Raw genomic sequence first — 56,526 nt, 5'->3', positions numbered from 1 at the left:
ATCCGCTGCACATATTTTCACACGGAATGCCGTCGCCATCGCCGTCCATCTTGGTATCGGAACAGTTCCTTACAAACCATTTGGCTTCTTCGCACGAAGTCATTTGTGAGCAATGTTGCCTGCCGTCGCAACGGTATGGGCTGCTGTCGGGCTGCTGCCGTTTTATTTCGGGCAATACTTGCGTTTTAACCGGCGTATTTTCCTGTTTCGGAGTCAGCTTCTCTGACGCATATTGATACGCCTTATAGCCGATTACCGAAACAAGCAGCAAACCGACCGACAAAGACAGCACAACCTGAACAATCGAAGTGGGAGATTCCTCGTCTTTTCGATGTTTCTTGCGGTATACGGGAGAAACTGCACGCTCCCGATTCAGATAGCGTATCTGTTTTGCAGAAAATCTTCCCTTGCCGTCTGAAACCACTTCAAAAGAAACCTGCTCGTCAAGCCCGGGACGCGGATTTCTTTGCAGGAAGTCGGAAATATGGCAGAAAATCTCTCCTTCCCCACTTTCTGTACGTATAAATCCGTATCTTTTGTCATCATGCCATCGGACGATTTTTCCCTTCATTGATTCGGTTTCCCTGTTTTCTTTATTCCCGATTTGATTTGTCCAATCGGTCTAAAACGGCGGACAGGAATGTCTACCCTACCGGTTTTCCTGTTTTCAGACGGCATTTCCCCAGTTTATTCCAACTCCGCCAGTTTCTTCTCAATCGCTTCTTCGGTCATAAAGCTGCACATGCTGTGGTTGTTGACCAACATAACGGGAGCGTCGCCGCATGCGCCCATGCATTCGCCTTCGACAAGGGTAAACTTGCCGTCAGGGGTGGTTTCGCCGTAGCCGATACCGAGTTTTTGTTTGAGGTATTCGCCGGTAGCCATACCGCCGCGCAGGGCGCAGGGAAGGTTGGTGCAGACGGTCAGTTTGTATTTGCCGACAGGCTCAAGGTCGTACATATTATAGAAGGTAGCGACTTCGTAGGCTTGTGCAGGCGAGATGCCGATATAGTCTGCGACAAAGGCGATGGTCTCAGGAGCGAGCCAGCCTTTTTCGGTTTGGGCGATACGCAACGCACCCATGATGGCGGAACGGCGTTGGTCGGCGGGATATTTTGCCAACTCAATATCAATTTGTTTTAAGGATTCTGCGGATAACATTATCGGTCAACCTCCCCGAATACGATGTCCTGCGTACCGATGATGGCAACAACGTCGGCGAGCATATGGCCTTTTGCCATTTCGTCCATACCTTGCAAGTGGGCGAAGCCGGGTGCGCGGATTTTCAGGCGGTAGGGTTTGTTTGCGCCGTCTGAAATGATGTAAACGCCGAACTCGCCTTTCGGGTGTTCGACAGCGGTGTAGGTCTCGCCCTCGGGAACGTGCATACCCTCGGTAAAGAGTTTGAAATGGTGAATCAGGTCTTCCATACCTGTTTTCATTTCGGTACGTTTGGGCGGAGCAAATTTGTGGTTTGTGGTAATGACCGGACCTGGATTGACACGCAACCACTCGGAACATTGTTTGATGATGCGCACGGATTGACGCATTTCTTCCATACGGCAGAGGTAACGGTCGTAGCAGTCGCCGTTGACACCGACGGGGATGTCGAAATCCATTTTGTCGTACACTTCGTAAGGCTGCGTCTTACGCACGTCCCATTCCACGCCCGAACCGCGCAACATCACGCCGGTAAAGCCTTTTTGCATGGCGCGCTCGGGGGAGACGACGCCGATGCCGACGGTACGCTGTTTCCAGATGCGGTTATCGGTCAGGAGGGTTTCGAGTGTGTCGATATTTTTGGGGAAGCGTTCGCAGAAGGCATCGATAAAGTCGAGCATAGTACCTTCGCGGGATTCATTGAGCTGCTTCAATACTTTGGCGTTGCGGAATTTGCTGCTCTCGTATTTGGGCATGAAGTCGGGCAGGTCGCGGTAAACGCCGCCGGGACGGAAGTAGGCGGCGTGCATACGCGCGCCGGAAACGGCTTCGTACAAGTCCATCAGCTCTTCGCGGTCGCGGAAGGCGTAAAGAATGGCGGTCATCGCGCCGATGTCGAAGGCGTGCGAACCGATGCCCATCAAATGATTGAGGATGCGCGTTACTTCGGCGAACATGACGCGGATGTATTGGGCGCGGATAGGCACATCGATACCGGCAAGTTTTTCTACTGCCAAACAATACGCCTGCTCATTGACCATCATGGAAACGTAGTCCAAGCGGTCCATATAGGGCAGGGCTTGCAGGTAGGTTTTGGTTTCCGCCAGTTTTTCGGTGCCGCGATGCAGGAGGCCGATATGCGGGTCGGCACGGACGATTTGTTCGCCGTCCAGCTCCAAGATCATACGCAATACGCCGTGCGCCGCAGGGTGTTGCGGGCCGAAGTTGATGGTGTAGTTTCTTAATTTATTGGCCACCGTAGTTCTCCTCACGGACGATACGCGGCGTGATCTCGCGCGGCTCAATGGTAACAGGTTGGTAAATCACGCGTTTTTGCTCTTCGTCGTAACGCATTTCCACATAGCCGGAAATCGGGAAGTCTTTGCGGAACGGATGTCCGACAAAGCCGTAATCGGTCAGGATGCGGCGCAAGTCCGGGTGGTTGTTGAACATGATGCCGTACATATCGAAGGCTTCGCGTTCGTACCAATCCGCGCTGTTGTAAATATCGACTACGGATTCGACTACGGGGAAGTCGTCGTCTGAAACCCAGACGCGTACGCGGATGCGTTGATTGTTTTTAACGGAAAGCAACTGACTGACGACGGCAAAGCGTTTGCCCTGCCATACTTCGTTTTTGTAAGTGCTGTAATCGACACCGCACAAGTCGACCAGAAGCTCGAAATGCAACTCTTCATGGTCGCGCAATGCGGTCATGACTGAAATATAGTGTTCGGGCAGACACTCGACGGTAATCTCGCCCAAAGCGGAAATGACTTTGCCTGCCTGATTGCCCAAAACGCGGCTGACGGTTTCGTATAAGTTTTGAATGCTTGCCATATCGTCCTCTCCTTACTCGTCACGCGCGATGGTGGAAGTGCGCTTGATTTTTTGTTGGAGCTGAATCAGGCCGTAAATCAGGGCTTCCGCAGTCGGAGGACAACCCGGCACATAAACGTCTACCGGCACGACGCGGTCGGCACCGCGCACAACGGAATAAGAATAGTGATAATAGCCGCCGCCGTTGGCACACGAGCCCATAGACAATACCCAGCGCGGCTCGGCGAGCTGGTCGTATACGCGGCGCAGGGCGGGCGCCATTTTGTTGGTCAGCGTACCTGCCACAATCATCAGGTCGGCCTGACGTGGGGACGGACGGAAAATGATGCCGAAGCGGTCAAGGTCATAACGCGCCATACCCGCATGCATCATTTCCACGGCGCAGCAGGCCAAGCCGAAAGTAACCGGCCACAATGAACCGGTACGCATATAGTTCAACACCGTATCCGCGCTGGTGGTGATGAAACCTTTTTTCAAAACGCCTTCTATTCCCATTCCAGCGCACCTTTTTTCCATTCGTAAACAAAGCCTACCGTCAGAACGACGATAAACACCAGCATAGACCAGAAGCCGTACGCGCCCAAATCTTTGAACACGACCGCCCACGGCAGCATAAACGCGACCTCCAAATCAAACAGGATAAAGAGGATGGCGACGAGGTAATAGCGCACGTCGAACTTCATCCTGGCGTTTTCAAAGGCCTCAAAACCGCATTCGTAAGGCGCGTCTTTTTCGGCATAGTGGCGTTTCGGGCCCAAAATTGTGCCGAGCAGGATAAACAGCACGCCGGCCGCGAGGCCGACGAGGATGAATACGAGGACGGGAAAGTAACTGGCCAACATAATTGATGCCTGACTGGTTGACGGACAAATCGTTAAAACAAGCTGCTATTTTAGCGAATTTCAAAACCCATTAAAAGGTAAACAGGCAAAAAACGCCAATAAATACAACCATTTTATGATAACGATTCTTATTTTGATTTTATAAATACCCTATCTGATTTCCCCTTTACCGCTTGCTTCCCGCATTCTTCCTTACCCGCATACAGAAATGCCGTCTGAAAGCTTCAGACGGCATCGGGACAACCGCCGTAACGCTACCGGACAGCCTGCAAGGCTTCGCGCACGCCGGCTTTGAGTTCCGCACCCAAACGCCTGCCCAACAGCGTGCCGAAATCGTCCTGCCGCGTGTAATCGACCAAATCCGGGGCTTTGACCACGTCTCGCGCCACGCTGTAAATATTGCCGAGTCCGTCCACCAGCCCGACTTTCTGCGCATCCGCGCCCGTGTACACCCGACCGCTGAACACGTCGGGATATTGTCGGAATTTGAGGCGGCCGCCCCGTCCGGTTTTGACGGCTTTGATGAACTCGCCGTGTATGCCGGTCAGCATTTCTTCCCAGATTTTCGACTGTTCGGGCGTTTCGGGCGAAAACGGATCACCCATGCCTTTGTTGCTGCCCGCAATTTTAACCCTGCGTTTCACGCCGATTTTTTCCATCAGGCCGGTCGCGTCGAAACTGCTGCCGATAACGCCGATGCTGCCGACGATGCTGGACGGGTCGGCATAGATTTTGTCCGCCGCCGCCGCGATGTAGTAGCAGCCGGACGCGCACATATCCTCCGCCACGAGATAAACGGGGATGTCGGAATGTTGCGCTTTCAGACGGCGTATTTCTTCAAAAGCGGTGTTGGAGACGACGGGCGAACCGCCGGGGCTGTTGGCGCGGATGACGATGGCTTTTGCCTGCGGGTTTTTGTAGGCGGCCTCCATACCGTCTTTGAGTTTTTTGACCTGGTCTTCTACACCGTTGCCGATTTCGCCGTACAGGTTGACGACTGCGGTATGCGGCGTATTGCCCGTCAACTGCAATGCGGCTTCGTCTTTTCGGAAAATGCCTGCAATCAGGGCAACCAGAATCAGGGTGCTGACGGCGCGCCAGATGTTTTTCCACATCCGCTCCCTGCGCCTGTCCCGATAGGCGGACAGCAGCACTTCGCGCATAATGTCGCGCTCCCATAAGGTTTCCCCCGCATTTTTTGCTTCGGGTGCTTCGTTTTCTCTTCTGATTCGGTATTGCATGGTTTTCCTTAAATATTGTCCGATTTGGGCAAACGGTTTTCAGTTTACCCGATTTTTCAGCTCTGCTCCCAATCCGTCCAAGCTGTGCAACACTTCCGCCCACGCCGCGTCCAAAAGGTTGACGGCTTCTCCTTCGGCTTTGATGCCGAACTCAATGTGCGGTTTGACCTGCGTGCCGTCTGAATGCGTCCAACCAACGCTGGGCAGGCTGTACGAACGCACGCCGGGATAAGTTTGCTCGATATGCTCCATAAGCGGCGTAATGCGCGATTCGGGCTGCTCAAACACATACACGCTGCGGCTGCCGCGTTCGGTTTGATTGAAGCGGTCGGCATAATAAGTATTCAAAACCCATTCCGCCATCGGGTGCGCCATCACGGGGAAGCCGGGGAAAAAATAATGCTCGCGGATAGAAAATCCGGCGATGTTGTTAAACGGATTGGGCACCAATTCCGCGCCTGCGGGAAAATCTGCCATTTTCAGGCGTTGGGCGTGTTCGGGCGAATCGAGTGGCTCGCCGCGTTTCAGGGTTACGCCTTCGATAAACCCGGCGGCTTGCGCGTGGCGGACGACGGGCAAATCCAAAGCAGCAGCCGCGGCTTGGCGCGTGTGGTCGTCGGGCGTGGCGCCGATGCCGCCGGTAACAAACGTCGGTATGCCGTCTGAAAAACTGCGGCGCAGTTGTTTGACCAGCAAATCGGGTTCGTCAGGCAGATATTGCACCTGATTGAGCTTCAGCCCTTTGGATTCGAGCAGGGATTTGAAAAAGGCGAAATGCTTGTCTTGACGGCTGCCGTGCAGGATTTCGTCGCCGATGATGATGAGGTTGAACAAATGCTGTCGGTCTTTCATAATCTTTCCTTCTGCCTAAAGGCTATTCATGATTTCCCATGATTACTGTTCCAATATTGCTTATTAGGTGCAACGGATAGGAGAGACTCATGTTTGTAATCGGCATTGTTGCGTTTTTCATGTTCATTATCAGCCTTTTTGTGTATGCGTTTGTGCTGATTGTTCAGTATTTGATTATTCGCCGTAAAATTCATCAAGACAAACGTGCAGTCAATTTTCGCGCCAAATATGCTACGCTTTCCACATTTTTTATACAATGGGTTGTTCTGAGCGCATTCAGCTTCTTACCTGCAAACCGTATGATTTTTTCACTGGCAGTCTTTACGGATATTTTACTTGGTTTTTTGTGGTTGTTTTTTGTTGCAACCAATGCAGATGAAATGTGGCGGTTGACCGGGCAAAAAGGCTACTTGTTGTGGCCTTTGGCAGCTGCTTCGGTTTGGGCAGCATGCTTCATTGTATTCAGCTTCGGATAGCGTCTCAATAATTGCGGACAAATGCCGCCTGAAAACCTGAATGCTTTTTCAGACGGCATCAAACTGGATTATCTCATCTATTTATAAGATAATAAGTTCAAATCATGTGCAGAGCGGTTTGCCTCGTTCTGCTTTTATTTTTAGTCCGAAGGATTCCACATGAGTCAAAACAATACTATCCTGCAACACCTCCCCGTTGGTCAGAAAGTCGGCATCGCCTTCTCCGGCGGACTTGATACCTCCGCCGCGCTGTTGTGGATGAAACTCAAAGGCGCGCTGCCTTATGCCTACACCGCCAACCTCGGCCAGCCCGACGAAGACGACTACAATGCCATTCCCAAAAAAGCAATGGAATACGGCGCGGAAAACGCCCGCCTGATCGACTGCCGCGCGCAGTTGGCACACGAAGGCATCGCCGCCATCCAATGCGGCGCGTTCCACGTTTCCACCGGCGGCATCGCCTACTTCAACACTACGCCTCTGGGCCGCGCCGTAACCGGCACGATGCTTGTTTCCGCAATGAAAGAAGACGATGTGAATATCTGGGGCGACGGCAGCACCTACAAAGGCAACGACATCGAGCGTTTCTACCGCTACGGTTTGCTTACCAATCCCGCGCTGAAAATCTACAAACCCTGGCTCGACCAGCAATTTATCGACGAACTCGGCGGCCGCCACGAAATGAGCGAATTTCTGATTGCCAACGGCTTCAACTACAAAATGTCGGTTGAAAAAGCCTACTCCACCGATTCCAATATGCTCGGCGCGACCCACGAAGCCAAAGACTTGGAATTTTTGAACTCGGGCATCAAAATCGTCAAACCCATTATGGGCGTTGCCTTCTGGGATGAAAACGTCGAAATCGAACCCGAAGAAGTCAGCGTGCGCTTTGAAGAAGGCGTGCCCGTCGCATTAAACGGCAAAGAATACACCGATCCTGTCGAACTCTTCCTTGAAGCCAACCGCATCGGCGGCCGCCACGGCTTGGGTATGAGCGACCAAATCGAAAACCGCATCATCGAAGCCAAATCACGCGGCATCTACGAAGCCCCGGGTATGGCGTTGTTCCACATCGCCTACGAACGCTTGGTCACCGGCATCCACAACGAAGACACCATCGAACAATACCGCATCAACGGCCTGCGCCTCGGCCGCCTGCTCTACCAAGGCCGCTGGTTCGACAGCCAAGCCTTGATGTTGCGCGAAACCGCCCAACGCTGGGTCGCCAAAGCCATCACCGGCGAAGTTACCCTCGAACTGCGGCGCGGCAACGACTACTCGATTCTGAACACCGAATCGCCCAACCTGACCTACCAACCCGAACGCCTGAGTATGGAAAAAGTCGAAGATGCAGCGTTTACCCCGCTCGACCGCATCGGACAGCTCACGATGCGCAACCTCGACATCACCGACACCCGCGCCAAACTGGGTATCTACTCGCAAAGCGGTTTGTTGGCATTGGGCGAAGGCTCGGTATTGCCACAGTTGGGCAATAAGCAATAAGTTTCGCCGCATTGCATCGCTGCAATTTAAGGGATGGTCTGAAAAGGCAATCCCTCAATTAAAGGAATCCTATGAAAGAATACAAAGTCGTCATTTATCAGGAAAGCCTGTTGTCCAGCCTGTTTTTCGGCGCGGCAAAGGTCAACCCCGTCAATTTCAGCGCGTTCCTCAACAAACAAACCCCCGAAGGCTGGCGGGTCGTAACGATGGAAAAAGATTTGCGCCGTATGCTGTTGTTTTTCAAACGCGAAGCCTACGTCGTCATTTTGGAGCGGGACCGTGTTTAAGCTCGGCGTTTATGCCTGTCTCGGACTGTTTGCCGGCTGGGTGCTGCTGCTGATTGTGCAACTTTGGTTTTCTTTTCTCGAAGCGGAATTGTTCTTCAAAATCACACTGACTATGGCGGGGCTGTTTGTCATCATCCTCGCCGCCCTGCTGGTATTCGGCCAGTATTTTTCCGAAAAGAAAATGAAAGACGACGGGTTTATCAACTGATGCGGATTTGAACCGGATTCGCAACCCAAACATCACAATGCCGTCTGAACGCCACTGCTTCAGACGGCATCAGCATCAATCCTGCTCTTTTTTGCCGGCAAACACGCCGAATCCGCCCTTTTCCGCATCTGTCGGGTGATAGCTGTATTTTCCCGCCACTTCCTCGCCGGCCGGGCCGTAAAACCTTCCGGAAACATCCCCGCCGCCATTTTCCGTCCAAGTTCCCTTAAAGCCGTTTCCATCGATGGCGGCTTTGAATTTTTGCGTACCCATATGCAAATCATCGCCGCTGTCGATAATGCCGTCCACAGATTTGCTGCCGAAATCGACTTTTGCGGCAAACCTGCCTCCGGACGGGTACGGACGGCCGTTTTCCATATGAAAATGCAGCACTTCGCCGTTGTACACGGCCGCGCCCGCAAGCATTTCGCCTTTTGCCGGTTCGCCTTGCACACGGAGGGCATACGATCCGCCGGACAATTTTTCCGCCCCGTAAGTCAGATACCGGTAATTCCCTTCGGGCGCGAAGATATTGCCGGAGTACCCCGTCAGGCTGACCGCTTCCCCATCGACAATCAGCGTATCCGCCTGATTGACGGGAATCAGCGGCATCTCGGCAGGAAGCGACCGCCTCGACCGTGCAGAACGAGTAGGGGGTTTGTCCGTATAAAAGATGATATATTTGTTAATTCCTTCCATTTTGACTGTTGTAGCAACCAAACCGACAAATTTATCTTTTCCATCTTTCTTATATTTCTCAATTCGTTCAGACTCATTTAATTTTTCAAATTCTGATTTTGACGGTGCTTCTTCATCCAATAAATTATCACCATTACAAGGATCGCCTTTACAGTGGGTCAACGTTATATTTTGCGACGGTCCGTCAATCACAACAGAATTGCCCACGTTCGTCCTTCCAAAATCGCCGCCGCCATTCGTGGCGTTAGGATTGGTTGAAGGGGCAGGATTTTGAGAGCCGCCGACTTGATTGTTTTCGGCTTGATTTGCACCTTGGGCAGCCGTATTGCCGGCATTTTCCCCGCCTGCCGACGGATCGTCCCCCTGCATTCCGTCCGCCGCATTTGCCATATCCAGTTTGTTTTCCGGTTGTACCGATTCCCCGTTATCCGGTACTTGGTTTTCCATATCTCCGGCAGGCATATTCGGTGCCGGGGTGTGATTCGGTGTCAAACTATCTGTATCGGCGGCATTTTGCGGCATATCATTTTGCGCCCCCTCGTCTTCATTTTTGGGTTTGTCCGTTGTTGCCGCACCGCCATTGCCTGTATTTTCTGCCGAAACTGCCGCCATATCTTGACTGCCTTCTCCGGCGGTTGCGTCCTGCGTATCGGCTTGCGGCGCACCGCCCACTGCCTCCTCATCTTTCTTTTCTTTCGGCAGCACCTCTTCCCCGGCATCTTCAGCAACAACAGGAACAGCCGGTTTTGACGGCGTGTCCGCCGACTTGACATCGGGCGATCCGCCACCTCCGCCCCCACAGGCTGAAAGGGCAAAAATACAAGCCATTGCAATCACACTGCGTTTAAACATCATCATCTCCTTCATATTCAAGGCAGCCGGTATTGTTTCCGCCATATGCCCATAAAATTGTAAAAATATGCCGTCTGAACGCCAAACGGGCTTCAGACGGCATAGCTTGGTTTATTCCGCCCGGTTTCTCTGTCGGCCCAAATCGGCGGCAGCGGTAAACAAAACGTCGGTTGAAGAATTCAACGCCGTTTCCGCCGAATCCTGAATTACGCCGATGATAAAGCCGACGGCAACCACCTGCATGGCGACATCGTTGCTGATGCCGAACAGGCTGCACGCCAGCGGAATCAGCAGCAGCGAACCGCCCGCCACGCCGGACGCGCCGCACGCGCTGACCGTCGCCACCAGGCTCAACAGCAGCGCGGTGGCAAAATCAACCTGTATGCCTTGGGTGTGCGCCGCCGCCATAGCCAAAACGGTAATCGTAATCGCCGCACCGCCCATATTGACGGTCGCCCCCAACGGGATGGAAATCGAATAAGTGTCTTCGTGCAGCCCCAGTTTTTTCGCCAAAGCCATATTCACGGGGATATTGGCGGCGGAAGAACGGGTAAAGAATGCATACACGCCGCTTTCGCGCAGGCAGGTAAACACCAGCGGATAAGGGTTGCGGCGGATTTTCCACCACACGATGGCGGGATTGACCGCCAGCGCGATAAACGCCATACAGCCCAACAGCACCGCAAGCAGCTTCGCGTAACCCGCCAGCGCGCCGAAACCCGTCTCCGCGATTGTGGACGACACCAGCCCGAAAATGCCCAAAGGGGCAAAACGGATAATCCATTTCACGACGGTGGAAACCGCTTCCGCCAAATCGGCAACGACCTGCCGCGTAACGTCCGAACCGTGATTCCGCAACGCCGCGCCCAAAACCAAAGCCCAAGCCAGAATGCCGATATAGTTGGCATTGGCAATCGCGTTAATCGGGTTGGCGACCAGGTTCATCAGCAGCGATTTCAACACTTCCACAATGCCGGAAGGCGGCGCGGCGGACACATCGCCCGCGCCCGCCAAAACAATGTGCGTCGGGAAAACCATACCGGCGATGACGGCGGTCAGGGCTGCGGAAAACGTGCCGATGAGGTAAAGGATGATAATCGGCCTGATATGCGCCTTGTTGCCTTTTTGGTGCTGCGCGATTGTGGCCGCCACCAAAATAAATACCAAAACCGGTGCGACCGCTTTGAGCGCGCCGACAAACAGGCTGCCGAACAAGCCTGCCGCCAAGCCCAGTTGCGGGGAAACCGAACCGATTACGATGCCCAACGCCAAACCGGCGGCAATCTGCCTGACCAGGCTGACGCGGCCGATCGCATGAAATAAGGATTTGCCGAACGCCATAATTCTTCCTTATGTTGTGATATGTTAAAAAATGTTGTATTTTAAAAGAAAACTCATTCTCTGTGTTTTTTTATTTTTCGGCTGTGTTTTATAGTGGATTAACAAAAATCAGGACAAGGCGACGAAGCCGCAGACAGTACAAATAGTACGGAACCGATTCACTTGGTGCTTCAGCACCTTAGAGAATCGTTCTCTTTGAGCTAAGGCGAGGCAACGCCGTACTGGTTTTTGTTAATCCACTATAAGGTTACGTTGATTTGCCCTATGCAGTGCCGGACAGGCTTTGCTTTATCATTCGGCGCGACGGTTTAATTTATTGAACGAAAATAAATTTATTTATTTAATCCCGTTTATTTTCCGGCACTATTCCGAAACGCAGCCTATTTTCCATATGCGGATTGGAAACAAAATACCTTAAAACAAGCAGATACATTTCCGGCGGGCCGCAACCTCCGAAATACCGGCGGCAGTATGCCGTCTGAAGCGTCCCGCCCCGTCCGAACAGTGTTAGAATCGAAATCCGCCACACCGATGCACGACACCCGTACTATGATGATCAAACCGACCGCCCTGCTCCTGCCGGCTTTATTTTTCTTTCCGCACGCATACGCGCCTGCCGCCGACCTTTCCGAAAACAAGGCGGCGGGTTTCGCATTGTTCAAAAACAAAAGCCCCGACACCGAATCAGTTAAATTAAAACCCAAATTCCCCGTCCGCATCGACACGCAGGATAGTGAAATCAAAGATATGGTCGAAGAACACCTGCCGCTCATCACGCAGCAGCAGGAAGAAGTATTGGACAAGGAACAGACGGGCTTCCTCGCCGAAGAAGCACCGGACAACGTTAAAACAATGCTCCGCAGCAAAGGCTATTTCAGCAGCAAAGTCAGCCTGACGGAAAAAGACGGAGCTTATACGGTACACATCACACCGGGCCCGCGCACCAAAATCGCCAACGTCGGCGTCGCCATCCTCGGCGACATCCTTTCAGACGGCAACCTCGCCGAATACTACCGCAACGCGCTGGAAAACTGGCAGCAGCCGGTAGGCAGTGATTTCGATCAGGACAGTTGGGAAAACAGCAAAACTTCCGTCCTCGGCGCGGTAACGCGCAAAGGCTACCCGCTTGCCAAGCTCGGCAACACCCGGGCGGCCGTCAACCCCGATACCGCCACCGCCGATTTGAACGTCGTCGTGGACAGCGGCCGCCCCATCGCCTTCGGCGACTTTGAAATCACCGGCACACAGCGTTACCCCGAACAAATCGTCTCCGGCCTGGCGCGCTTCCAACCGGGCACGCCCTACGACCTCGACCTGCTGCTCGACTTCCAACAGGCACTCGAACAAAACGGGCATTATTCCGGCGCGTCCGTACAAGCCGACTTCGACCGTCTCCAAGGCGACCGCGTCCCCGTCAAAGTCAGCGTAACCGAGGTCAAACGCCACAAGCTCGAAACCGGCATCCGCCTCGATTCGGAATACGGTTTGGGCGGCAAAATCGCCTACGACTATTACAACCTCTTCAACAAAGGCTATATCGGCTCGGTCGTCTGGGATATGGACAAATACGAAACCACGCTTGCCGCCGGCATCAGCCAGCCGCGCAACTATCGGGGCAACTACTGGACAAGCAACGTCTCCTACAACCGTTCGACCACCCAAAACCTCGAAAAACGCGCCTTCTCCGGCGGCATCTGGTATGTGCGCGACCGCGCGGGCATCGATGCCAGGCTGGGGGCGGAGTTTCTCGCAGAAGGCCGGAAAATCCCCGGCTCGGATGTCGATTTGGGCAACAGCCACGCCACGATGCTGACCGCCTCTTGGAAACGCCAGCTGCTCAACAACGTGCTGCATCCCGAAAACGGCCATTACCTCGACGGCAAAATCGGTACGACTTTGGGCACATTCCTGTCCTCCACCGCGCTGATCCGCACCTCTGCCCGTGCAGGTTATTTCTTCACGCCCGAAAACAAAAAACTCGGCACGTTCATCATACGCGGACAAGCGGGTTACACCCTTGCCCGCGACAATGCCGACGTTCCTTCGGGGCTGATGTTCCGCAGCGGCGGCGCGTCTTCCGTGCGCGGTTACGAACTCGACAGCATCGGGCTTGCCGGCCCGAACGGATCGGTCCTGCCCGAACGCGCCCTCTTGGTGGGCAGCCTGGAATACCAACTGCCGTTTACGCGCACCCTTTCCGGCGCGGTATTCCACGATATGGGCGATGCCGCCGCCAATTTCAAACGTATGAAGCTGAAACACGGTTCGGGACTGGGCGTGCGCTGGTTCAGCCCGCTCGCGCCGTTTTCCTTCGACATCGCCTACGGGCACAGCGATAAGAAAATCCGCTGGCACATCAGCTTGGGAACGCGCTTCTAAACCGATACGGCCGCTTCAGACGGCATTGCAGCAAACCATTTTGAAACAGACATTATGACCGATACCGCACCGACAGATACCGATCCGACCGAAAACGGCACGCGCAAAATGCCGTCTGAACACCGCCCTGCCCCGCCGGCAAAAAAACGCCGCCCGCTGCTGAAGCTGTCGGCGGCACTGCTGTCTGTCCTGATTTTGGCAGTATGTTTCCTCGGCTGGCTCGCCGGCACGGAAGCGGGTTTGCGCTTCGGGCTGTACCAAATCCCGTCTTGGTTCGGCGTAAACATTTCCTCCCAAAACCTCAAAGGCACGCTGCTCGACGGCTTCGACGGCGACAACTGGTCGATAGAAACCGAGGGGGCAGACCTTAAAATCAGCCGCTTCCGCTTCGCGTGGAAACCGTCCGAACTGATGCGCCGCAGCCTGCACATTACCGAAATTTCCGCCGGCGACATCGCCATCGTTACCAAACCGACTCCGCCTAAAGAAGAACGCCCTCCGCTCAGCCTTCCCGACAGCATAGACCTGCCTGCCGCCGTCTATCTCGACCGCTTCGAGACGGGCAAAATCAGCATGGGCAAAGCCTTTGACAAACAAACCGTCTATCTCGAACGGCTGGATGCTTCATACCGTTATGACATCAAAGGACACCGCCTCGACCTGAAGGCTGCCGACACGCCGTGGAGCAGTTCGTCGGGGGCGGCCTCGGTCGGCTTGAAAAAACCGTTTGCCCTCGATACCGCCATTTACACCAAAGGCGGACTCAAAGGCGAAACCATACACAGTACGGCTCGGCTGAGCGGCAGCCTGAAGGATGTGCGCGCCGAACTGACGATCGACGGCGGCAATATCCGCCTCTCGGGAAAATCCGTCATCCACCCGTTTGCCGAATCATTGGATAAAACATTGGAAGAAGTACTGGTCAAAGGGTTCAACATCAATCCGGCCGCCTTCGTGCCTTCCCTGCCCGATGCCAGACTGAATTTCGACCTGACCGCCATCCCGTCGTTTTCAGACGGCATCGCGCTGGAAGGCTCGCTCGATTTGGAAAACACCAAAGCCGGCTTTGCCGACCGCAACGGCATCCCCGTCCGTCAGGTTTTAGGCAGCTTTGTCATCCGGCAGGACGGCACGGTGCATATCGGCAATACGTCCGTCGCCCTGCTCGGACGGGGCGGCATCAGGCTGTCGGGCAAAATCGACACCGAAAAAGACATCCTCGATTTAAATATAGGCATCAACTCCGTCGGCGCGGAAGACGTACTGCAAACCGCGTTCAAAGGCAGGTTGGACGGCAACATCGGCATCGGTGGCACGACCGCCTCGCCCAAAATCTCTTGGCAACTCGGCATCGGCACGGCGCGCACGGACGGCAGCCTCGCCATTGCAAGCGACCCCGCAAACGGACAGCGGAAACTGGTGCTCGACACCGTCAACATCGCCGCCGGGCAAGGCAGCCTGACCGCGCAAGGCTATCTCGAGCTGTTTAAAGACCGCCTGCTCAAGCTGGACATCCGTTCCCGCGCATTCGACCCTTCGCGCATCGATCCGCAACTTCCGGCAGGCAATATCAACGGCTCAATAAACCTTGCCGGCGAACTGGCAAAAGAGAAATTCACAGGCAAAATGCGGTTTTTACCCGGCACGTTCAACAGCGTACCGATTGCCGGCAGTGCCGACATTGTTTACGAGTCCCGCCACCTTCCGCGTGCCGCCGTCGATTTGCGGCTGGGGCGGAACATTATTAAAACAGACGGCGGCTTCGGCAAAAAAGGCGACCGGCTTAACCTCAATATCACCGCACCCGATTTATCCCGTTTCGGTTTCGGACTCGCGGGGTCTTTAAATGTACGCGGACACCTTTCCGGTGATTTGGACGGCGGCATCCGAACCTTTGAAACCGACCTTTCCGGCGCGGCGCGCAACCTGCACATCGGCAAGGCGGCAGACATCCGTTCGCTCGATTTCACGCTCAAAGGTTCGCCCGACACAAGCCGCCCGATACGCGCCGACATCAAAGGCAGCCGCCTTTCGCTGTCGGGCGGAGCGGCGGTTGTCGATACCGCCGACCTGATGCTGGACGGCACGGGCGTGCAGCACCGCATCCGCACACACGCCGCCATGACACTGGATGGCAAACCGTTCAAATTCGATTTGGACGCTTCAGGCGGCATCAACAGGGAACTTACCCGATGGAAAGGCAGCATCGGCATCCTCGACATCGGCGGCGCATTCAACCTCAAGCTGCAAAACCGTATGACGCTCGAAGCCGGTGCGGAACGCGTGGCGGCAAGTGCGGCAAATTGGCAGGCAATGGGCGGCAGCCTCAACCTGCAACACTTTTCTTGGGATAAAAAAACCGGCATATCGGCAAAAGGCGGCGCACACGGTCTGCATATCGCCGAGTTGCACAATTTCTTCAAACCGCCCTTCGAACACAATCTGGTTTTAAACGGCGACTGGGATGTCGCCTACGGGCGCAACGCGCGCGGCTACCTCAATATCAGCCGGCAAAGCGGCGATGCCGTATTGCCTGGCGGGCAGGCTTTGGGTTTGAACGCATTTTCCCTGAAAACGCGCTTTCAAAACGACCGCATCGGAATCCTGCTTGACGGCGGCGCGCGTTTCGGGCGGATTAACGCCGATTTGGACATCGGCAACGCCTTCGGCGGCAATATGGCAAATGCACCGCTCGGCGGCAGGATTACCGCCTCCCTTCCCGACTTGGGCGCATTGAAGCCCTTTCTGCCCGCCGCCGCGCAAAACATTACCGGCAGCCTGAATGCCGCCGCGCAAATCGGCGGACGGGTCGGCTCTCCGTCCGTCAATGTCGCCGTCAACGGCAGCAGCAACTACGGGAAAATCAACGGCAACATCACCGTCGGGCAAAGTAATTCTTTCAGTACCTCGCCCCTGGGCGGGAAACTCAACCTGACCGTTGCCGATGCCGAAGTATTCCGCAACTTCCTACCGGTCGGACAAACCGTCAAAGGCAGCCTGAATGCCGCCGTAACCCTCGGTGGCAGCATCGCCGATCCGCACTTGGGCGGCAGCATCAACGGCGACAAACTCTATTACCGCAACCAAACCCAAGGCATCATCTTGGACAACGGCTCGCTGCGTTCGCATATCGCGGGCAGGAAATGGGTAATCGACAGCCTGAAATTCCGGCACGAAGGAACGGCGGAACTCTCCGGCACGGTCGGTATGGAAAACAGCGGGCCCGATGTCGATATCGGCGCGGTGTTCGACAAATACCGCATCCTGTCCCGCCCCAACCGCCGCCTGACGGTTTCCGGCAACACCCGCCTGCGCTATTCGCCGCAAAAAGGCATATCCGTTACCGGGATGATTAAAACGGATCAGGGGCTGTTCGGTTCGCAAAAATCCTCGATGCCGTCCGTCGGCGACGATGTCGTCGTATTGGGCGAAGTCAAAAAAGAGGCGGCGGCACCGCTCCCCGTCAATATGAACCTGATTTTAGACCTCAATGACAGCATCCGCTTCGCCGGCTACGGCGCGGACGTTACCATAGGCGGCAAACTGACCCTGACCGCCCAACCGGGCGGAAACGTGCGGGGGGTGGGCACGGTCCGCGTCATCAAAGGGCGTTATAAGGCATACGGGCAGGATTTGGACATTACCAAAGGCACGGTCTCCTTTGTCGGCCCGCTCAACGACCCCAACCTCAACATCCGCGCCGAACGCCGACTTTCCCCCGTCGGTGCGGGCGTGGAAATATTGGGCAGCCTCAACAGCCCGCGCATTACGCTGACGGCAAACGAACCGATGAGTGAAAAAGACAAGCTCTCCTGGCTCATCCTCAACCGCGCCGGCAGCGGCAGCAGCGGCGACAATGCCGCCCTGTCCGCAGCCGCAGGCGCGCTGCTTGCCGGACAAATCAACGACCGCATCGGGCTGGTGGATGATTTGGGCTTTACCAGCAAGCGCAGCCGCAACGCGCAAACCGGAGAACTCAACCCCGCCGAACAGGTGCTGACCGTCGGCAAACAACTGACCGGCAAACTCTACATCGGCTACGAATACGGCATCTCCAGCGCGGAACAGTCCGTCAAACTGATTTACCGGCTGACCCGCGCCATACAGGCGGTTGCCCGTATCGGCAGCCTTTCGTCGGGCGGCGAGCTGACATACACCATACGTTTCGACCGCCTATTCGGTTCGGACAAAAAAGACTCCGCCGGAAACGGCAAAGGGAAATAAACGGTTTTCAGACGGCATGGCACTGTCCGCCGCCATGCCGTCTGAAAGGCGCGCCGCCAAACCGGATATTTGAAAACCTGCTTTTCCGCCACTGTCCGCCTGCAAGGGAACAGAATCGATATAGTGAATTAACAAAAATCAGGATAAGGCGACGAAGCCGCAGACAGTACAAATAGTACGGAACCGATTCACTCGGTGCTTCAGCACCTTAGAGAATCGTTCTCTTTGAGCTAAGTCGAGGCAACGCCGTACCGGTTTTTGTTAATCCACTATAATGCGCCCTTCGGCGTGGCGGATATATAAGGAAGTGATTTTCCATCTAAGTAAAAACCGCCCTATCGGATAAGCCGCTTGACTGAAAAGGCTTTACCCGCGCCGTATCGGAACACGTACTCTAAAATACAATCCGTTGAATTGAAACAAATATAAAAACATTCGTCCGCAAAAACGGCAGCGCATCGTTTGACAAAGAATGAAAATATCGGTTAAAAACCGATTTTCATACAAAAAACACCGCCGCCGTCCGCATACGTTTCAGACGGCATTGAGAGAAAATCTTTTAGGAGAACCTTTATGTCCCGGCATCCCGCCCGCACCGGAGAAAAAACATTCTTCGGCCACCCCTTCCAGCTTTCCACCCTCTTTCATATCGAATTGTGGGAACGCTTTTCATTTTACGGAATGCAGGGCATCCTGCTGATCTACCTCTACTACACCGCCGACAAAGGCGGCTTGGGCATAGACAAAACCCTCGCCGGCGGCATTGTCGGCGCATACAGCGGCAGCGTGTACCTGTCCACCATTTTGGGCGCGTGGTTTGCCGACCGCGTATGGGGTGCGGAAAAAACCCTCTTCCTCTCGGGCATCGTCGTAATGCTCGGACACATCGTCCTTGCCGCAGCACCGGGCCTGTACGGCCTTTTAATCGGGCTGATATTCATCGCATTGGGCAGCGGCGGCGTGAAATCTACGGCCAGTTCTATGGTGGGCGCATTATACGAACAGGACGAAATGCGCCCGTTGCGCGATGCGGGATTTTCCATTTTCTACATTGCCATCAATATCGGCGGCTTCCTGGGTCCGCTGCTGACCGGACTGCTTCAGGAAAACATCGGTTTCCATTATGGTTTCGGCGCGGCGGCGGTCGGTATGGCATTCGGCTTGTGGCGTTATTCCTTGGGACGTAAAAACCTGCCCCACCCCACCGTCCCCCATCCGCTTTCAAAAGGACAAGGCAAAACTGCGGCCGCCGTCGGCATCGCCCTCATCGTCGCGCTTGCCGCCTCCATCAAAACCGGGCTTGTCAACCTCGACAATTTCTCCGGCATCCTCTTATCTACCGTCATCCTTGCCGTCATCGTCTATTTTACCCGCCTGCTAACCAACCCCCGCGTCAGTTCCGACAACAAACGGCACATCATCGCCTACATCCCGCTTTTCCTGACCATCTGTATGTTTTGGGCCGTCTGGTTTCAGATTTACACCGTGGCGACCGTCTATTTCGACGAAACCGTCAACCGCACCATCGGTTCGTTTACCGTACCCGTCGCCTGGAAAGATTCTATGCAAAGCCTGTGGGTCATCCTGTTTTCCGGACTCATGGCGGCAATGTGGACAAAAATGGGGCGCAAACAGCCCAAAACCCCGCTGAAATTCGCTATGGCGGTATTTGTTACCGGAGCGTCGTTTTTGGGATTCGTCCCCTTTATTTCCTCCGGCACGCCTATGCCTATTGCGGTTTTCGCACTGATCGTCCTCGCCATCACGATAGGCGAGCTGATGATTTCTCCGATTGCGCTGTCCATCTCCACCAAAATCGCACCGCCTTTATTCAAAACCCAAATGGTCGCCCTTAATTTCCTTGCCTTTTCATTAGGCTTCACTTTGGGCGGCGTATTGTTTGAAAAAGGCTATCAGGCCGGCGACGAAATCGGCTTCTACCGGCTGCTGTTCTACATCGGCGCAGCCACAGGCTTCCTGCTGCTCCTGCTCGTCCCCAAATTGAACAAAATGCTCGAAGGCGCAGACTGAGTCCCGCCCCGATGCGCCGATGCCGTCTGAACCCTTCAGACGGCATTTTTTCCGCATAATGAAACCAAACCGTTTCCATCCGGCAGGACAGGCTTCCGCCCCCCCCCTGAAATAACCGCCCCGGCAGCCGGCCGGAACCTGCCGATTACCATTTGAATACCCGCCCGATTCCGTCTGTTTGCAAGGAAAAGCCGCTGATTTCCGTTTGTATGGAAACAGTTTGGTTTCATTGAAAAAAGGCATTTTGTCCGACTCATCAGAGCCGCATCAACGAAATATATAGTGGATTAACAAAAATCAGGACAAGGCGACGAAGCTGCAGACAGTACAAATAGTACGGAACCGATTCACTTGGTGCTTCAGCACCTTAGAGAATCGTTCTCTTTGAGCTAAGGCGAGCCAACGCTGTACTGGTTTTTGTTAATTCACTATAAAAATGCCGTCTGAACCGTATTTCAGGTTTCAGACGGCATTTGCGTGTCGGATGCACACCGGACGGGCGGTAAGCCGGGTTCTGTCTCGGACAGTCATTCCTCTAGGCATACCGTTGCCGGTATGCTCAAGCAACCTACCCGAACGCTCGGCGGGCAGCGTCATTGCGTTCTGTTTGGTCTTGCTCCGAATGGGGTTTGGCCTGCCGCATATTGTTACCAAATGCGCGGTGCGCCCTTACCGCACCTTTTCACCCTTGCCTGTGCTGCCAAAGCAGCCATCGGCGGTTTTGCTTTCTGTTCCACTTTCCGTCGCGTTACCGCGCCCGGCCGTTAACCGGCATTCTACCCTGCGGAGCCCGGACTTTCCTCCCCGTATGCCTTACGCGATACGCGGCGACTGTCTGCCCGTCCCGTGTGCGGCGCGGATTATAACACGAAACGCAAAAATGCCGTCTGAAACACAAAATGCTTCAGACGGCATACGGTTCAAACTACACGCCCTGTTTCAGGCTGGCTTCGATAAAGCCGTCCAAATCTCCGTCCAATACGGCTTTGGTGTTGCCGACTTCGTAGCCTGTGCGTAAATCTTTGATGCGCGAGGAATCCAAAACATACGAACGGATTTGGCTGCCCCAACCCACATCTGACTTACCTTCTTCCAATGCCTGTTTCTCTTCGTTGCGTTTACGCATTTCCAATTCGTACAGTTTGGATTTCAACATTTCCATCGCGGCGGCTTTGTTGGCGTGTTGCGAACGGTCGTTTTGACATTGCACCACAATCCCCGTCGGCTCGTGGGTAATACGCACGGCGGAGTCGGTTTTGTTGATGTGCTGACCGCCCGCGCCCGATGCGCGGTAGGTGTCGATACGCAAATCGGCGGGGTTGATTTCGATTTCGATGGAATCGTCGATTTCAGGGTAAACGAACACCGAGGCAAACGAGGTATGGCGTTTGTTGTTCGAGTCAAACGGCGAATAGCGCACCAAGCGGTGAACGCCGGTTTCGGTACGCAGCAAACCATAAGCGTATTCGCCTTCCACTCGGATAGTGGCGCGGTTGATGCCTGCGATTTCGCCGTCGTCTTCCTCAAGGATTTCGATTTTGAAGCCTTTGCGCTCGGCGTAGCGGCTGTACATACGGAACAGCATACCCGCCCAGTCTTCCGCTTCCGTACCGCCTGCGCCTGCGGTGATGTCGATAAAGCAGTTGTTCGGGTCGGCGGGCTGGTTGAACATCCGTTTGAACTCCAAATCCGCCATCTGTTTTTCCAGCCCCGCCACGTCTTCCTGCACGGCGGCGAAACCTTCTTCGTCGTTTTCTTCGACGGTCATTTCAATCAGCATGCGGTTGTCTTCGATGCCCGAAGCGATGTTGTCCAGCGTCAACACGATGCCTTCGAGGATTTTGCGCTCTTTGCCGATTTCTTGGGCGCGTTTCGGGTCGTTCCAAAGTTCGGGGTCTTCGGAAAGTCCGACGACTTCTTCCAATCGGTCTTTCTTGCCCTGATAGTCCATATAGACGCGGATGTCTTCGCTGCGCTTTTCCAAATCGTTCAGGGTGTTGTTGAGCTGATTGATTACTTCGGATTCCATGATTCTTTTGTTCTTTCAAAATTTTAGGGGCGTATTGTACGGGATTCGGGTATTTTTTTCTATGGATAAAGCCTTCCGGAAACACGTTCAGACGGCATAGCGTCAATAACGGTATGCCGCCAGTTTACGTTTGATTTCAGGCAATGCGGCACGCGCTGCCTCCTCGCCCAACCGGATGGCGCGTTTTTTCTGATCGAATCCGCCGACTGCACCCAAATCCAACACCTGCGGTTTGATGACGACATTTGCCTGCCCCAACTCATTTTGCAACGCGGAAACGCTCATCACGTTCAGCGTCTGATCGAGATAAGAGAAGAACCCTTGACCGACATTTTTGCTCGGGCGTGCGGAAATATCGACGGCAATCACAAAATTCGCACCCTGATGTTTGGCGGCACTGACGGGCACGGGCTGCGACAGACCGCCGTCAACATATTTGTGTCCGCTGATGATAACGGGTTGGAATACATTGGGAATGGCGGCGGAAGCGCGCACAGCCTGCCCGGCATTCCCCTGATTAAAAACGACGGCTTTGCCGGTTTCAAAATCAGTGGCAACGGCGGCAAATTTGATGGGAAACTGCTGAATCTGCCTGCCGCCGACTTTTCGGTTGATGTAATTTTGCAGCTTTTCGCCTTTGATAAAACCACTGGTGGACAAGGTTAAATCGACCAAATCGGTTTTACCTAAAATTTCGGCTTCCAATTCGAGGCGGTCGGGCGACATACCCGATGCAAAAAGGCTGCCGACTATCGAACCTGCCGATGTGCCGGTTACTACTTTTACAGGAATACCGTTTTCTTTCAAAACCTTAATAATGCCTATATGGGCAAATCCTTTAGATGCTCCGCCACCGAGTGCCAAACCGACCACTGCGGCGGGTTTGGCGGTTTGCACCGGCTTGCGGGCGGCATTGTTTCCCGCCATACCGCAGGCGGCAAGCAACGCGGCGGCGGCGATTGCCAAAAGTGGTCTGATTTTTGAAAACGTTACCATATTTTCCATTCCTTTATATATCGCATCCCGTCAAAGGGGGGATTGCTTTTCTTAACAATCTCCTTTGACAGCCAAGCGAAAGGGGCTTTGTTAAGTCATCATCAAAATTAATATTTTCTTTTTTTCCTTTACGGAAATTGTAATTGTTGGGGTCATATGAATGATCGAAGCCACCATCAATAGTTTCATTTTCCAGCGACATAGGCCGTTGCCCCTATAAATACTGAGATGGCAAAGGAAATATGCCTTCACTTTCTGGATAATTTTCCACATTACTAGACAGCCAGAGTTCAAAGATTTTGTAATCGTCAAAGAAACCAAATATATACCCTCGCTTTAGTAAGTCTATATAATCTTTTTGAGAAACTACCAAAGAATTTCCGTTTCTCATTACTCTTGATTGTCTAATAAAAAGTTCTTTATTGTATGATAAGAAAATCGCTAAATCTGGATATATTATATTTTCTTTCTCTAAATCAACTTGCCCTATCAGTTTCCAAATCTTCTTTCTTATGGCTGTTTCTATACAGGATTTATAAGTCTTAAACCCAACAGAAAGAAGCTCATCCATATTGGCTGTCTTTTCCGAGAGATAGTCAAAAATACCAAACTCGTATTGCCTCACCCTACATATGTAAGTAAATTTCCCATTTGGGAGCGAGATTTCATAGATTTTTCCGTATTTTTTTACGCCCTTATCCATATTGATTATTTTTAATGTGATTTATTTGATAAATTATCATCGAGTAGTCCCGTTTTGTTGTTGTCGGGATTAACATTTGAAAGCATACCATCCAAGGCGGGAATTATCTCACAACACCGCCGTTATCCAAATATCCCGCCTTTTTCCCTTTCTTTCCGTCAAAATACTTTCTTTTTATATTCATTAACTTGTTAAATTGTTGGCTGCCGAGTGTCAGTTTTTCCGACAAAATCCGTCTAATGGGGTATCAACAGAACCAAAATAGGAATACTTATGAAAATCGGAACAACTTGGCAGACGGCATCCGCTATGCTGGTTTTGCGTCTGTTTGCCGCATATGAATTTTTGGAATCGGGTTTGCAAAAATGGAACGGGGAGAATTGGTTTTCCGAAATCAACGATCAATTCCCATTCCCGTTCAACTTACTGCCGGACGCGTTAAACTGGAATCTCGCTATGTATGCGGAGCTTTTGCTGCCCGTACTGTTGCTTTTGGGTTTGGCAACGCGCCTGTCGGCATTGGGGCTGATGGTCGTTACCGCCGTCGCTTGGGCTGCGGTTCACGCCGGTTCAGGTTACAATGTCTGCGACAACGGTTATAAAATGGCTTTAATTTATATCGTGGTATTAATCCCGCTGCTTTTGCAGGGTGCGGGCGGATGGTCGCTGGATACGCTGCTGAAAAAACGGTTTTGCCCCCGATGCCGTCTGAAACAAGATTGATTCAGTCGTGGAATCTGACTTTAAACATTCCAACCTTATCTCGTTAACTTGATATTCTGAAAAGGAAATAGAAATGAACAAAAACATTGCTGCCGCACTCGCCGGTGCTTTATCCCTGTCTTTGGCCGCCGGCGCCGTTGCCGCCGACAAACCGGCAAGCAACGCAACAGGCGTTCAAAAATCCGCCCAAGGCTCTTGCGGCGCGTCCAAATCTGCCGAAGGTTCGTGCGGCGCGGCTGCTTCTAAAGCAGGCGAAGGCAAATGCGGCGAGGGCAAATGCGGTGCAACCGTAAAAAAAGCCCACAAACACACCAAAGCATCTAAAGCCAAAGCCAAATCTGCCGAAGGCAAATGCGGCGAAGGCAAATGCGGTTCTAAATAATCCCGCCCCTTCAAACCAAGCCGCGTTTTTCAGTAAAATGCGGCTTTTTTAACGGCAAACAAAGATTTTTTTAAACAAGCACATTATTCTTTTGTGCCATCCGAACCGGGTAAAAATATGATTCAACACGCAGGCTTGGGCTACCGCCGCGACTTGGCGGAAGACTTTCTCTCGCTTTCCGAAAACAGCCCGATATGCTTTATCGAAGCCGCACCGGAAAACTGGCTGAAAATGGGCGGCAGGGCGCGCAAACAGTTTGATCGCGTGGCGGAACGGCTGCCGCTGGCGTTGCACGGATTGTCTATGTCGCTGGGCGGGCAAGCCCCGCTGGATACTGATTTGATAGACGGCATCAAAGAAATGATGCGCCGTTACGATTGCACGTTTTTCTCCGACCATTTGAGCTACTGCCACGACGGCGGTCATCTTTACGATTTGTTGCCGCTGCCCTTTACCGAGGAAATGGTGCATCATACGGCGCGGCGTATCCGCGAAGTGCAAGACCGTTTGGGCTGCCGCATCGCCGTGGAAAACACGTCCTACTATCTGCATTCCCCGCTTGCCGAGATGAACGAGGTCGAGTTCCTCAACGCGGTTGCACGTGAGGCCGATTGCGGCATTCATCTGGACGTGAACAATATCTACGTCAACGCCGTCAATCACGGTCTGTTGTCGCCGGAGGCTTTTTTGAAAAACGTTGACGCAGATCGCGTGTGCTATATCCATATTGCCGGACATGACGTGGAAACGCCGGAATTGTTGATTGATACACATGGCGCGGCAGTTTTGCCGACTGTTTGGGACTTGCTCGAACTTGCCTATGCCAAGCTGCCGACGATTCCGCCCACCCTGTTGGAACGCGATTTTAATTTCCCGCCTTTTGCCGAACTCGAAGCCGAAGTCGCCAAAATCGCCGATTATCAAACGCGTGCCGGAAAGGAATGCCGCCGTGCAGCCTGAAACCTCTGCCCAATACCAGCACCGTTTCGCCCAAGCCATACGCGGGGGCGAAGCCGCAGACGGTCTGCCGCAAGACCGACTGAACGTCTATATCCGCCTGATACGCAACAATATCCACAGCTTTATCGACCGCTGCTATACCGAAACGCGGCAATACTTTGACAGCGAAGAATGGAGTCGTCTGAAAGAAGGTTTCGTCCGCGACGCGCACGCCCAAACGCCCTATTTTCAAGAAATCCCCGGCGAGTTCCTACAATATTGCCAAAGCCTGCCGCTTTCAGACGGCATTTTGGCACTGATGGATTTTGAATATACCCAATTGCTGGCAGAAGTTGCTCAAATTCCGGATATTCCCGACATTCATTATTCAAATGACAGCAAATACACACCTTCCCCTGCGGCCTTTATCCGGCAATATCGATATGATGTTACCGATGATTTGCATGAAGCGGAAACAGCCTTGTTAATATGGCGAAACGCCGAAGATAATGTGATGTACCAAACATTGGACGGCTTCGATATGATGCTGCTAGAAATAATGGGTTCCTCCGCGCTTTCGTTTGACACCCTCGCCCAAACCCTTGTCGAATTTATGCCTGAGGACGATAATTGGAAAAATATTTTGCTTGGGAAATGGTCAGGCTGGATTGAACAAAGGATTATCATCCCCTCCTTATCCGCCATATCCGAAAATATGGAAGGCAATTACCCGGGCCAAAACCATCTATCCGCATAAAATTACCTTGTTCCCGATACTATGCCGCTACCCGACCTGACCGATGCCGAATTAATGGAGTCGCGCAAACTGCTTCTGCATTTTGCGCGACTCCAGTTGCCCGACCACCCTGATTTGGCTGAAGATTTAGTGCAGGAAACATTGCTGTCCGCATACAGCGCAGGCGACAGTTTTCAAGGCAGGGCGCTTGTCAACAGCTGGCTTTTTGCCATATTGAAAAACAAAATTATTGACGCATTACGTCAAATCGGGAGGCAGAGGAAAGTCTTTACCGCACTGGATGACGAGCTGCTGGATGAAGCATTTGAAAGCCATTTTTCCCAAAACGGGCATTGGACGCCGGAAGGGCAGCCGCAACATTGGAACACTCCGGAAAAATCATTAAATAACAACGAATTTCAAAAAATTCTGCAAAGCTGCCTATACAACCTGCCTGAAAACACCGCACGGGTATTTACCCTGAAGGAAATACTCGGTTTTTCATCCGGCGAAATACAACAAATGTGCGGTATCAGCACGGCCAACTACCACACCATTATGCACCGCGCCCGAGAATCATTGCGCCAATGCCTGCAAATCAAATGGTTCAACCAAAAAAACCCGAAGTAAACATTATGAAAAAATGCCGCGATATTGCCCTGCTTCTTTCCAAACATCAGGAACGGGAAACCACCCCGTGCGAGAAGATTTCCATATACACACACCTACTGTTCTGCCCGCATTGCCGGGAATATAAAAGACAGCTTCAAACCATCAAAATATCACTGGCAAAAACAACCAGAACTTCAAAATAAATGCCGTCTGAAAGGGCTTCAGACGGCATAAGCTGACGGAAACAAATCAAACCGATTTACTGTTATCGGCAGTTCATCCATAATACACACTTCAAAAGCAGCATACCCCTCCATACGGAATGTATAAATACGCAAAACACGAAGGCTGCATCAATTTGCCATATTTGCCTCATTTCACAGACGGCATTACTCCCCCCGCCCAACCCGTTCTTTCTGAATAAGCGGATTTCAATGATTAAGGAAACCCCAATGCGCCCAATCTTCCTATCTTTCGTTTTACTCCCTATATTGCTAACCGCCTGCAGCACACCGGACAAGTCTGCCCGATGGGAAAATATCGGCACAATCTCAAACGGCAATATTCATACATATATCAATAAAGACAGCGTGAGAAAAAACGGAAATCTGATGATTTTCCAAGATAAAAAAGTTGTTACCAATCTAAAACAAGAACGTTTTGCCAACACCCCCGCATACAAGACTGCCATTGCCGAGTGGGAAATCCATTGCAACAACAAAACATACCGCTTAAGTTCGCTACAGTTGTTTGATACAAAAAACACAGAAATTTCCACACAAAGCTACACAGCCTCTTCCCTCCGCCCGATGAGCATCCTGTCCGGGACATTAACCGAAAAACAATATGAAACCGTATGCGGAAAAAAACTCTGATTGTAACTTATACACAAACTTACCCACAAACCTTATCATAAAAATGCCGTCTGAAATACTGAAATATCAGCATTTCGGACGGCATTTTGCCATTTCATGAAAATTATCCACAAAGTTATCCATATTATTTTTTAAAATCGGCTTCTATCCGAAATATAGTGGATTAACAAAAATCAGGACAAGGCGACGAAGCCGCAGACAGTACAAATAGTACGGCAAGGCGAGGTAACGCCGTACTGGTTTAAATTTAATCCACTATATAAACCTGCTATACAATTTCACTATCCAAACGTAAATTGTTCCATTGATACACAAAACTGCTTGCCCCCATAATTTTGATAAAGCATTTCTTACATTCTCGGCTCCGTCCCGTAACCAACACAGTCTCTAAAAAATAATCGCTTGTTTTGACACCGATACACTCATACAAATACAGAAACTCAAGAAAATAATCTTGTGTATTGACCATCTCAAGCAATTCAGAAAAATCAAGAAATTTTCTGACCGTAAACAAACGTTTCCCTAAAAAAATGATGTCTTCAAAAATATCGACCAAATAATCATCTTCGGCGTTTTCATTTTCATGGGTTAAAACAACACGGGAAAAATCTGTTTTCAGATGCTTTCCCGCTTGATTGTTTGGATTGTTGTTCAGAACGATAAAACCGTCCTCAAAATCAAAGCAAACGTTGTGTCCTTCTACCTTTATCTCTGTGCAATAACAATCATGTAGAGAAATACCATCCGAAAAATTTTTTCTTTGTGTATGCAAAAAAGTTTTCATTCAAGTACCCATATCTAACGCAAACGTTTACCTGTTTCCCCGTCGATAATCTGACTCGGCGATTTCTGCCGGCCGATTCTCCCACCAACAGTCCACACATCGCGTCCGAATTGCCTTCTGACTTCCCTCTCCGTCCGACACGCGCGTTTGCCCGCCCTATTGCATGAGGTAGAAACTAAAGGCATACCCAATATCTGACACAAACGTCTTGCTCCATCATGATCGGGAACCCTGACTGCCAACTTATTACGCCTCTTACCACGCAATTCAGGTAATATGCCAGATTTAGCCAACAATAGGAAAGTCTTAGGAGCAGGCCATTCTTTTCTAAGCATAGCCTGCAAACTTTCAGACGGCATTTGAAGTAAAGGCTGCAACTGTTCAAATTGATTCCCGATGACAATCATACCCTTGTGTTGCGGCCTTTTTTTCAAATGTGCCAACTTACCGAGTGCTTTGGCTAATGTCGGAAGACACCCCAAACCATAACAAGATTCGGTCGGATAAGCGACCAAACCGCCTTTTTTCAAATAAACGCTTAACTTACGTTGCGCTGATGCTGCGATAATTCTCGGAAATAACATAATATAAAATGCCGTCTGAAGCGTATCAGTCACTTGGCTTCAGACGGCATCATCCTCTTTCTAATTAACGGTTAATCGCTTTATCGGCAATGTCTTTACGGTATTGCATCCCGTCAAAGCTGATTTTTTCCAATGCGCCATACGCCTTGGCTTTGGCTTGCACCACATCGTCGCCCAATCCTACAACGCACAATACGCGGCCGCCGTTGGTCAATACGTCACCTTTCCCATTTGCCGTTGTGCCAGCATGGAATACTTTGCCGATTTGGTTGGCGGCATCCAGACCGGAAATAACATCGCCTTTTTTAGGCGTTTCGGGATAATTTTGTGCCGCCAGCACCACGCCTACGGCAGTTTGCGGATTCCATTCTGCGGTTACGCTATCGAGTTTGCCGTCTATTGCCGCCTCGACCAAATCCGCCAAGTCGCTGCTCAGACGACTCATAATCGGCTGGGTTTCAGGATCGCCGAAACGGCAGTTAAACTCAATCGTATAGGGTGCGCCGTTTTTATCAATCATCAAACCTGCGTACAGGAAACCAGTGAACTCATATCCTTCCGCTTTCATCCCCGCTACGGTCGACAAAATAATCTCGTTCATCGCACGCTCGTACACAGCAGGCGTTACCACAGGCGCGGGACTGTACGCACCCATACCGCCCGTATTCGGACCTTTGTCTCCGTCTAAAAGACGTTTGTGGTCTTGACTGGTCGCCATAGGCAATACATGATTGCCATCAACCATAACGATAAAGCTCGCTTCTTCGCCTTGCAGGAAATCTTCAATCACAACGCGCGCGCCGGCATTGCCCATTTTATTACCCAGCAGCATATCGTCAATCGCGGCGTGCGCCTCATCCAAAGTTATCGCCACAATCACGCCTTTACCTGCCGCCAAACCATCGGCTTTGATAACGATAGGCGCACCTTTCTGATTGACGTAATCGTGTGCAGCATCGGCATTTTCAAAGGTTTGGTATTGCGCGGTCGGGATATTGTATTTCGCCATAAATGCTTTGGCGAAATCTTTAGAACTTTCCAACTGAGCCGCATATTGTGTCGGACCAAATATTTTCAGCCCTACAGCACGGAAATCATCCACAATACCCGCCGCCAAAGGCGCTTCAGGGCCAACGACGGTAAAAGCAATATTTTCTTTGCGGCAGAATTCAATCAAATCCTGATGCGCAGTCAAGGCGATGTTTTGCAATTTAGGTTCAATTGCCGTACCGGCATTACCGGGCGCAACAAATACTGTTTCCACTTTGGGCGACTGCGCCAATTTCCAAGCTAGCGCATGTTCGCGACCGCCATTACCGATAACCAGCAGTTTCATACCATCTCCTTGACAAATATGTACTTTTAACAAAAAACTCGACACAAGGGGACTTTTATCCCATTTGAATAAATTTTAGTGGAATCAAACAAAAGACCGCTTCATTCCACTCTGCAACCTATTCAACTTATCCACAAAATTAAAAAAGGACAAGCAATCATGCAAAAACGTATTGATGAAATCCAAAGCAAATACCGCGGATGGTGTCATTTACTACCGCAATTGAAAGAAGACATCCAGCGTTGGAAACATGCCGTCGCTTTGATTCGCGATATGGACAATTTCTATACCCACGAATATCAGGAGTGTCATCAGGCTATTGAAGACGGGGCAGAACTGGATTTGCGTACGGAAGGCGAATACAGCATTATGAGTGAAGATGCGTTATGGAACGCGCTGGGCGAATTCCATCAATTGGCTTGGCTACATTTGCGCTCCAGCGTCGATGCCTTGGACAGATATACGCAAGAAGATTAATCAGCGAAGAGGTCGTCTGAAAACCCTAAGATGTGGATTTTCAGACGACCTTTCATTCAAAAGGCTTTTCCATATTTACTTCAATCTGCCGAGTATTCTTCCAAGCCGAAACACAGGCCTCATAATTTGCCAACGACAAACTTACCGTCAATCGGCAATCCAACTGTAAATCCTGCTCCAATATATCCGCCTGATATTGTTTGGCAATGCGTATCGCTTCATTCAAAAACGGATATTCACATTTCAGCCAAACGGTTTTTTCAATATTCTTTTCAACCACTTCTGCGATCTCTAACGCCTGAGCCGTTGCCTCTTTATACGCATGTATCAGACCAGGAACGCCCAATAAAGCACCACCGAAATAGCGGACGACCACGACCAAAACATCGGTGATGCCCACCGAATCAATCTGTCCCAAAATTGGTCGTCCAGCACTTCCTGATGGCTCTCCATCATCGTTGGCACGAAATTGCATACCATCCACGCCCAAACGATAGGCATAACACCAGTGTCGTGCTTTATGATGTTCTTCCTTTAACGGATCGAGGTATTTTTTCACATCAGCCAATGTCCGAATCGGATAGGCAAATGCAATAAAACGGCTGCCTTTATCTTTAAACTCAGCCTGTGTCGGGGAAGTAATGGTTTTATAAGTCGTAATCATGCTGAAATGTTTTCAGACGACCTCATTAATACAAGGTCGTCTGAAAGTTTCACGTGAAACATCATTTTTTCAATACTTCTGTTAATTGTGGAACAATTTCAAATAAATCGCCAACCAATCCGTAATCGGCTACATTGAAAATCGGCGCATCGGCATCTTTGTTGATTGCGACAATCACCTTACTGTCCTGCATACCAGCAACGTGTTGAATCGCACCTGAAATACCGATTGCAAAATAGAGTTGCGGCGCAACCACTTTACCGGTTTGTCCGACTTGAGCATCGTTTGGCGCATATTCGGCATCAACTGCCGCACGGGATGCACCGATTGCCGCACCTAAAACATCCGCCAACGGTGTCAGCACTTCATTAAATTTTTCCGCACTACCCAACGCACGACCACCGGAAACAATCACTTTTGCCTGAGTCAGTTCGGGACGATCGGAATGGGAAAGCTGACGGTTAACAAAACGACTCAGGTTTGGGGCAGGGGTTGTTTCAATATTAATTACCTCAGCATTACCACCTTGCACCGCCGCTGCGTCAAAAGCCGTCGCACGGAAGGTCAGCACCAATTTTTCCGCATTGGCTTGCACGGTTTCAAATGCATTACCTGCATAAATCGGACGTACAAAAGTCGTGTTATCTACAATCTCGGTCAAATCAGAAATTTGCGGTACGTCTAATAAGGCGGCTACGCGGGGCAAAAGGTTTTTACCGAATGTGGTTGCCGTTGCTGCAACATAGCGGTAATCCGCCGCCAATTTGACAACCAGCGGAGCCAACTCTTCAGCCAAACCTTCAGCATAATGGGCAGCATCTGCAACCAAAACTTTTTCCACTCCCGCTACTTGCTTCGCGAACTCCACGACGGACGATGCGCCGTTTCCGGCAACCAATAAATCGACTTTGCCTAGTTTTGCGGCAGCGGTAACAGCATGCAAAGTGGCAGGATTCAACTGTTTGTTGTCGTGTTCGGCAATAATCAATACGCTCATTTCAGTCTCCTCAAATCACTTTGGCTTCGTTTTTCAATTTTTCAACTAATTCGGCAACGCTTGCTACTTTTACGCCTGCCTGACGCGCTTTAGGCTCGGCGAATTTCACCGTTTTCAGACGAGGTGAAATGTCGGCAACCAAATCGGCAGGAGCCAGTTTTTCCAAAGGTTTTTTCTTCGCCGCCATAATATTGGGGAGTTTGACGAAGCGCGGCTCGTTCAAACGCAAATCTGCACTGATAACAGCGGGCAATTTCAATGCTATGGTTTCTTCGCCGCCATCAATTTCGCGCACAATCTGTACTTCATCACCTTCAATTTGTACTTTTGAAGCAAACGTACCTTGCGCCGCATTCAGCAAAGCTGCCAGCATTTGCGCCACTTGATTGGCATCGTCATCAATCGCTTGTTTACCCAAAAAGAAAATTTGCGGATTTTCTTTGTCCGCAACAGCTTTCAGCAGCTTGGCAACTGCCAGCGGCTCCAATTTTACATCGGTTTCAACATGAATTGCACGGTCGGCACCCATAGCCAAAGCGGTACGCAAGGTTTCTTCGCATTTTTTCTCACCCAAAGAAACCGCTACGATTTCGCTTACTTTTCCGGCTTCTTTTAGTCGAACAGCTTCTTCCACAGCAATTTCGTCAAACGGATTCATCGACATTTTGACATTACCGATATCTACATCCGAACCATCGGCTTTTACACGAACTTTGACGTTGTAGTCTACTACGCGCTTTACCGCGACCAGTGCTTTCATTGAATTCTCCCAAAAAGAACGTTGCTTTCACTATTCAGCGAAGCCAAACCTTCTTCCCTATAAAATCAAATCCGTTTTTTCTTAAAAACGAATTCATTCAGAAATCTTTCAGATAATGCTTGCCGATTATACCATTTTTAAAGCATTTACTCAGGCTGGTAGATATACATTCTTATGCTTAACAAACTGAAAAATATCAGGTGCTATATCAGTTTCAGACAACCCTTTAGCCTTTGTCTGCTGCAACACAATCCATCAACGTTTGATAAACCAAATCTGCGGTCGGAATCTGCCCAATATTACCCAAATTTTTTGCAACAACTGAAACTTGAACGCCTGTTTTAATCGGATCGGTATCGGTATAAATCCCGACCACAGGTTTTTCCAAGGCGTTCGCCAAATGCAGCAAACCGGTATCCACACCAACTATTCCGACCGCGTGTTTCAACAGGTACGCCGCCTGTAATAAATTTATTTTAGCGCACACTATGGCAAACGGCAGCCCGTCTGCAATCTGTTCCGCACGCGCTTTTTCAGCCTCGTTTCCCCAAGGCAAATAAACATTGCATTGTTGTTTTTGATTCAGTTTTTGCAGCAACGCCCGCCAGTTTTCCACAGGCCATAACTTACTATCCCGACTGGTCGCGTGCAAAACCGCATAATACGGCTGCTCTAAATTTTTCAGACGACCTGCTTCAGGAACAGTCAAACCAAATACCTGCGTTTCAGGCATTACATACCCAAACACTTGGGCAAACAGCTCACGGTTGCGCCAAACAGCATTTTCACCTTTCGGTACAGCGTATGTTTTCGCATACGCCAACGCAGCCAATCCCTCACGCGCGCTGTTTTTATCCAAACCATAAATAGGGGATTTTGCCATTTTAGCGAAACACACGCTTTTAATCAGTCCTTGACTGTCTAATACGAAATCAAATGCTTCCTGCCGCAAAGTCTGTTTCAGACGACCTATTTCTCGCCAAGTTTCTGCTTGAAAAAGATGTTTGCGCCATTGCCGCCATTTCATCACATGGATTTTTTTCACAAACGGATGTAGGCGCGCAATATCCGCAAATCCGGCTTCACACAACCAATGGAGTTCCACATCAGGGCATTGTCGCGCTAAATCTTCAATTGCGGGCAAAGTGTGAATTAAATCGCCCATACTAGACAAGCGGACAAGCAAAATTTTCATATTCAGTAAGGGGGTTCACGTGAAACAATTATAAATTATTGATTATTAATATATTTTTTAATTTCTTCAGCGTTTTTTAAGATGATTGCACCGGCAGAACGCATTTCCTGCCATGCCGTTTCGATGGTATCCGGCGCAATGCCCCGACAAGCCGCTTCATTGACGATAACCTGCCAATTACCGCCTTTAAGTAACTGCAAAACCGTTGTTTTAACACAATAATCCGTAGCCAAGCCGCCGACAATGACCGTATCCGTATTTTGACAATGAAGCCATTCAATCAACCCTGTACTCAGTTTTTCCTTGATATCGTGAAAACACGCGCCGTAAGGATGCAATTCAGGATCAATGCCTTTCCAAACGCAATAATCGTATTCCTTGGCAGAAGGCAACCCGTCCAACAATTCATAGCCGCGCGTACCGACCATCGCATGAGCCACCCAAGTCAAATCCGCATCAGGCAAACCTGTCGGCTTCAACATATCAACAGGGTTATCCACAAGCCATTTCGCTGCCATATGATGCGCATCTTTCGTCATTACACGCAAATCCGCCAAAGCGGCTTGGGCATTCAATTCTTCGACAATCAAATGCCCCTCGTTTACAGGTAGCTCGTCAGGACACAAAGGCGTAAAAGTTTTTTGTGCATCAACATCAATGGAAACAATCATCTCATTACTTCTTCACTTAAAATCGTCATTCTCTATTTTACGAATAACAAAACTCTTACCTTCTTTATTTAAGGAGTACAATTCATCTAGGTGAATATGATATGTCATATCCACCTCCTCCATTTTAGCTATACCTAAGATGCTCCTTGCTAGAAGCTGTAATCCGATTTTATTACCCAAAATTTCAATCTCACCCCCTATAAGTGAGATCTGAAAGGAAAGATAACAACCTGACTTGGGTGTAATATACGGGATTCCCTCTTCGTTATAGCGAACCGTTATGCTTCTTTTTTTTATCAACACTCCAATGCCTTTTTTAAGAGCGTCTTGGACACGAGGATTCTGTGCTACTTTATTTCAACACGATTAAAATGCCCTGTATTATAACAAATTACTGCCCGAAAGCGGTAAAACCGGCTGTGATAAGATAAGGTTTTCCCGAAAAACTTATCCACAATCTTATGACTTATACCATTACCCCCATCGGCACCGCCCGCTCACCCTACAAACAGAAATTCGGCATCGCCCGCCAGCCCGGTTTGGTCTCCGCCGCAGAAGTATGCATCGAGCTGAATCCCGAATTTACCGCAGACAGTGTGCGCGGACTGGAACACTTCGATTATGTGTGGATAAGTTTTATTTTTCATGGCGTATTGGATGAAGGCTGGGCGCAAATGGTGCGTCCGCCACGGCTCGGCGGCAAACAAAAAATGGGCGTATTCGCCACGCGCAGCCCCCACCGCCCCAATCACCTCGGACTGTCACTCTTAAAACTCGAACGCATCGAAACCGGCAAACCCGTCCGCCTCTATTGCAGCGGCGCAGACCTGTTGGACGGCACACCAATTATCGACATAAAACCCTACATCCCCTTTGTCGAATCCAAACCCGATGCATCATCCGGCTTCGTCAGCGGCAAACCCGAAGAGCTTGAAGTTGTATGGCTGGAAAACATCGGCGCGGAAAATTTATCTGAAAGCACCCAAAACCTAATCAGCCAAAGCATTGCCCAAGACCCGCGCCCCGCCTATCAGGATATTCCCGAACGGATTTATGTGATGAATATTGCGGATTACGAAGTTAGGTTTCAAATCGAGGAAAACCGCGCAACCGTTATTGATCTTTCCCAACCCCGCTTTAAATCGGGCAAAAATCCGGTTTTGCCGCATAGCAGTTGAACAAACGGCTGTTGTTTGTTCGCCATAAGCCGCAATATCAAGTTACAGATAAACAATGCCGTCTGAACGCAATGTGTTCAGACGGCATTTACTTATCCACAGGTTTGTTCAAGCCTTAGATTTTGCCTGCAAAGTATTCCAAAGTGCGGACGAGTTGGCAGGTGTAGGACATTTCGTTGTCGTACCAGGCAACGGTTTTCACCAATTGTTTGCCGCCCACGGTCATCACGCGGGTTTGGGTCGCATCGAAGAGCGAGCCGTATTCGATGCCGACAACGTCGGAAGAAACGATTTGATCTTCGTTGTAGCCGTAAGATTCGCTGGCGGCGGCTTTCATCGCGGCGTTGATTTCTTCTTTGGTTACAGGGCGTTCGAGGACGGAAACCAATTCGGTCAGCGAGCCGGTGGCAACAGGGACGCGTTGGGCGGAGCCGTCGAGTTTGCCGTTCAATTCGGGGATAACCAGACCGATGGCCTTGGCGGCACCGGTGCTGTTGGGCACGATGTTGAGCGCGGCGGCTCGGGCGCGGCGCAAATCGCCTTTGCGGTGCGGCGCGTCAAGGGTGTTTTGGTCGCCGGTGTAGGCGTGGATGGTGGTCATCAGACCTTCGACTACGCCGAACTCTTTTTGCAGGACTGCCGCCATCGGGGCAAGGCAGTTGGTGGTGCAGGAAGCGGCGGAAATGACGGTTTCGCTGCCGTCCAAAATGTCTTGGTTCACGCCATATACGACGGTTTTCACATCATTGCCGCCAGGTGCGGAAATCACGACTTTGCGCGCGCCGGCACGGATGTGGGCTTCGGCTTTGGTTTTATTGGTAAAGAAGCCGGTACATTCAAGGACGACATCCACACCCAACTCGCCCCAAGGCAATTCTTCGGGATTCGGATTAGCGAACACTTTGATTTCTTTACCATTTACTACGATGGCATCGTCTTTTAATTCGGCAGTACCTTGGAAACGGCCTTGTGTGCTGTCGTATTTGAAAAGGTGCAGCAGCATTTCGGCAGGGGTCAGGTCGTTAACGGCGACAACTTCGATGCCGTGGGCTTTTTCAATTTGACGCAATGCGAGGCGGCCGATACGGCCGAAACCGTTAATCGCTACTTTTATGCTCATGTTTATGCTCCAAGTTATGAAACGAAATTTCAATACCTGTATTGTATTCTGAAATAAAGTTACACTCCACTATTACATCTAACTACTTGCTGCTTATTTGATATAGATAAATTTTGCTGTTTGCACAGATTTCCAAAACTTTTACCATCAATATTTGAATTTAAAATTTTAATGATGATTTTGATGATTGCGGATCTGCTTGTGTATAAGTAGCAAATATCCAATCTTTTCACTACCTTTTCGTCAAATAAGTTTGAGTTTAAGGCTTGCCGTATAGGACAGATAAACGTGGATGTTTTTTGACTTAATAATATCCCTGTGGATAACTTTGCTGTTTTCCTACTTGTCTCCACAACCTTATTGACAGGCTTACGGTCAGTCTCATTCCGTCGAAGACAAAACCTTTTGCTACAATACCGTTTTCCTAATGATAAGGCAGCCCCATGTCCAAATCCGCCGTTTCCCCAATGATGCAGCAATACCTCGGCATCAAAGCGCAACATACCGACAAACTGGTGTTTTACCGCATGGGCGATTTTTACGAGATGTTTTTCGACGATGCGGTAGAAGCGGCAAAACTTTTGGATATTACCCTGACCACGCGCGGACAGGTGGATGGCAAGCCGGTCAAAATGGCAGGCGTGCCGTTTCACGCCGCCGAACAATATCTGGCGCGCCTGGTCAAGCTGGGCAAAAGTGTGGCTATTTGCGAACAGGTCGGCGAAGTCGGGACGGGCAAAGGGCCAGTGGAGCGCAAAGTCGTGCGCATCTTAACGCCCGGCACGCTGACCGATTCCGCATTACTGGAAGACAAGGAAACCAACCGCATCGTTGCCGTGTCCCTCAACAAAAAATACATCGGTTTGGCGTGGGCATCGCTGCAAAGCGGCGAATTCAAAACCAAGCTGACAACTGTGGATAAATTGGACGACGAACTGGCGCGCCTGCAGGCGGCGGAAATTCTGTTGCCGGACAGTAAAAACGCGCTGCAACTTCAGACGGCATCGGGTGTTACGCGCCTGAACGCGTGGCAGTTTGCCGCCGACGCAGGGGAGAAACTGCTGACGGAATATTTCGGCTGCCAGGATTTGCGCGGCTTCGGTTTGGACGGCAAAGAACACGCCGTTGCGATTGGCGCGGCAGGTGCGCTGTTGAACTATATCCGCCTGACGCAAAACCTGATGCCGCAACATTTGGACGGCCTGTCGCTCGAAACCGACAGCCAATATATCGGTATGGATGCCGCCACGCGCCGCAATCTCGAAATCACGCAAACCCTCTCCGGCAAAAAATCGCCGACCCTGATGTCCACGCTCGACCTTTGCACCACCCACATGGGCAGCCGCCTCTTGGCTCTCTGGCTGCACCACCCTTTGCGCAACCGCGCCCACATCCGCGCCCGCCAAGAAGCCGTTGCCGCGCTGGAAAGCCAATACGAACCCCTCCAATGCCGTCTGAAAAACATTGCGGACATTGAACGCATTGCTGCCCGCATCGCCGTCGGCAACGCCCGCCCGCGCGACCTCGCCGCCCTGCGCGACAGCCTGTTTGCCCTGTCAGAAATCGACTTGTCCACAAACGGCAGCAGCCTGTTGGAAACCCTCAAAGCCGTTTTCCCCGAAACCCTGCCAGTTGCCGAAACCCTCAAAGCCGCCGTGATGCCCGAACCTGCCGTCTGGCTGAAAGACGGCAATGTCATCAACCACGGTTTTCATCCCGAACTGGACGAATTGCGCCGCATTCAAAACCATGGCGACGAATTTTTGCTGGATTTGGAAGCCAAGGAACGCGAACGTACCGGTTTGTCCACACTCAAAGTCGAGTTCAACCGCGTTCACGGCTTTTACATTGAATTGTCCAAAACCCAAGCCGAACAAGCACCTGCCGACTACCAACGCCGGCAAACCCTCAAAAACGCCGAACGCTTCATCACGCCGGAGTTGAAAGCCTTTGAAGACAAAGTGCTGACTGCTCAAGAGCAAGCCCTCGCCTTAGAAAAACAACTCTTTGACGGCGTATTGAAAAACCTTCAGACGGCATTGCCGCAGCTTCAAAAAGCCGCCAAAGCCGCCGCCGCGCTGGACGTGTTGTCCACATTTTCAGCCTTGGCAAAAGAGCGGAACTTCGTCCGCCCCGAGTTTGCCGACTATCCGGTTATCCACATCGAAAACGGCCGCCATCCCGTTGTCGAACAGCAGGTACGCCACTTCACCGCCAACCACACCAACCTTGACCACAAACACCGCCTCATGCTGCTCACCGGCCCCAATATGGGCGGCAAATCCACCTACATGCGCCAAGTCGCGCTGATTGTTTTATTGGCACACACCGGCTGTTTCGTGCCTGCCGATGCCGCCACAATCGGGCCCATCGATCAAATCTTCACCCGCATCGGCGCATCGGACGACCTCGCCTCCAACCGCTCCACCTTTATGGTCGAAATGAGCGAAACCGCCTACATCCTGCATCACGCCACCGAACAAAGCCTTGTTTTAATGGACGAAGTCGGACGTGGCACTTCCACTTTCGACGGCCTCGCCCTCGCGCACGCCGTTGCCGAACACCTGCTGCAAAAAAACAAATCCTTCAGCCTGTTTGCCACCCACTATTTCGAGCTGACCTACCTGCCCGAAGCCCACGCCGCCGCACTCAATATGCACCTTTCCGCGCTCGAACAGGGACAGGACATCGTGTTTCTGCACCAAATCCAACCCGGTCCCGCCGGCAAAAGCTACGGCATCGCCGTTGCCAAACTCGCCGGCCTGCCTGTACGCGCATTGAAATCCGCCCAAAAGCATTTGAACGGACTGGAAAACCAAGCCGCCGCAAACCGTCCCCAACTGGATATTTTCAGTACCATGCCGTCTGAAAAAGGAGATGAACCGAATGTGGGCAACTTTGTGGACAAAGCAGAGGAAAAACATTTTGAAGGTATATTGGCAGCAGCCTTGGAAAAACTCGATCCCGACAGCCTGACCCCGCGCGAAGCATTGTCAGAACTGTACCGTCTGAAAGATTTGTGCAAATCCGTATCTTAATTTCCGTTGGCGGAACAGCATCAAACCATATGGAAAAATCTGTGGATAAACATTATCTGACAAGAAGTTTCCAAACATAAAAATGCCGTCCGAACAGCTCAGACGGCATTTGTCCATTCGGCTTAAACCTTATCCATATCCAAACGCATAACCGTAACCCATTCACCGTTATGGAAATGTCGCCCGACAACCGCCCAGCCGAATGATTCATAAAATATTTGCACATCAGGCGTATAAAGATACAAGAACTTTATCCCCAGCGAACGCGCTGCGCCTATGTAGTGGGCGACCAGCCTCCTGCCAATGCCTTTTCCGCGATATTCAGGTAAAACAAAGACATCACCCAACCAATATTCATACTGTGGAAAACTTTCCATATCATGCCGCTTGACCGTAGCCGAACCCAACAGGGTTCCGGAATCATCCACAGCCGCAAAAGCCAGCGGCAGTTCGTCATCCTTCAAACACCTGCCGTAATAGGCATGAATCTTATCCACAGAAGACCACGGTTCAAATCCGTGCCACTCCTCAAACAACGCCTGAACCAACCTGCCGATATGCCCGGCTTTCAGCCGTGTAATGAAAACAGTATTGTCTACAAAGAGGGAATTCATCGGTCAATTCCCCGACGCTTTCGTTCCCCCTGCGCCGTAAACCGCATTCCAAGCATGGTCCAAACGCACTCCGATTTGCCTCAGCTCTTCAGCCTGCCGGGCTTTTTGCGCCATTGCTGCAGGAATTTCCGCTTCCAAACGGGCGATGTCTGCCTGAGCCGTCTGCAAACGCCGGCGCGCATCTTCCAAATCCGACTGCATCCCGATGATTTTTCCGTCCAGATTGTTTTGTTTTTGCAGTAAGGCACGATAGCCGGATTGGATGCTGAGCAGATTGTCTTCCGCATCCCCCGCCCATACGCTTGTAGAAAAAACAAACATCAGAAAATACAATATTTTTTTCATGTTCAACTTCCGTTTGAATGCTGTCTGAAGCCGCATTCCGACATCAGACGGCATCGCCCACGCCTGTGGATAACTTAAGCGCGGATGCGTTTCAACACTTCTTCTTTGCCGATTAATGCCAACACAGCATCGACGCTGGGGGTTTTCGCCGTACCGCAGACGGCAAGGCGCAGGGGCATGCCGAGTTTGCCCATTTTAATGCCTTCTTCGTCGCAGAAGGGTTTGAAGAGGTCGTGGATGGCTTCGGCATTCCAGTCTTCCAGCCCTTCGAGGCGTTCGGCAAAGCGCAGCATACGAGCGGCGGCTTCGTCGTCCCAGTGTTTGGCAACATCGGCTTCGGCAGGGACTTGTTTTTTGTAGAAATACAGACATTCGTCTGCCAAGGCGTTCAAATCTTGGGCGCGGTCTTTGACCAATGCCAACACGTCTTCCAAAGCAGGCTTGCTTGTTTCATGGATATCGCGCAGGGCGAGGCGCGGTTTCACCATTTCGGCCAGTTTTTCGTTGGTGGTGATTTTGATGTGTTCGCCGTTGATCCAGTAGAGTTTCTTCAAATCCATACGGCTTGGGGACGGGGAAACGTCTTTCAAATCAAACCATTCGATGAATTGTTCCATCGTAAAAAACTCGTCGTCGCCGTGCGCCCAGCCCAAACGTGCCAGATAGTTGAGCATGGCTTCGGGCAGGATGCCCATCGCGCCGAAATCGGTAATGGCAACGGTATCGCCGCTGCGTTTGGAGATTTTTTTGCCTTGTTCGTTAAGAATCATCGGCAGGTGACCGTATTCAGGCAGGGTAGCGCCGATGGCTTTTAAGATGTTGATTTGTTTCGGGGTGTTGTTCACATGGTCGTCGCCCCGGATAACGTGGGTAACGCCCATGTCGTAGTCGTCCACCACGACGCAGAAGTTGTAGGTCGGCGTACCGTCGGCGCGGGCAATAATCAGGTCGTCGAGGGCTTCGTTGGGGATGGAAATTTCGCCTTTGACCAAGTCCGTCCATTGGGTGACGCCGTCCAAAGGCGTTTTGAAGCGGACGACGGGTTGCACGCCGGCAGGAATTTCGGGCAGGGTTTTGCCTGCTTCCGGTCGCCAGCGGCGGTCGTAAGTCGCCGTGCCTTCTTTTTCGGCTTTCTCGCGCATCGCTTCCAATTCTTCTTTGCTGCAATAGCAGTAGTAGGCATCGCCTTTTGCCAAGAGTTCGGCAATGACTTCTTTATAACGGTCGAAACGGCGGGTTTGGTACACCACGTTGTCGGCGTTGTCGTAATCGAGACCGACCCATTTCATGCCATCGAGGATGATGTTGACGGATTCGGCGGTAGAACGCGCCAAGTCGGTGTCTTCGATGCGCAATAAAAATTCGCCTTTATGATGGCGGGCAAACGCCCACGAAAACAAGGCGGTGCGAACGCCGCCGATATGCAGGTAGCCGGTGGGGCTGGGGGCGAAACGGGTTTTGACGGTCATGATGGCTCCGAAATCTTTGAAAGCGTTTATTTTACTGGTTTTACCGTGCTTGGGCATCAAAAATGCCGTCCGAACCCTGCCTGCGGATAAGTTTCAGACGGCATTTTCTACCGCTTCAATCAGACAGCCATCCCCAAAAGCGGCTGCCCCATTTTTCCAAACGGTAGAGGGATAACGCATATCCCTCTTGCAGCATAAAGATTTTTTTCTTATTTCCCGCATCAAACCGCGTGGTCGGCGTGGCAGACATATAAACGCGGACACCCAAATCCTCCGCCATTTCCGCCGCCCGCGCCAAATGATAGGGATCGCTGACAATCACCACGCTGGCAATACCGTTGGCACGCAAAACCGGACGGATGTTGTTCAGGTTCTCATAAGTGTTGCGCGAAGTGTTTTCAAACAGGATGTTGCGCGCCGGAACTCCCTGTTTGAGCGCGTACCGCCGCCCGACCTCGGCTTCGGTCATATAGCCTTTTTTGGTCCGGCCTCCCGTAAACACGATTTTGCCTACCCTGCGGCTTTGGTAAAGCGCGATGGCGTGGTTGATACGTTCCCGAAAAACCGGGGAAGGGCGTTTGTCCCATGCGGCGGCACCCAACACCAGCGCGGCATCCGCCCGGACATACGGCGGCAAAACCTGACCGCCCGTCCGATAAACCGCCCAAACGGATGAGGCAAACACCAGCAAAAGCGGAAAAACACTCAAACAGAAACCGCCCAACAGGTAATAGCGCAAGCCGTTGCGGCTGCAAAACAGCCGTTTGTTCACAATACCGCTTCGATATTTTCCAAAGGCCTGCCGACAGCCGCCTTACCGTTCGCCAAAACAATCGGACGCTCCAACAGGGAGGGATGATCGGCGATGGCACGCAGCAGCGCGTCATTGTCCAAATCGGGGTTGTCCAAACCCAATTCCTTATACAAATCATCTTTCACACGCATCATCCCGCGCGCCGATGCCAAGCCCAATTTATTGAAAATATCCTTCAATTCGGACAAGTCGGGCGGCGTATCCAAATATTTGACCACTTCGGCAGCAATGCCGCGTTCTTCCAATAGGGACAAGGCGGCGCGCGATTTGCTGCAACGGGGGTTGTGGAAAATTTTGATTTCAGACATGACATTTCCTTACTTCTCGACAATCCCCTTATTATCGGCTTACGCAGGATTTTACTCAATATCCCGCCTCCAACCGTACCAAACGGTTTACAATACCCGAATCAACATACAAAGGACAAAACGATGAAATACTTAAATCTTGCCGCAATCACACTTGCCGGCGTACTGTTTTCCCATACCGCCTCGGCAGACGAACTGGCCGGATGGAAAGACGGTGCCGCGCAAAGTCTGCAATCGCTCAAAGCCCCCGTCCGCATCGTCAACCTTTGGGCGACCTGGTGCGGCCCGTGCCGCAAAGAGATGCCGGTGATGTCAAAATGGTACAAGGCGCAGAAAAAAGGCAGCGTCGATATGGTCGGTATCGCGCTCGACACGTCCGACAATATCGGCAACTTCCTCAAGCAAACCCCTGTTTCCTACCCGATTTGGCGTTACACCGGGGCGAACAGCCGAAACTTTATGAAATCCTACGGAAACAATGTCGGCGTACTGCCCTTTACCGTCGTCGAAGCCCCGAAATGCGGGTACAAACAAACCATTACCGGGGAAGTGAACGAAAAAAGCCTGACCGAAGCCGTCAAACTCGCCCATTCAAAATGCCGTTAAACGCCGGATGCCGTCTGAAGCCGCTTCAGACGGCATTTTTCCCGCCCGGACTTCAGTATCCGCCAAACTTATCCACTATCTAAAAACAGGCGGAGTCTTTATAATCGGCACTGTCTTACCTATTGTTCAGACGGCATATCCCTGCGGACGCAACCGCCCGAAACGATATGCCGCCCTTCCTTACAGGACCTCCTATGATCCGTTTCGAACAAGTTTCCAAAACCTATCCCGGCGGTTTTGAAGCCCTGAAAAACGTCAGCTTCCAAATCAACAAAGGCGAGATGATTTTTATCGCAGGACACTCCGGTTCAGGCAAATCCACCGTCCTCAAGCTGATTTCGGGCATTACCAAACCAAGCAGGGGCAAAGTCCACTTCAACAACCAAGACCTCGGCACACTGACCGACAACCAAATCGGCTTTATGCGCCAACATATCGGCATCGTGTTCCAAGACCACAAAATCCTCTACGACCGCAACGTCCTGCAAAACGTCATCCTCCCACTGCGGATTATCGGTTATCCGCCGCGCAAAGCCGAAGAACGCGCCCGCATCGCCATTGAAAAAGTCGGCTTGAAAGGGCGAGAATTGGACGATCCCGTAACCCTCTCGGGCGGTGAACAACAACGCCTGTGCATTGCCCGAGCTGTCGTTCACCAGCCCAGCCTGCTGATTGCCGACGAACCCTCCGCCAACCTCGACCGCGCCTACGCGCTCGACATCATGGAATTGTTCAAAACCTTCCACGAAGCAGGAACAACCGTCATCGTCGCTGCACATGACGAAACCCTGATGGCGGACTACGGACACCGCATCCTGCGCCTCTCGAAAGGACGACTCGCATGAGCATCATTCACTACGTCTCGCTGCACGTCGAATCCGCACGCACCGCACTCAAACAACTCATGCGCCAACCTGTCGGCACGATACTGACCCTCCTGATGCTCGCCGTCGCCATGACGCTGCCGCTGTTTATGTATTTGGGCATCCAAAGCGGACAAAGCGTGTTGGGCAAACTCAACGAGTCGCCGCAAATCACAATCTATATGGAAACCGCTGCCGCACAAAGCGACAGCGAGACCGTGCGCAGCCTGCTGACGCGCGACAAACGACTCGACAACATCCGCTTTATCAGCAAAGAAGACGGTTTGGAAGAATTACAGTCCAATCTCGACCAAAATCTGATTTCCATGCTTGACGGCAACCCCCTGCCGGATGTCTTTATCGTTACCCCCGACCCGGCAACCACGCCCGACCAAATGCAGGCAATCTACCGAGACATTACCAAACTGCCTATGGTCGAATCCGCCAACATGGATACGGAATGGGTACAGACACTGTACCAAATCAACGAATTCATCCGTAAAATTTTATGGTTTCTTTCACTGACGCTAGGGATGGCGTTCGTCCTTGTCGCACACAACACCATCCGCCTGCAAATCCTCAGCCGCAAAGAAGAAATCGAAATCACCAAACTCTTGGGCGCGCCCGCGTCGTTTATCCGCCGCCCCTTCCTTTATCAGGCCATGTGGCAGAGCATTCTTTCCGCCACCGTCAGCTTGGGGCTTTGCGGCTGGCTGCTTTCTGCCGTGCGTCCCTTGGTCGATGCCATCTTCAAACCCTACGGCTTGAACATCGGCTGGCGTTTCTTTTACCCTGAGGAAATCGTGCTGGTGTTCGGCTTCGTCATCTCGTTGGGCGTATTCGGCGCGTGGCTTGCTACCACCCAACACCTGCTCGGCTTCAAGGCCAAAAAATAAAACACCGTCAAAAATGCCGTCTGAAGCCGTTTCAGACGGCATTTCGATTTGCCAGTATAATGGCGCATTTTCCCAATAAGGACTCCCCACTATGTTGACACCCGAACAAGTCAAAGCCCTGATTGCAGGCGTGGCAAAATGCGAACACATCGAAGTAGAAGGCGACGGACACCATTTTTTCTCCGTCATCGTTTCATCAGAATTTGAAGGTAAGGCACGCCTCGCGCGCCACCGCCTGATTAAAGACGGACTCAAAGCCCAACTGGAAAGCAACGAACTGCACGCGCTTTCCATTTCGGTAGCCGCCACACCGGCAGAATGGAATGCCAAAGCACAATAACCGCCACACAAAAATGCCGTCTGAAACCATTTCGTTTCAGACGGCATTTTGTATATCAAACCGCTTACGCGCCGCGTTTTTCCAAAGCGGCTACGGCAGGCAACTCTTTGCCTTCCAAGAACTCAAGGAACGCACCGCCGCCGGTGGAGATGTAGCCGATTTGGTCGGTAACGCCGAATTTAGCAATCGCCGCCAGCGTGTCGCCGCCGCCCGCAATCGAGAACGCTTTGCTTTGGGCGATGGCTTCGGCAAGGGCTTTCGTGCCGCCTGCGAATTGATCGAACTCGAACACGCCGACCGGCCCGTTCCAAACGACCGTGCCGGCGGCTTTGAGCAACTCCGCAAGCGCGGCGGCGGATTTCGGGCCGATGTCCAAAATCATCTCATCTTCGGCAACGTCGGCAATGTCTTTCACGACCGCTTCGGCATCGGCAGCAAAGGCTTTGGCAACGACGACATCGGTCGGCAGCGGCACAGAACCGCCTTTGGCCGCCATTTTCTCCATGATTTTTTTGGATTCTTCCACCAAATCGTGTTCCGCCAAAGATTTGCCGATGGCTTTGCCTTCCGCCAACAGGAAGGTGTTGGCAATGCCGCCGCCGACGATAAGTTGGTCGACTTTGTCTGCCAACGATTCGAGGATAGTCAGCTTGGTGGACACTTTGCTGCCGGCGACAATCGCCACCATCGGGCGCGCAGGCTGTTTCAAGGCTTTGCCCAAAGCGTCGAGTTCGCCCGCCATCAATACGCCGGCGCAGGCAACGGGCGCGGCTTGAGCGACGGCTTCGGTCGAAGCTTGGGCGCGGTGCGCGGTGCCGAACGCGTCATTGACGAACACGTCGCACAAGGCGGCGTAGGCTTTGCCCAGTTCCAAATCGTTTTTCTTCTCGCCCTTGTTGATACGCACGTTTTGCAGCATGACGACATCGCCCGCGTTCAGGGCCGGTTTGTTTTCACACCAGTCGTTCAATACTTTCACGTCTTTGCCCAACAAGTTGCCCAAATGCGCGGATACGGGGGAGACATCATCTTCAGGATGGAACTCGCCTTCGGTCGGGCGACCCAAGTGGGTCATTACGATGACGGACGCGCCGTTGTCCAAGCAGTATTGGATGGACGCGAGCGAGGCACGGATACGGGTGTCGTCGCTGATTTTGCCGTCTTTGAACGGCACGTTCATATCGGCGCGGATGAGGACGGTTTTGCCCTGCACGTTTTGTTCGGTCAGTTTTAAAAATGCCATAATCAGTCCTTTTCAATCAGTGTTTGCGATACAGAAACAATTGATGCCGTCTGAAGGCTTCAGACGGCATCGCAACCCGATCAGCCGGATACGCGCTCGATTTTCGCGCCGACGCTGCCGAGTTTTTTTTCAATATTTTCATAACCGCGATCCAAGTGGTAAATCTGTTCGACCACGGTTTCGCCGCGCGCCGCCAAACCGGCGATAACGAGGCTGGCGGAAGCGCGCAAATCCGTCGCCTTGACGACCGCGCCGGAAAGCTGTTCCACACCCTGCACGAATGCCGTATTGCCCTCGGTTGTAATGTTCGCCCCCATCCGGTTCAACTCGGGGACGTGCATAAAGCGGTTTTCAAAAATCGTTTCCACCACGCGGCAGCTTCCCTCCGCCACGGCATTCAATGCCATAAACTGCGCCTGCATATCCGTGGGGAAGCCGGGGTGGACGACCGTGCGGATGTCCACCGCCTTCGGACGTTGACGCATATCGATGGCGATCCAATCGTCGCCCGCCTCAATCACCGCACCTGCCTCGACCAGTTTGTCCAACACCACTTCCATCGTTTTCGGCGCGGCATTCCGCAAAACCACCCTGCCGCCGGTTATCGCCACCGCGCACAGGAACGTCCCTGCTTCAATCCGGTCGGGGACGACGCTGTGTTCGCAGCCGTGCAGCTCGTCCGAGCCTTCCACAACCATCGTGGACGTACCGATGCCGCTGATTTTCGCGCCCATTTTGACCAGGCATTCCGCCAAATCGACCACTTCAGGCTCAATGGCGCAGTTTTCCAAAACCGTCGTACCTTCCGCCAGCGTCGCCGCCATCAGCAGGTTTTCCGTGCCGCCGACGGTAACGACATCCATCGCCACGCGCGTACCTTTGAGTTTGCCTTTGGCTTTGACGTAACCGTGTTCGATGACGATTTCCGCCCCCATCGCTTCCAAGCCTTTCAAATGCTGATCGACGGGGCGCGAACCGATGGCGCAGCCGCCCGGCAGGCTGACTTGCGCCTCGCCGAAACGCGCCAGCGTCGGGCCAAGCACCAAAATCGAGGCGCGCATGGTTCTGACCAATTCGTAAGGGGCGCAGGTATTGTTTACCGTACCGCCGTTGATTTCAAATTCGCTGATATTATCGGTCAGAACGCGTGCGCCCATCCCTTGAAGCAGTTTTTGCGTGGTTTTGACATCAGCCAGCATAGGGACGTTTTTCAGGCGCAACGTACCCGATGTCAGCAAACCCGCGCACATCAGCGGCAATGCCGCGTTTTTCGCGCCCGAGACCGTTATTTCCCCGTTGAGCGGGCCGTTTGCGGAGATTTTCAGTTTGTCCACGTTTGTTCTTTCCTGGTGGGTACTTGTAATATTTCAATACTCGGGACAACGCATAAAGCATCACCCGATGAAGGTTGCAGAGGCGGAATTATAAGGGATTTTCGGGAAAAATACGGAAGCCGCACCAAAGAATTTGACGAAATGCCGCGCTTTCCGAACAAGGATTGTCGGAAAACAAAAAAAGCCGAGTTTTGAAAACTCAGCTTTTTTTTTGTTTTATCTGGTGGGTCGTGAGCGATTCGAACGCTCGACCAACGGATTAAAAGTCCGCTGCTCTACCGACTGAGCTAACGACCCGATAAGCTCGAAATTCTATACATCAAGCCTGATGCTGTCAACCATTTTGTCGGCGTTCAGACGGCATTTTATTTATCAGGCTGTTTTTTCGTATAAATTAACGAGGTCAGTATCGATGCACCCAACGCGCCGAACACGACCGACAGCGAAACGGAAATCGGGATATGCACCCAATGCATTACCAGCATTTTCACACCGATAAAACTCAACACGAATGCCAAGCCGTATTTCAGGAAGATAAAGCGTTCCGCCACATCCGCCAGCAGGAAATACATCGCCCGCAAACCCAAAATGGCGAAAATATTGGAGGTCAGCACGATAAACGGATCGGTGGTAACGGCAAAGACGGCGGGGATGCTGTCCACGGCAAACACGACATCGCTCAATTCAATCATGACTAGCACCAAAAACAGCGGCGTGGCGATTTTTTTGCCGTTTTCGACGGTAAAAAATTTCTCGCCGTGAAATTCCGTGCCGACCGGAACGACTTTCTTGACGGCATTCAGCAGCCTGCTGTTTGCCAAATCCCCTTCCTCATCGCCTTCGGGCTTCATCATGTGTATGCCGGTATAGAGCAGGAACGCGCCGAACAGATACAGAATCCACTCGAACTGCCGAACCAGTGCCGCGCCGACGAAAATCATGACGGTGCGCAATACCAATGCGCCCAATACGCCGTACAGCAGCACGCGGTGCTGAAACTGCGGTGCGACTTTGAAGTAGCCGAATATCATCAGGAACACGAAAATATTATCGACTGCTAACGATTTTTCCAAAATGTAGCCGGTAAAGAATTCCAATACTTTTTCTTTTGCGACTGCCGCGCCGTAGCCGGGATTGCCGGCGAGTTCGAAATACAGCCAGCCCGCAAACAGGCAGGATACGGCAACCCACAAGCCGCTCCATGCCAAGGCTTCTTTGATGCCGACTTTATGGCTGCCGTTTTTCTTCAGCGAAAACATATCCAAGGCAATCATGACCAGCACTGCCGTAAAAAAAACGCCGTAAAACAACGGCGACCCGATGCCGGGATATTCTGTCATGGTTCAATCTCCTGATTTGAAATGTAGTTGTGTTACCAGCTGATATAAAACATCGCTTTTGCCAAAAAGACAATCAGCACCATATGGGTAAAGACGACGGCGTGTATGTATTTCGACCACCCGACGGTCAGCGTGGAACGCGCCATTTTGACGACGGCGATGGCGAAGTGTGCCAACACGCTGAACGCCAACAGGATTTTCAGCGTCAGCATCGTACCGAAGGAAGTGGCAAACGGTTCGCCCAATATAGAAAGATAGCGGTTTGCCGCCATCACGATGCCGCTGGCGAACAGCAGTCCGACCACAAACGGCATCACCCTGACGGCGCGGTAAGACATTGCCTTTTCCACTTCGCGCCGCGCCTCGCGCGACACCCGTCCCGTATGTAGGACGGACAAAACCAGCACTTCAAAAAACACGCCGCCGACAAAGGCGATGGCGCAATACAGGTGGATGATGTGCGCGACGGCATAAATACTCATACGATGCTCCAACCGGAAAACTCGGATACGGATTGTATCACTATCGCCCCCGATGTCCGCATACCGCTTCCCATACCGCCTCGGCGATTCTCGCGCCCGCTCCGCGATGTTGTGCGATAAAGCCGTCCACGCGCGCCTGCATCTGCATTCCGCCCCCCTCAGCAGATAAGGTTTTTTCAACGGCTTCCCGCCACGCGTCCGCCGATTCGACTTGAACCGCCGCACCCGATGCCAAGGCGTGCCGGCAGGCTTCGGAAAAATTGTAGGTCGAAAAGCCGAATATCGTCGGAACGCCGCAGGAAAGCGGTTCGATGATGTTCTGACAACCCGAATCGACCAGACTGCCGCCGACAAAAGCGACATCAGCGCACAGGTAATACGCATACAGCTCGCCCATACTGTCGCCTATCCACACCTGCGTATCGGGTTCGACCGGCAAACCGTCGCTGCGCCGCTGAACCTTAAACCCGAAGCGTTTTGCCGTTTCAAATGCCGTCTGAAAATGCTCGGGATGGCGAGGCACGACGACCAGCAGGGCATCGCCGCGATATTGTTGCCACGCCGCCAGCAGTTTTTCCGCCTCGTCTTCGCCCCGATAAACGCGCGTGCTACCGCACACGGCAACCGGCCGGCCTCCGATGCGTTTTTTAAACTGCCCCGACAGCGTTTTCATCTGTTCAGACGGCATCAGGTCGTATTTGGTATTGCCGCACACCTGCACGGATGCTGCGCCCAATTTCGCCAACCGCGCCGCATCCGCCTCCGTCTGCGCCAAACAGCCCGTCAGCGAAGCGGCGGCAGGACGGATCAGGCGGCGGACTTTCAGATAACCGTTCAACGATTTTTCCGACAGCCGCGCATTCGCCAAAAACAGCGGCACCCCCGCGCGCCGGCATTCCCTCATCAGGTTGGGCCAGATTTCGGTTTCCATCAAAATGCCGAACATCGGGCGGTGTTCGCGCAAAAACTGCCGTACCCACGTTTTTTTGTCATACGGAAGATAGCGGCATTGCGCATCGGGAAACAGAACTTGCGCGGTTTCCCGCCCCGTCGGGGTCATCTGCGTCATCAGCAGCGGCGCATCGGGAAAACGCCGCCGCAACTCGCGTATCAAGGACTGGGCGGCACGCGTTTCTCCGACCGAAACGGCGTGTATCCAAACCGCGCCGGTAATGGGATTCGGATACGGCTTGCCGAAACGCTCGTCCCGATGCGCCCGATATGCCGGGGCACTTCCGTAGCGTTTGTCCAAATAACGCCGTATCCATATCGGCGCAAGCAGCCACAATACATCATAAAGCCATTGGAACATCTTTCTATTTCCTGCAAAACAAATGCCGTCTGAACGGTTCAGACGGCATTTCGGCAACGGAATCAAATATCGTAGGTTGTCGAAGCGGTATCTCCGCCCTTGCCCGTCCAGTTGGTATGGAAAAACTCGCCGCGCGGTTTGTCGGTGCGCTCGTAAGTGTGCGCGCCAAAGTAGTCGCGCTGTGCCTGCAAGAGGTTGGCAGGCAGATGTTCGGTCGTGTAGCCGTCCAAGAACGTAATCGCCGAAGCCATGCAGGGCATAGGGATGCCGCATTCGACCGCCTTGGCAACCACCTTGCGCCATGCCGGCAGGCAGTTTTCCAAAATATTTTTGAAATACGGATCCACACCCAAGAACACCAAATCGGGATTGTTTTCATAGGCATCGCGGATATTGCCCAAAAACGCGCTGCGGATAATACAGCCTTCACGCCACAGCAGCGCAGTGTTGCCGTAGTCCAAATCCCAGCCGTAGCTTTCGCCCGCTTCGCGGATCAGCATAAAGCCTTGTGCGTAGGAAATGATTTTGGATGCAAGCAGGGCCTGTCTCAACGCCTCAACCCATTCTTGTTTGCCGCCTTCGACGGGCGTAACGGTTCGGGCGAACAGCTTGCCGGTCTGCACGCGCTGTTCTTTGAACGACGAAACGCAGCGGGCGAATACCGCTTCGGAAATCAGCGTCAGCGGAATGCCCAAATCCAAGGCATTGATGCCCGTCCACTTGCCCGTGCCTTTTTGCCCCGCCGTATCGAGGATTTTCTCGACCAGCGGTTCGCCGCCTTCGTCTTTATAGCCCAAAATTGCCGCTGTGATTTCAATCAGATAAGAATCCAGCTCGGTTTTGTTCCACTCGGCAAACACTCGGTGCATTTTATCGTAGGACAATCCCAAACCGTCTTTCATGAACTGGTACGCTTCGCAAATCAACTGCATATCGCCGTATTCGATGCCGTTATGCACCATTTTGACAAAATGTCCCGCGCCGTCCCTGCCGACCCAGTCGCAACACGGTTCGCCCTGCGGCGTTTTGGCGGCAATCGCCTGGAAAATCGGCTTGACCGCTTCCCAAGCGCGCTTATCCCCGCCCGGCATAATGGACGGCCCGCGCCGCGCGCCTTCTTCGCCGCCGGATACGCCCGCGCCGACAAACAAAATCCCTTTTTCAGCAAGGTAATGTGTCCGCCGTGTCGTGTCGGGGTAATTGGCATTGCCGCCGTCGATAACGATGTCGCCTTCTTCCAACAGCGGAAGCAGTTGTTCGATAAAGTCGTCAACCACCGAGCCTGCGCGAACCATCATCATGATTTTTCTCGGTTTTGCCAGCTTATCGACCAAGTCTTGCAGGGAATACGCGCCGATAATGCCCGTCCCTTTTGCCGCACCGTTTAAAAATTCGTCCACTTTACCGATTGTCCGGTTGTAGGCGACAACTTTAAATCCGCAATCGTTCATATTCAGAATCAGGTTTTGCCCCATAACCGCCAAACCGATTACGCCAATATCGCCTTTCATTGCAGGAAGCTCCGTTATAGATTTAATTTATCGATTGCAACTCTACCCGATTTACACTTGTTTAACAATCCTTAACTTTTTAATTTTTTGAAAAGATGCCTTTACGCTTTACTGTGCGTTTCCCTGAAAGGTTAGAAATGAAATATAAGATTTAAATAATAAAACGATGATTATATTGATATGGGGAATTTTCTATGGATAACTTTTTTTTATTTTAAAAATCATCAGGATTGCCGTTTTAAAAGGGTGTCGGTAAGGCGGATTCCCTTTTGTGCAGACTTGTGGATTGTTTTTTGTGGGGAATAAGTTTTGTGGATAGTTTTCTTGTTGTGCAGATGGCATCCTACTTTTCTTTACCGAATGGCTGCCGACGCCTTTAAGAACGGGGATGCTGTGGAGATTTGAGAGAGAAGTGTGTTTGGAACTTGTGGAAATGAGAAAGTGTCGGCGCGAATGTCTTTTTTTTTGCATATTGGCAGAGTGTTCATCCGAGTTTGTGTATAAGTGGTGGAGAAAATGAGGTTTGCGGGTAAATCTCATAGTATTTCAATTATATAGCTTTTAGTTAATTGTGTATAAGTAAAGTTTCGGATGGGGATACGTATATAAAAATGCCGTCTGAAGCGGGTATTTTATCGATTCAGACGGCATTTGTTTGGGAAAGGGGGCGTTATCCACAATTTCTGATGTTCAGCTCGTGAAATGCGTCGGGCAAATCATCGCTGTCGGAAAATTCCACCCATTCGTAAGCCGTTTCGTCTGCTAAAACCGCGCGCAAAAGGGCGTTGTTGATGGCGTGTCCCGATTTGTAGCCTTCAAACGCGCCGACAATCGGGTGTCCGACGATATACAAATCGCCGATGGCATCAAGGATTTTATGGCGCACAAACTCATCGGGATAGCGCAAGCCTTCAGGATTCAGGATATCCGTGTCGTCAATCACGATGGCGTTGTTCAGATTGCCGCCCAATCCCAGATTGTGGGCGCGCATCATTTCCACTTCGTGCATAAAGCCGAAAGTGCGCGCGCGCGCAATTTCATCGATGTAGGATTTGCCAGCGAAATCAATTTCAAATGTCGGCGAGCTGCGGTTGAAGACCGGATGGTCGAATTCGATGGTCAGGGTAACTTTAAATCCGTCATACGGTGTAAAGCGTACCCATTTGCCCGCTTCCTTGATTTCGACAGGTTTGAGGATTTTCAAAAAACGCTTTTGCGCCTTTTGATCGACCACGCCCGCATCTTGCAAAAGGTAAATAAACGGCAGGCTGGAGCCGTCCATAATCGGGATTTCGGGCGCGTTCAGCTCAATCAGCGCATTGTCGATACCGTAGGCGGACAATGCTGACATAATGTGTTCGATGGTGCCGACGCGCACGCCTTTGTCGGTAACGATGGTGGAGGAAAGGCGGGTATCGTTGATTAAATAAGGGGTCAGCTTGATTTGTTCACCCATCTCGCCGTCCAAATCCGTGCGGCGGAATGAAATCCCGCTGTTTTCAGGTGCGGGATGCAGGGTCAGTGCGACCCGTTCGCCGGAATGCAGGCCGACTCCGGTAACACTGATGGATTTCGCCAAAGTTCTTTGCAGCATAAACCGCTTCCTTATCAATGGGGTAAGTTGGGGAATGATACGATAAAACCGGAAAAACAGGCTATGTTTTTCAATAGTATTTGCCAATACGGATGTTTTATTTAAAACAAAATGCCGTCTGAAACGATTTGTTTGTGTTTCAGACGGCATGGGTCAGGCAGCTTTATTCGTACACTTTTAACAGCTCGACTTCAAATATCAAAGTGGCGTGCGGGGGAATCACACCGCCGGCACCGTGTGCGCCGTAACCCATTTCCGAAGGGATGGTCAGCTTGCGTTTGCCGCCTTCCTTCATGCCGCCGAAGCCTTCGTCCCAGCCTTTGATGACTTGTCCGACGCCGAGCGTGATGGTCAGCGGCTGGCGGCGGTCGAGGCTGGAGTCGAATTTGGTTCCGTTTTCCAGCCAACCTGTGTAATGCACGGTAATCTCTTTGCCTTTAACTGCTTCTTTTCCTAAGCCTTCCTGTAAGTCTTCAATAATCAGGCCGCCCATATTTGTCCTTTCGTTGCTTGTTGGTCAAAATGGCAAGGGTAACATACCGTCCGTCGAAGTCAAATGCCGCTCAAACGTCAGCTGCATCGGTGCAGCTGAAACGGCTGTGTTTGTTGGACTGTTTTATTTTTTGGGGCTGTACTAGATTAGCAGATATGTTACCCTCGAAATATGAAGATAACACACTGCAAATTAAAGAAAAAAGTACAGAAAGAACTGCTCCGTTTT

The 56,526-nt window shown here is 51.7% G+C and carries 57 protein-coding genes, 1 tRNA gene, 1 other RNA gene and 1 pseudogene (1 of these 60 only partly in view); 22 read left to right on the top strand and 38 right to left on the bottom strand.

Translation table 11 applies throughout. The features are described from left to right. The 8 genes from ACNAU7_RS08000 to ACNAU7_RS07965 all read right to left on the bottom strand — a co-directional run. Positions 1–571, bottom strand: partial view of an excalibur calcium-binding domain-containing protein gene (locus ACNAU7_RS08000; protein ID WP_416301885.1) — the 5' portion only. Its footprint begins 5 nt before the window's first position; only the first 571 of its 576 coding nucleotides appear in the window; the start codon lies at positions 569–571; its stop codon lies off the left edge, out of view. Between the two features lie 116 nt (positions 572–687). Then, a complete protein-coding gene (gene nuoE / locus ACNAU7_RS07995; RefSeq protein WP_004467713.1) occupies positions 688–1,161 on the bottom strand; it encodes an NADH-quinone oxidoreductase subunit NuoE in 474 nt (157 codons plus the stop codon). Further along, the gene (gene nuoD / locus ACNAU7_RS07990; protein ID WP_002233449.1) at positions 1,161–2,417 is read right to left on the bottom strand and encodes an NADH dehydrogenase (quinone) subunit D; all 1,257 of its coding nucleotides are present in this window, start codon (positions 2,415–2,417) and stop codon (positions 1,161–1,163) included. The genes nuoE and nuoD overlap by 1 nt, the downstream gene beginning before the upstream one ends. Then, positions 2,407–3,000: an NADH-quinone oxidoreductase subunit C gene (locus tag ACNAU7_RS07985; protein ID WP_002223321.1), complete on the bottom strand. Its 594-nt coding sequence runs from the start codon at positions 2,998–3,000 to the stop codon at positions 2,407–2,409. Before ACNAU7_RS07985 ends, nuoD begins: the two co-directional genes overlap by 11 nt. 12 nt (positions 3,001–3,012) lie before the next feature. Continuing rightward, positions 3,013–3,495 carry a NuoB/complex I 20 kDa subunit family protein gene (locus ACNAU7_RS07980; protein ID WP_002215610.1) on the bottom strand — a complete coding sequence of 161 codons (483 nt, stop codon included), beginning with the start codon at positions 3,493–3,495 and terminating at the stop codon, positions 3,013–3,015. Beyond that, entirely contained in the window at positions 3,486–3,842 is a 357-nt protein-coding gene (locus ACNAU7_RS07975) for an NADH-quinone oxidoreductase subunit A (protein ID WP_003681674.1), read from the bottom strand. Before ACNAU7_RS07975 ends, ACNAU7_RS07980 begins: the two co-directional genes overlap by 10 nt. Before the next feature lie 254 nt (positions 3,843–4,096). After that, on the bottom strand, positions 4,097–5,083 hold the full coding sequence (locus tag ACNAU7_RS07970) for a S49 family peptidase (RefSeq protein WP_416301884.1): 987 nt from the start codon (positions 5,081–5,083) through the stop codon (positions 4,097–4,099). Positions 5,084–5,122: 39 nt separating this feature from the next. Next, a complete protein-coding gene (locus ACNAU7_RS07965) occupies positions 5,123–5,935 on the bottom strand; it encodes a competence/damage-inducible protein A (RefSeq protein ID WP_416301883.1) in 813 nt (270 codons plus the stop codon). An 89-nt stretch (positions 5,936–6,024) separates the two neighbouring features. Between ACNAU7_RS07965 and ACNAU7_RS07960 the strand changes: the two genes are divergently transcribed. From ACNAU7_RS07960 to ACNAU7_RS07945, 4 genes are all read left to right on the top strand, one after another. After that, on the top strand, positions 6,025–6,411 hold the full coding sequence (locus ACNAU7_RS07960) for a hypothetical protein (protein WP_118793113.1): 387 nt from the start codon (positions 6,025–6,027) through the stop codon (positions 6,409–6,411). 159 nt (positions 6,412–6,570) lie between these two features. Then, positions 6,571–7,914 carry an argininosuccinate synthase gene (gene argG, locus ACNAU7_RS07955; RefSeq protein ID WP_416301882.1) on the top strand — a complete coding sequence of 448 codons (1,344 nt, stop codon included), beginning with the start codon at positions 6,571–6,573 and terminating at the stop codon, positions 7,912–7,914. Positions 7,915–7,985: 71 nt separating this feature from the next. Further along, entirely contained in the window at positions 7,986–8,201 is a 216-nt protein-coding gene (locus ACNAU7_RS07950) for a DUF4177 domain-containing protein (RefSeq protein WP_002218233.1), read from the top strand. Beyond that, entirely contained in the window at positions 8,194–8,409 is a 216-nt protein-coding gene (locus ACNAU7_RS07945; protein WP_002215129.1) for a hypothetical protein, read from the top strand. The genes ACNAU7_RS07950 and ACNAU7_RS07945 overlap by 8 nt, the downstream gene beginning before the upstream one ends. A gap of 75 nt (positions 8,410–8,484) precedes the next feature. Here ACNAU7_RS07945 and ACNAU7_RS07940 read toward each other — a convergent pair whose 3' ends face one another. Continuing rightward, positions 8,485–9,960: a transferrin-binding protein-like solute binding protein gene (locus tag ACNAU7_RS07940; RefSeq protein ID WP_118814135.1), complete on the bottom strand. Its 1,476-nt coding sequence runs from the start codon at positions 9,958–9,960 to the stop codon at positions 8,485–8,487. Between the two features lie 111 nt (positions 9,961–10,071). Further along, positions 10,072–11,301: a serine/threonine transporter SstT gene (gene sstT / locus ACNAU7_RS07935; RefSeq protein ID WP_002221731.1), complete on the bottom strand. Its 1,230-nt coding sequence runs from the start codon at positions 11,299–11,301 to the stop codon at positions 10,072–10,074. Between the two features lie 531 nt (positions 11,302–11,832). On the opposite strand from sstT, the gene ACNAU7_RS07930 reads away from it, so the two are divergent. The 3 genes from ACNAU7_RS07930 (at position 11,833) to ACNAU7_RS07920 (ending at position 19,935) form a co-directional block, all read left to right on the top strand. After that, positions 11,833–13,680, top strand: a complete 1,848-nt coding sequence (locus ACNAU7_RS07930; RefSeq protein ID WP_416301921.1) for an autotransporter assembly complex protein TamA — start codon at positions 11,833–11,835, stop codon at positions 13,678–13,680. Positions 13,681–13,734: 54 nt separating this feature from the next. Further along, positions 13,735–17,904: a translocation/assembly module TamB domain-containing protein gene (locus ACNAU7_RS07925; protein WP_416301881.1), complete on the top strand. Its 4,170-nt coding sequence runs from the start codon at positions 13,735–13,737 to the stop codon at positions 17,902–17,904. Positions 17,905–18,477: 573 nt separating this feature from the next. Next, a complete protein-coding gene (locus ACNAU7_RS07920; protein WP_416301880.1) occupies positions 18,478–19,935 on the top strand; it encodes an MFS transporter in 1,458 nt (485 codons plus the stop codon). Positions 19,936–20,422: 487 nt separating this feature from the next. Here the strand turns inward: ACNAU7_RS07920 and rnpB are convergent. From rnpB to ACNAU7_RS07900, 4 genes are all read right to left on the bottom strand, one after another. After that, positions 20,423–20,782, bottom strand: an RNA gene (gene rnpB / locus ACNAU7_RS07915) — RNase P RNA component class A. Between the two features lie 78 nt (positions 20,783–20,860). Next, positions 20,861–21,964 carry a peptide chain release factor 2 gene (prfB, locus tag ACNAU7_RS07910; protein ID WP_118779603.1) on the bottom strand — a complete coding sequence of 368 codons (1,104 nt, stop codon included), beginning with the start codon at positions 21,962–21,964 and terminating at the stop codon, positions 20,861–20,863. A 102-nt stretch (positions 21,965–22,066) separates the two neighbouring features. Next, entirely contained in the window at positions 22,067–22,960 is an 894-nt protein-coding gene (locus tag ACNAU7_RS07905) for a patatin-like phospholipase family protein (RefSeq protein WP_416301879.1), read from the bottom strand. Between the two features lie 214 nt (positions 22,961–23,174). Beyond that, the gene (locus tag ACNAU7_RS07900) at positions 23,175–23,663 is read right to left on the bottom strand and encodes an Imm26 family immunity protein (RefSeq protein WP_416301878.1); all 489 of its coding nucleotides are present in this window, start codon (positions 23,661–23,663) and stop codon (positions 23,175–23,177) included. A gap of 273 nt (positions 23,664–23,936) precedes the next feature. Between ACNAU7_RS07900 and ACNAU7_RS07895 the strand changes: the two genes are divergently transcribed. The 7 genes from ACNAU7_RS07895 to ACNAU7_RS07865 all read left to right on the top strand — a co-directional run bounded on the left by ACNAU7_RS07895 (position 23,937) and on the right by ACNAU7_RS07865 (position 27,930). After that, complete coding sequence (locus ACNAU7_RS07895; protein ID WP_003710760.1) at positions 23,937–24,386, top strand: DoxX family protein; 450 nt, start codon at positions 23,937–23,939, stop codon at positions 24,384–24,386. A gap of 73 nt (positions 24,387–24,459) precedes the next feature. Beyond that, on the top strand, positions 24,460–24,768 hold the full coding sequence (locus ACNAU7_RS07890; RefSeq protein ID WP_003688122.1) for a hypothetical protein: 309 nt from the start codon (positions 24,460–24,462) through the stop codon (positions 24,766–24,768). 117 nt (positions 24,769–24,885) lie between these two features. Continuing rightward, on the top strand, positions 24,886–25,728 hold the full coding sequence (locus ACNAU7_RS07885) for a DUF692 domain-containing protein (protein WP_411671517.1): 843 nt from the start codon (positions 24,886–24,888) through the stop codon (positions 25,726–25,728). Beyond that, positions 25,718–26,464 carry a DNA-binding domain-containing protein gene (locus ACNAU7_RS07880; protein ID WP_416301877.1) on the top strand — a complete coding sequence of 249 codons (747 nt, stop codon included), beginning with the start codon at positions 25,718–25,720 and terminating at the stop codon, positions 26,462–26,464. Before ACNAU7_RS07885 ends, ACNAU7_RS07880 begins: the two co-directional genes overlap by 11 nt. 21 nt (positions 26,465–26,485) lie before the next feature. Next, complete coding sequence (locus ACNAU7_RS07875; RefSeq protein WP_308073366.1) at positions 26,486–27,073, top strand: sigma-70 family RNA polymerase sigma factor; 588 nt, start codon at positions 26,486–26,488, stop codon at positions 27,071–27,073. 5 nt (positions 27,074–27,078) lie between these two features. Next, complete coding sequence (locus ACNAU7_RS07870; RefSeq protein WP_308073367.1) at positions 27,079–27,258, top strand: zf-HC2 domain-containing protein; 180 nt, start codon at positions 27,079–27,081, stop codon at positions 27,256–27,258. A gap of 231 nt (positions 27,259–27,489) precedes the next feature. Beyond that, positions 27,490–27,930, top strand: coding sequence for a surface-adhesin E family protein (locus tag ACNAU7_RS07865; RefSeq protein ID WP_003710766.1), 441 nt, complete (start codon positions 27,490–27,492; stop codon positions 27,928–27,930). A gap of 268 nt (positions 27,931–28,198) precedes the next feature. Here ACNAU7_RS07865 and ACNAU7_RS07860 read toward each other — a convergent pair whose 3' ends face one another. From ACNAU7_RS07860 to purD, 3 genes are read right to left on the bottom strand one after another with little or no spacing between them, the layout of a single operon-like run. Continuing rightward, a complete protein-coding gene (locus tag ACNAU7_RS07860) occupies positions 28,199–28,714 on the bottom strand; it encodes a hypothetical protein (protein WP_416301876.1) in 516 nt (171 codons plus the stop codon). Between the two features lie 14 nt (positions 28,715–28,728). Then, positions 28,729–29,331: an L-threonylcarbamoyladenylate synthase gene (locus tag ACNAU7_RS07855; protein WP_416301875.1), complete on the bottom strand. Its 603-nt coding sequence runs from the start codon at positions 29,329–29,331 to the stop codon at positions 28,729–28,731. A 31-nt stretch (positions 29,332–29,362) separates the two neighbouring features. Continuing rightward, positions 29,363–30,634: a phosphoribosylamine--glycine ligase gene (gene purD / locus ACNAU7_RS07850; RefSeq protein ID WP_416301874.1), complete on the bottom strand. Its 1,272-nt coding sequence runs from the start codon at positions 30,632–30,634 to the stop codon at positions 29,363–29,365. Between the two features lie 159 nt (positions 30,635–30,793). On the opposite strand from purD, the gene ACNAU7_RS07845 reads away from it, so the two are divergent. Further along, on the top strand, positions 30,794–31,111 hold the full coding sequence (locus ACNAU7_RS07845) for a DUF4298 domain-containing protein (RefSeq protein ID WP_416301873.1): 318 nt from the start codon (positions 30,794–30,796) through the stop codon (positions 31,109–31,111). 52 nt (positions 31,112–31,163) lie between these two features. Here the strand turns inward: ACNAU7_RS07845 and ACNAU7_RS07840 are convergent, their stop codons facing one another. The 6 genes from ACNAU7_RS07840 to ACNAU7_RS07815 form a co-directional block, all read right to left on the bottom strand. Beyond that, positions 31,164–31,775 carry an IMPACT family protein gene (locus tag ACNAU7_RS07840; protein ID WP_416301872.1) on the bottom strand — a complete coding sequence of 204 codons (612 nt, stop codon included), beginning with the start codon at positions 31,773–31,775 and terminating at the stop codon, positions 31,164–31,166. 61 nt (positions 31,776–31,836) lie between these two features. Next, complete coding sequence (locus tag ACNAU7_RS07835) at positions 31,837–32,772, bottom strand: electron transfer flavoprotein subunit alpha/FixB family protein (protein WP_416301871.1); 936 nt, start codon at positions 32,770–32,772, stop codon at positions 31,837–31,839. Positions 32,773–32,782: 10 nt separating this feature from the next. Beyond that, the gene (locus tag ACNAU7_RS07830) at positions 32,783–33,532 is read right to left on the bottom strand and encodes an electron transfer flavoprotein subunit beta/FixA family protein (protein WP_118997824.1); all 750 of its coding nucleotides are present in this window, start codon (positions 33,530–33,532) and stop codon (positions 32,783–32,785) included. 226 nt (positions 33,533–33,758) lie between these two features. Next, the gene (gene waaC / locus ACNAU7_RS07825) at positions 33,759–34,727 is read right to left on the bottom strand and encodes a lipopolysaccharide heptosyltransferase I (RefSeq protein WP_416301870.1); all 969 of its coding nucleotides are present in this window, start codon (positions 34,725–34,727) and stop codon (positions 33,759–33,761) included. 35 nt (positions 34,728–34,762) lie between these two features. After that, positions 34,763–35,398: a nicotinamidase gene (locus ACNAU7_RS07820; protein WP_416301869.1), complete on the bottom strand. Its 636-nt coding sequence runs from the start codon at positions 35,396–35,398 to the stop codon at positions 34,763–34,765. 12 nt (positions 35,399–35,410) lie between these two features. Then, positions 35,411–35,701: a hypothetical protein gene (locus ACNAU7_RS07815; protein ID WP_416301868.1), complete on the bottom strand. Its 291-nt coding sequence runs from the start codon at positions 35,699–35,701 to the stop codon at positions 35,411–35,413. Positions 35,702–35,859: 158 nt separating this feature from the next. Here ACNAU7_RS07815 and tsaA point away from each other — a divergent pair, with 158 nt between their 5' ends. Further along, a complete protein-coding gene (tsaA, locus tag ACNAU7_RS07810; RefSeq protein ID WP_416301867.1) occupies positions 35,860–36,576 on the top strand; it encodes a tRNA (N6-threonylcarbamoyladenosine(37)-N6)-methyltransferase TrmO in 717 nt (238 codons plus the stop codon). Between the two features lie 115 nt (positions 36,577–36,691). Here tsaA and gap read toward each other — a convergent pair whose 3' ends face one another. Further along, positions 36,692–37,696: a type I glyceraldehyde-3-phosphate dehydrogenase gene (gap, locus tag ACNAU7_RS07805; RefSeq protein ID WP_002236266.1), complete on the bottom strand. Its 1,005-nt coding sequence runs from the start codon at positions 37,694–37,696 to the stop codon at positions 36,692–36,694. Positions 37,697–38,139: 443 nt separating this feature from the next. Between gap and mutS the strand changes: the two genes are divergently transcribed. Beyond that, on the top strand, positions 38,140–40,734 hold the full coding sequence (mutS, locus tag ACNAU7_RS07800; RefSeq protein WP_416301866.1) for a DNA mismatch repair protein MutS: 2,595 nt from the start codon (positions 38,140–38,142) through the stop codon (positions 40,732–40,734). Between the two features lie 122 nt (positions 40,735–40,856). On the opposite strand, the gene ACNAU7_RS07795 is transcribed toward mutS, so the two are convergent. The 5 genes from ACNAU7_RS07795 to arsC all read right to left on the bottom strand — a co-directional run bounded on the left by ACNAU7_RS07795 (position 40,857) and on the right by arsC (position 44,284). Then, positions 40,857–41,348 carry a GNAT family N-acetyltransferase gene (locus ACNAU7_RS07795; protein ID WP_416301865.1) on the bottom strand — a complete coding sequence of 164 codons (492 nt, stop codon included), beginning with the start codon at positions 41,346–41,348 and terminating at the stop codon, positions 40,857–40,859. Between the two features lie 3 nt (positions 41,349–41,351). Next, positions 41,352–41,747, bottom strand: a complete 396-nt coding sequence (locus ACNAU7_RS07790) for a hypothetical protein (protein ID WP_002245279.1) — start codon at positions 41,745–41,747, stop codon at positions 41,352–41,354. A gap of 20 nt (positions 41,748–41,767) precedes the next feature. Further along, entirely contained in the window at positions 41,768–43,162 is a 1,395-nt protein-coding gene (gltX, locus tag ACNAU7_RS07785) for a glutamate--tRNA ligase (RefSeq protein ID WP_416301864.1), read from the bottom strand. A 115-nt stretch (positions 43,163–43,277) separates the two neighbouring features. Continuing rightward, complete coding sequence (locus ACNAU7_RS07780; RefSeq protein WP_416301863.1) at positions 43,278–43,934, bottom strand: YdcF family protein; 657 nt, start codon at positions 43,932–43,934, stop codon at positions 43,278–43,280. Continuing rightward, positions 43,931–44,284: an arsenate reductase (glutaredoxin) gene (gene arsC, locus ACNAU7_RS07775; RefSeq protein ID WP_118786722.1), complete on the bottom strand. Its 354-nt coding sequence runs from the start codon at positions 44,282–44,284 to the stop codon at positions 43,931–43,933. Before arsC ends, ACNAU7_RS07780 begins: the two co-directional genes overlap by 4 nt. Positions 44,285–44,407: 123 nt before the next feature. Here arsC and ACNAU7_RS07770 point away from each other — a divergent pair, with 123 nt between their 5' ends. From ACNAU7_RS07770 to ACNAU7_RS07755, 4 genes are all read left to right on the top strand, one after another. Further along, positions 44,408–44,890, top strand: coding sequence for a TlpA disulfide reductase family protein (locus tag ACNAU7_RS07770; protein ID WP_118786721.1), 483 nt, complete (start codon positions 44,408–44,410; stop codon positions 44,888–44,890). A 194-nt stretch (positions 44,891–45,084) separates the two neighbouring features. Then, entirely contained in the window at positions 45,085–45,735 is a 651-nt protein-coding gene (gene ftsE, locus ACNAU7_RS07765; protein WP_025458129.1) for a cell division ATP-binding protein FtsE, read from the top strand. Then, on the top strand, positions 45,732–46,649 hold the full coding sequence (gene ftsX, locus ACNAU7_RS07760) for a permease-like cell division protein FtsX (protein WP_416301862.1): 918 nt from the start codon (positions 45,732–45,734) through the stop codon (positions 46,647–46,649). The genes ftsE and ftsX overlap by 4 nt, the downstream gene beginning before the upstream one ends. Before the next feature lie 91 nt (positions 46,650–46,740). After that, on the top strand, positions 46,741–46,989 hold the full coding sequence (locus ACNAU7_RS07755) for a BolA family protein (RefSeq protein ID WP_416301861.1): 249 nt from the start codon (positions 46,741–46,743) through the stop codon (positions 46,987–46,989). 64 nt (positions 46,990–47,053) lie between these two features. On the opposite strand, the gene ACNAU7_RS07750 is transcribed toward ACNAU7_RS07755, so the two are convergent. The 9 genes from ACNAU7_RS07750 to ACNAU7_RS07710 form a co-directional block, all read right to left on the bottom strand. After that, positions 47,054–48,232: a phosphoglycerate kinase gene (locus ACNAU7_RS07750; RefSeq protein WP_416301860.1), complete on the bottom strand. Its 1,179-nt coding sequence runs from the start codon at positions 48,230–48,232 to the stop codon at positions 47,054–47,056. Positions 48,233–48,312: 80 nt separating this feature from the next. Then, a complete protein-coding gene (murA, locus tag ACNAU7_RS07745) occupies positions 48,313–49,566 on the bottom strand; it encodes a UDP-N-acetylglucosamine 1-carboxyvinyltransferase (protein ID WP_021439448.1) in 1,254 nt (417 codons plus the stop codon). 221 nt (positions 49,567–49,787) lie between these two features. Next, positions 49,788–49,863: transfer RNA gene (locus tag ACNAU7_RS07740), tRNA-Lys, on the bottom strand. A 68-nt stretch (positions 49,864–49,931) separates the two neighbouring features. Continuing rightward, positions 49,932–50,906: a TerC family protein gene (locus tag ACNAU7_RS07735; RefSeq protein WP_416301859.1), complete on the bottom strand. Its 975-nt coding sequence runs from the start codon at positions 50,904–50,906 to the stop codon at positions 49,932–49,934. Between the two features lie 32 nt (positions 50,907–50,938). Continuing rightward, a complete protein-coding gene (locus tag ACNAU7_RS07730; RefSeq protein ID WP_416301858.1) occupies positions 50,939–51,388 on the bottom strand; it encodes a CopD family copper resistance protein in 450 nt (149 codons plus the stop codon). A gap of 40 nt (positions 51,389–51,428) precedes the next feature. After that, a complete protein-coding gene (gene waaA / locus ACNAU7_RS07725; protein WP_416301857.1) occupies positions 51,429–52,700 on the bottom strand; it encodes a lipid IV(A) 3-deoxy-D-manno-octulosonic acid transferase in 1,272 nt (423 codons plus the stop codon). Between the two features lie 62 nt (positions 52,701–52,762). Continuing rightward, on the bottom strand, positions 52,763–54,211 hold the full coding sequence (gnd, locus tag ACNAU7_RS07720) for a decarboxylating NADP(+)-dependent phosphogluconate dehydrogenase (RefSeq protein WP_416301856.1): 1,449 nt from the start codon (positions 54,209–54,211) through the stop codon (positions 52,763–52,765). A gap of 670 nt (positions 54,212–54,881) precedes the next feature. Continuing rightward, on the bottom strand, positions 54,882–55,805 hold the full coding sequence (lpxC, locus tag ACNAU7_RS07715; protein ID WP_416301855.1) for a UDP-3-O-acyl-N-acetylglucosamine deacetylase: 924 nt from the start codon (positions 55,803–55,805) through the stop codon (positions 54,882–54,884). A 163-nt stretch (positions 55,806–55,968) separates the two neighbouring features. Further along, a complete protein-coding gene (locus ACNAU7_RS07710) occupies positions 55,969–56,298 on the bottom strand; it encodes an FKBP-type peptidyl-prolyl cis-trans isomerase (RefSeq protein WP_416301854.1) in 330 nt (109 codons plus the stop codon). Positions 56,299–56,453: 155 nt separating this feature from the next. Here ACNAU7_RS07710 and ACNAU7_RS07705 point away from each other — a divergent pair. Next, a pseudogene (locus ACNAU7_RS07705) lies at positions 56,454–56,526 on the top strand (IS1595 family transposase); the annotation flags it as partial.

Origin of the sequence: Neisseria sp. LACPHL-SPEC-2024-00856 (assembly GCF_047915665.1) — a bacterium.
Classification (GTDB): Bacteria; Pseudomonadota; Gammaproteobacteria; order Burkholderiales; family Neisseriaceae; genus Neisseria; species Neisseria polysaccharea.
Note: the sequence above shows the minus strand (reverse complement) of the source record. Positions and strands in the feature narration are given on the sequence as shown.

Excerpts from the sequence above, each read along its gene's own strand:
- sstT (WP_002221731.1), bottom strand. The coding sequence starts at position 11,301 with ATGGCGTTCGGCAAATCCTTATTTCATGCGATCGGCCGCGTCAGCCTG.
- ACNAU7_RS07795 (WP_416301865.1), bottom strand. The coding sequence starts at position 41,348 with ATGAATTCCCTCTTTGTAGACAATACTGTTTTCATTACACGGCTGAAA.
- ACNAU7_RS07975 (WP_003681674.1), bottom strand. The coding sequence starts at position 3,842 with ATGTTGGCCAGTTACTTTCCCGTCCTCGTATTCATCCTCGTCGGCCTC.
- arsC (WP_118786722.1), bottom strand. The coding sequence starts at position 44,284 with ATGTCTGAAATCAAAATTTTCCACAACCCCCGTTGCAGCAAATCGCGC.
- nuoE (WP_004467713.1), bottom strand. The coding sequence starts at position 1,161 with ATGTTATCCGCAGAATCCTTAAAACAAATTGATATTGAGTTGGCAAAA.
- lpxC (WP_416301855.1), bottom strand. The coding sequence starts at position 55,805 with ATGCTGCAAAGAACTTTGGCGAAATCCATCAGTGTTACCGGAGTCGGC.
- ACNAU7_RS07790 (WP_002245279.1), bottom strand. The coding sequence starts at position 41,747 with ATGCCGTCTGATGTCGGAATGCGGCTTCAGACAGCATTCAAACGGAAG.
- ACNAU7_RS07940 (WP_118814135.1), bottom strand. The coding sequence starts at position 9,960 with ATGTTTAAACGCAGTGTGATTGCAATGGCTTGTATTTTTGCCCTTTCA.
- ACNAU7_RS07980 (WP_002215610.1), bottom strand. The coding sequence starts at position 3,495 with ATGGGAATAGAAGGCGTTTTGAAAAAAGGTTTCATCACCACCAGCGCG.
- mutS (WP_416301866.1), top strand. The coding sequence starts at position 38,140 with ATGTCCAAATCCGCCGTTTCCCCAATGATGCAGCAATACCTCGGCATC.
- ACNAU7_RS07860 (WP_416301876.1), bottom strand. The coding sequence starts at position 28,714 with ATGAAAACTTTTTTGCATACACAAAGAAAAAATTTTTCGGATGGTATT.
- argG (WP_416301882.1), top strand. The coding sequence starts at position 6,571 with ATGAGTCAAAACAATACTATCCTGCAACACCTCCCCGTTGGTCAGAAA.
- ACNAU7_RS07865 (WP_003710766.1), top strand. The coding sequence starts at position 27,490 with ATGATTAAGGAAACCCCAATGCGCCCAATCTTCCTATCTTTCGTTTTA.
- ACNAU7_RS07960 (WP_118793113.1), top strand. The coding sequence starts at position 6,025 with ATGTTTGTAATCGGCATTGTTGCGTTTTTCATGTTCATTATCAGCCTT.
- waaC (WP_416301870.1), bottom strand. The coding sequence starts at position 34,727 with ATGAAAATTTTGCTTGTCCGCTTGTCTAGTATGGGCGATTTAATTCAC.
- ftsE (WP_025458129.1), top strand. The coding sequence starts at position 45,085 with ATGATCCGTTTCGAACAAGTTTCCAAAACCTATCCCGGCGGTTTTGAA.
- ACNAU7_RS07985 (WP_002223321.1), bottom strand. The coding sequence starts at position 3,000 with ATGGCAAGCATTCAAAACTTATACGAAACCGTCAGCCGCGTTTTGGGC.
- waaA (WP_416301857.1), bottom strand. The coding sequence starts at position 52,700 with ATGTTCCAATGGCTTTATGATGTATTGTGGCTGCTTGCGCCGATATGG.
- ACNAU7_RS07895 (WP_003710760.1), top strand. The coding sequence starts at position 23,937 with ATGAAAATCGGAACAACTTGGCAGACGGCATCCGCTATGCTGGTTTTG.
- ACNAU7_RS07770 (WP_118786721.1), top strand. The coding sequence starts at position 44,408 with ATGAAATACTTAAATCTTGCCGCAATCACACTTGCCGGCGTACTGTTT.
- ACNAU7_RS07730 (WP_416301858.1), bottom strand. The coding sequence starts at position 51,388 with ATGAGTATTTATGCCGTCGCGCACATCATCCACCTGTATTGCGCCATC.
- ACNAU7_RS07710 (WP_416301854.1), bottom strand. The coding sequence starts at position 56,298 with ATGGGCGGCCTGATTATTGAAGACTTACAGGAAGGCTTAGGAAAAGAA.
- ACNAU7_RS07950 (WP_002218233.1), top strand. The coding sequence starts at position 7,986 with ATGAAAGAATACAAAGTCGTCATTTATCAGGAAAGCCTGTTGTCCAGC.
- ACNAU7_RS07750 (WP_416301860.1), bottom strand. The coding sequence starts at position 48,232 with ATGGCATTTTTAAAACTGACCGAACAAAACGTGCAGGGCAAAACCGTC.
- ACNAU7_RS07830 (WP_118997824.1), bottom strand. The coding sequence starts at position 33,532 with ATGAAAGCACTGGTCGCGGTAAAGCGCGTAGTAGACTACAACGTCAAA.
- gnd (WP_416301856.1), bottom strand. The coding sequence starts at position 54,211 with ATGAAAGGCGATATTGGCGTAATCGGTTTGGCGGTTATGGGGCAAAAC.
- purD (WP_416301874.1), bottom strand. The coding sequence starts at position 30,634 with ATGAAACTGCTGGTTATCGGTAATGGCGGTCGCGAACATGCGCTAGCT.
- ACNAU7_RS07925 (WP_416301881.1), top strand. The coding sequence starts at position 13,735 with ATGACCGATACCGCACCGACAGATACCGATCCGACCGAAAACGGCACG.
- ACNAU7_RS07890 (WP_003688122.1), top strand. The coding sequence starts at position 24,460 with ATGAACAAAAACATTGCTGCCGCACTCGCCGGTGCTTTATCCCTGTCT.
- prfB (WP_118779603.1), bottom strand. The coding sequence starts at position 21,964 with ATGGAATCCGAAGTAATCAATCAGCTCAACAACACCCTGAACGATTTG.
- ACNAU7_RS07970 (WP_416301884.1), bottom strand. The coding sequence starts at position 5,083 with ATGCAATACCGAATCAGAAGAGAAAACGAAGCACCCGAAGCAAAAAAT.
- ACNAU7_RS07870 (WP_308073367.1), top strand. The coding sequence starts at position 27,079 with ATGAAAAAATGCCGCGATATTGCCCTGCTTCTTTCCAAACATCAGGAA.
- ACNAU7_RS07930 (WP_416301921.1), top strand. The coding sequence starts at position 11,833 with ATGCACGACACCCGTACTATGATGATCAAACCGACCGCCCTGCTCCTG.
- ACNAU7_RS07820 (WP_416301869.1), bottom strand. The coding sequence starts at position 35,398 with ATGATTGTTTCCATTGATGTTGATGCACAAAAAACTTTTACGCCTTTG.
- ACNAU7_RS07845 (WP_416301873.1), top strand. The coding sequence starts at position 30,794 with ATGCAAAAACGTATTGATGAAATCCAAAGCAAATACCGCGGATGGTGT.
- ACNAU7_RS07875 (WP_308073366.1), top strand. The coding sequence starts at position 26,486 with ATGCCGCTACCCGACCTGACCGATGCCGAATTAATGGAGTCGCGCAAA.
- ACNAU7_RS07840 (WP_416301872.1), bottom strand. The coding sequence starts at position 31,775 with ATGATTACGACTTATAAAACCATTACTTCCCCGACACAGGCTGAGTTT.
- ACNAU7_RS07755 (WP_416301861.1), top strand. The coding sequence starts at position 46,741 with ATGTTGACACCCGAACAAGTCAAAGCCCTGATTGCAGGCGTGGCAAAA.
- ACNAU7_RS07885 (WP_411671517.1), top strand. The coding sequence starts at position 24,886 with ATGATTCAACACGCAGGCTTGGGCTACCGCCGCGACTTGGCGGAAGAC.
- ACNAU7_RS07835 (WP_416301871.1), bottom strand. The coding sequence starts at position 32,772 with ATGAGCGTATTGATTATTGCCGAACACGACAACAAACAGTTGAATCCT.
- ACNAU7_RS07965 (WP_416301883.1), bottom strand. The coding sequence starts at position 5,935 with ATGAAAGACCGACAGCATTTGTTCAACCTCATCATCATCGGCGACGAA.
- ACNAU7_RS07920 (WP_416301880.1), top strand. The coding sequence starts at position 18,478 with ATGTCCCGGCATCCCGCCCGCACCGGAGAAAAAACATTCTTCGGCCAC.
- gltX (WP_416301864.1), bottom strand. The coding sequence starts at position 43,162 with ATGACCGTCAAAACCCGTTTCGCCCCCAGCCCCACCGGCTACCTGCAT.
- ftsX (WP_416301862.1), top strand. The coding sequence starts at position 45,732 with ATGAGCATCATTCACTACGTCTCGCTGCACGTCGAATCCGCACGCACC.
- ACNAU7_RS07735 (WP_416301859.1), bottom strand. The coding sequence starts at position 50,906 with ATGACAGAATATCCCGGCATCGGGTCGCCGTTGTTTTACGGCGTTTTT.
- gap (WP_002236266.1), bottom strand. The coding sequence starts at position 37,696 with ATGAGCATAAAAGTAGCGATTAACGGTTTCGGCCGTATCGGCCGCCTC.
- tsaA (WP_416301867.1), top strand. The coding sequence starts at position 35,860 with ATGACTTATACCATTACCCCCATCGGCACCGCCCGCTCACCCTACAAA.
- ACNAU7_RS07900 (WP_416301878.1), bottom strand. The coding sequence starts at position 23,663 with ATGGATAAGGGCGTAAAAAAATACGGAAAAATCTATGAAATCTCGCTC.
- ACNAU7_RS07905 (WP_416301879.1), bottom strand. The coding sequence starts at position 22,960 with ATGGTAACGTTTTCAAAAATCAGACCACTTTTGGCAATCGCCGCCGCC.